General features: G+C 44.2%; 43 protein-coding genes and 1 riboswitch. Of the genes, 18 read left to right on the top strand and 25 right to left on the bottom strand.

Features of this window, described 5'->3' with window-relative positions; all coding sequences use genetic code 11:
- Positions 1-87: 87 nt before the first annotated feature.
- Positions 88-1,098 (bottom strand): class 1 fructose-bisphosphatase, encoded by a 1,011-nt coding sequence (gene fbp / locus AB6D80_RS13155; RefSeq protein WP_009847754.1) that lies wholly within the window; start codon positions 1,096-1,098, stop codon positions 88-90.
- A gap of 268 nt (positions 1,099-1,366) precedes the next feature.
- On the opposite strand from fbp, the gene mpl reads away from it, so the two are divergent.
- From mpl to thiQ, 5 genes are all read left to right on the top strand, one after another.
- Positions 1,367-2,725 (top strand): UDP-N-acetylmuramate:L-alanyl-gamma-D-glutamyl-meso-diaminopimelate ligase, encoded by a 1,359-nt coding sequence (mpl, locus tag AB6D80_RS13150; RefSeq protein WP_371702485.1) that lies wholly within the window; start codon positions 1,367-1,369, stop codon positions 2,723-2,725.
- 37 nt (positions 2,726-2,762) lie between these two features.
- Positions 2,763-3,386 carry a flavin prenyltransferase UbiX gene (locus tag AB6D80_RS13145; RefSeq protein ID WP_009847752.1) on the top strand — a complete coding sequence of 208 codons (624 nt, stop codon included), beginning with the start codon at positions 2,763-2,765 and terminating at the stop codon, positions 3,384-3,386.
- A 43-nt stretch (positions 3,387-3,429) separates the two neighbouring features.
- Positions 3,430-3,549, top strand: a riboswitch (TPP riboswitch).
- A gap of 53 nt (positions 3,550-3,602) precedes the next feature.
- Complete coding sequence (gene thiB / locus AB6D80_RS13140) at positions 3,603-4,595, top strand: thiamine ABC transporter substrate binding subunit (protein WP_009847751.1); 993 nt, start codon at positions 3,603-3,605, stop codon at positions 4,593-4,595.
- Positions 4,596-4,744: 149 nt separating this feature from the next.
- Positions 4,745-6,358 (top strand): thiamine/thiamine pyrophosphate ABC transporter permease ThiP, encoded by a 1,614-nt coding sequence (gene thiP / locus AB6D80_RS13135; protein WP_371702483.1) that lies wholly within the window; start codon positions 4,745-4,747, stop codon positions 6,356-6,358.
- Positions 6,358-7,062, top strand: a complete 705-nt coding sequence (gene thiQ, locus AB6D80_RS13130; protein ID WP_009847749.1) for a thiamine ABC transporter ATP-binding protein — start codon at positions 6,358-6,360, stop codon at positions 7,060-7,062. The genes thiP and thiQ overlap by 1 nt, the downstream gene beginning before the upstream one ends.
- Positions 7,063-7,171: 109 nt before the next feature.
- On the opposite strand, the gene yjgA is transcribed toward thiQ, so the two are convergent.
- Positions 7,172-7,696 (bottom strand): ribosome biogenesis factor YjgA, encoded by a 525-nt coding sequence (gene yjgA, locus AB6D80_RS13125; protein WP_009847748.1) that lies wholly within the window; start codon positions 7,694-7,696, stop codon positions 7,172-7,174.
- Between the two features lie 118 nt (positions 7,697-7,814).
- Between yjgA and pmbA the strand changes: the two genes are divergently transcribed.
- Positions 7,815-9,158: a metalloprotease PmbA gene (gene pmbA / locus AB6D80_RS13120; protein ID WP_372188700.1), complete on the top strand. Its 1,344-nt coding sequence runs from the start codon at positions 7,815-7,817 to the stop codon at positions 9,156-9,158.
- Between the two features lie 97 nt (positions 9,159-9,255).
- On the opposite strand, the gene mgtE is transcribed toward pmbA, so the two are convergent.
- The 12 genes from mgtE to AB6D80_RS13060 form a co-directional block, all read right to left on the bottom strand.
- Positions 9,256-10,611 (bottom strand): magnesium transporter, encoded by a 1,356-nt coding sequence (gene mgtE / locus AB6D80_RS13115; RefSeq protein ID WP_017100033.1) that lies wholly within the window; start codon positions 10,609-10,611, stop codon positions 9,256-9,258.
- A gap of 148 nt (positions 10,612-10,759) precedes the next feature.
- Positions 10,760-11,035 carry an HPr family phosphocarrier protein gene (locus AB6D80_RS13110; RefSeq protein WP_372087454.1) on the bottom strand — a complete coding sequence of 92 codons (276 nt, stop codon included), beginning with the start codon at positions 11,033-11,035 and terminating at the stop codon, positions 10,760-10,762.
- Positions 11,036-11,037: 2 nt separating this feature from the next.
- The gene (rapZ, locus tag AB6D80_RS13105) at positions 11,038-11,907 is read right to left on the bottom strand and encodes an RNase adapter RapZ (RefSeq protein ID WP_017097544.1); all 870 of its coding nucleotides are present in this window, start codon (positions 11,905-11,907) and stop codon (positions 11,038-11,040) included.
- A 4-nt stretch (positions 11,908-11,911) separates the two neighbouring features.
- Positions 11,912-12,370, bottom strand: coding sequence for a PTS IIA-like nitrogen regulatory protein PtsN (gene ptsN / locus AB6D80_RS13100; RefSeq protein WP_372188699.1), 459 nt, complete (start codon positions 12,368-12,370; stop codon positions 11,912-11,914).
- Position 12,371: 1 nt separating this feature from the next.
- Complete coding sequence (gene hpf / locus AB6D80_RS13095) at positions 12,372-12,659, bottom strand: ribosome hibernation promoting factor (protein WP_009847742.1); 288 nt, start codon at positions 12,657-12,659, stop codon at positions 12,372-12,374.
- Positions 12,660-12,749: 90 nt separating this feature from the next.
- Positions 12,750-14,210, bottom strand: a complete 1,461-nt coding sequence (locus AB6D80_RS13090; protein ID WP_009847741.1) for an RNA polymerase factor sigma-54 — start codon at positions 14,208-14,210, stop codon at positions 12,750-12,752.
- Between the two features lie 54 nt (positions 14,211-14,264).
- Complete coding sequence (gene lptB, locus AB6D80_RS13085) at positions 14,265-14,990, bottom strand: LPS export ABC transporter ATP-binding protein (protein ID WP_009847740.1); 726 nt, start codon at positions 14,988-14,990, stop codon at positions 14,265-14,267.
- 2 nt (positions 14,991-14,992) lie between these two features.
- On the bottom strand, positions 14,993-15,487 hold the full coding sequence (gene lptA / locus AB6D80_RS13080) for a lipopolysaccharide transport periplasmic protein LptA (RefSeq protein WP_009847739.1): 495 nt from the start codon (positions 15,485-15,487) through the stop codon (positions 14,993-14,995).
- The gene (gene lptC / locus AB6D80_RS13075) at positions 15,468-16,031 is read right to left on the bottom strand and encodes an LPS export ABC transporter periplasmic protein LptC (RefSeq protein ID WP_012604869.1); all 564 of its coding nucleotides are present in this window, start codon (positions 16,029-16,031) and stop codon (positions 15,468-15,470) included. The genes lptA and lptC overlap by 20 nt, the downstream gene beginning before the upstream one ends.
- Complete coding sequence (gene kdsC / locus AB6D80_RS13070; RefSeq protein ID WP_086048681.1) at positions 16,028-16,585, bottom strand: 3-deoxy-manno-octulosonate-8-phosphatase KdsC; 558 nt, start codon at positions 16,583-16,585, stop codon at positions 16,028-16,030. The genes lptC and kdsC overlap by 4 nt, the downstream gene beginning before the upstream one ends.
- Positions 16,585-17,556 carry an arabinose-5-phosphate isomerase KdsD gene (gene kdsD / locus AB6D80_RS13065; RefSeq protein ID WP_372188697.1) on the bottom strand — a complete coding sequence of 324 codons (972 nt, stop codon included), beginning with the start codon at positions 17,554-17,556 and terminating at the stop codon, positions 16,585-16,587. Before kdsD ends, kdsC begins: the two co-directional genes overlap by 1 nt.
- Positions 17,557-17,590: 34 nt before the next feature.
- Positions 17,591-18,556 (bottom strand): calcium/sodium antiporter, encoded by a 966-nt coding sequence (locus tag AB6D80_RS13060; protein WP_009847735.1) that lies wholly within the window; start codon positions 18,554-18,556, stop codon positions 17,591-17,593.
- Positions 18,557-18,819: 263 nt separating this feature from the next.
- Here AB6D80_RS13060 and mlaF point away from each other — a divergent pair, with 263 nt between their 5' ends.
- From mlaF to AB6D80_RS13020, 8 genes are all read left to right on the top strand, one after another.
- Positions 18,820-19,626, top strand: a complete 807-nt coding sequence (mlaF, locus tag AB6D80_RS13055) for a phospholipid ABC transporter ATP-binding protein MlaF (RefSeq protein ID WP_009847734.1) — start codon at positions 18,820-18,822, stop codon at positions 19,624-19,626.
- On the top strand, positions 19,616-20,395 hold the full coding sequence (gene mlaE / locus AB6D80_RS13050) for a lipid asymmetry maintenance ABC transporter permease subunit MlaE (protein ID WP_372188696.1): 780 nt from the start codon (positions 19,616-19,618) through the stop codon (positions 20,393-20,395). Before mlaF ends, mlaE begins: the two co-directional genes overlap by 11 nt.
- Before the next feature lie 2 nt (positions 20,396-20,397).
- Positions 20,398-20,889 carry an outer membrane lipid asymmetry maintenance protein MlaD gene (mlaD, locus tag AB6D80_RS13045; protein ID WP_372188694.1) on the top strand — a complete coding sequence of 164 codons (492 nt, stop codon included), beginning with the start codon at positions 20,398-20,400 and terminating at the stop codon, positions 20,887-20,889.
- Positions 20,890-20,893: 4 nt separating this feature from the next.
- On the top strand, positions 20,894-21,571 hold the full coding sequence (locus AB6D80_RS13040; protein ID WP_371695551.1) for an ABC transporter substrate-binding protein: 678 nt from the start codon (positions 20,894-20,896) through the stop codon (positions 21,569-21,571).
- Complete coding sequence (locus AB6D80_RS13035) at positions 21,571-21,879, top strand: lipid asymmetry maintenance protein MlaB (protein ID WP_372188693.1); 309 nt, start codon at positions 21,571-21,573, stop codon at positions 21,877-21,879. Before AB6D80_RS13040 ends, AB6D80_RS13035 begins: the two co-directional genes overlap by 1 nt.
- Positions 21,880-21,892: 13 nt before the next feature.
- Complete coding sequence (ibaG, locus tag AB6D80_RS13030) at positions 21,893-22,147, top strand: BolA family iron metabolism protein IbaG (RefSeq protein WP_004738686.1); 255 nt, start codon at positions 21,893-21,895, stop codon at positions 22,145-22,147.
- 8 nt (positions 22,148-22,155) lie between these two features.
- A complete protein-coding gene (murA, locus tag AB6D80_RS13025; protein ID WP_029223045.1) occupies positions 22,156-23,421 on the top strand; it encodes a UDP-N-acetylglucosamine 1-carboxyvinyltransferase in 1,266 nt (421 codons plus the stop codon).
- Positions 23,422-23,571: 150 nt separating this feature from the next.
- The gene (locus tag AB6D80_RS13020; RefSeq protein ID WP_004735318.1) at positions 23,572-24,297 is read left to right on the top strand and encodes a 1-acylglycerol-3-phosphate O-acyltransferase; all 726 of its coding nucleotides are present in this window, start codon (positions 23,572-23,574) and stop codon (positions 24,295-24,297) included.
- Positions 24,298-24,422: 125 nt separating this feature from the next.
- On the opposite strand, the gene AB6D80_RS13015 is transcribed toward AB6D80_RS13020, so the two are convergent.
- From AB6D80_RS13015 to arcA, 5 genes are all read right to left on the bottom strand, one after another.
- A complete protein-coding gene (locus AB6D80_RS13015) occupies positions 24,423-24,812 on the bottom strand; it encodes a RidA family protein (RefSeq protein WP_009847729.1) in 390 nt (129 codons plus the stop codon).
- Positions 24,813-24,947: 135 nt separating this feature from the next.
- Positions 24,948-25,409, bottom strand: coding sequence for an aspartate carbamoyltransferase regulatory subunit (pyrI, locus tag AB6D80_RS13010; protein WP_004735320.1), 462 nt, complete (start codon positions 25,407-25,409; stop codon positions 24,948-24,950).
- Between the two features lie 12 nt (positions 25,410-25,421).
- On the bottom strand, positions 25,422-26,351 hold the full coding sequence (gene pyrB / locus AB6D80_RS13005; RefSeq protein WP_004735321.1) for an aspartate carbamoyltransferase: 930 nt from the start codon (positions 26,349-26,351) through the stop codon (positions 25,422-25,424).
- A gap of 287 nt (positions 26,352-26,638) precedes the next feature.
- A complete protein-coding gene (locus AB6D80_RS13000; RefSeq protein ID WP_004735322.1) occupies positions 26,639-27,643 on the bottom strand; it encodes an ornithine carbamoyltransferase in 1,005 nt (334 codons plus the stop codon).
- Positions 27,644-27,798: 155 nt separating this feature from the next.
- Positions 27,799-29,019, bottom strand: coding sequence for an arginine deiminase (arcA, locus tag AB6D80_RS12995; protein ID WP_009847726.1), 1,221 nt, complete (start codon positions 29,017-29,019; stop codon positions 27,799-27,801).
- 577 nt (positions 29,020-29,596) lie between these two features.
- Here arcA and rraB point away from each other — a divergent pair.
- Both rraB and AB6D80_RS12985 read left to right on the top strand, forming a co-directional pair.
- Positions 29,597-30,013, top strand: coding sequence for a ribonuclease E inhibitor RraB (rraB, locus tag AB6D80_RS12990; protein ID WP_017103686.1), 417 nt, complete (start codon positions 29,597-29,599; stop codon positions 30,011-30,013).
- A gap of 124 nt (positions 30,014-30,137) precedes the next feature.
- Entirely contained in the window at positions 30,138-30,935 is a 798-nt protein-coding gene (locus AB6D80_RS12985; RefSeq protein ID WP_017103685.1) for a glycosyl hydrolase 2 galactose-binding domain-containing protein, read from the top strand.
- Between the two features lie 94 nt (positions 30,936-31,029).
- Here AB6D80_RS12985 and AB6D80_RS12980 read toward each other — a convergent pair whose 3' ends face one another.
- From AB6D80_RS12980 to pepA, 5 genes are all read right to left on the bottom strand, one after another.
- A complete protein-coding gene (locus tag AB6D80_RS12980; protein ID WP_372188691.1) occupies positions 31,030-31,935 on the bottom strand; it encodes a GNAT family N-acetyltransferase in 906 nt (301 codons plus the stop codon).
- Between the two features lie 79 nt (positions 31,936-32,014).
- Positions 32,015-32,419, bottom strand: coding sequence for a DUF2061 domain-containing protein (locus AB6D80_RS12975; protein WP_017103683.1), 405 nt, complete (start codon positions 32,417-32,419; stop codon positions 32,015-32,017).
- Between the two features lie 220 nt (positions 32,420-32,639).
- Entirely contained in the window at positions 32,640-35,513 is a 2,874-nt protein-coding gene (locus AB6D80_RS12970) for a valine--tRNA ligase (protein WP_372188690.1), read from the bottom strand.
- A gap of 103 nt (positions 35,514-35,616) precedes the next feature.
- Positions 35,617-36,066 (bottom strand): DNA polymerase III subunit chi, encoded by a 450-nt coding sequence (locus AB6D80_RS12965; RefSeq protein WP_009847719.1) that lies wholly within the window; start codon positions 36,064-36,066, stop codon positions 35,617-35,619.
- 99 nt (positions 36,067-36,165) lie between these two features.
- Positions 36,166-37,686, bottom strand: coding sequence for a leucyl aminopeptidase (pepA, locus tag AB6D80_RS12960; protein WP_372188687.1), 1,521 nt, complete (start codon positions 37,684-37,686; stop codon positions 36,166-36,168).
- Between the two features lie 191 nt (positions 37,687-37,877).
- Here pepA and lptF point away from each other — a divergent pair, with 191 nt between their 5' ends.
- Positions 37,878-38,978: an LPS export ABC transporter permease LptF gene (gene lptF, locus AB6D80_RS12955; RefSeq protein WP_009847716.1), complete on the top strand. Its 1,101-nt coding sequence runs from the start codon at positions 37,878-37,880 to the stop codon at positions 38,976-38,978.
- A 3-nt stretch (positions 38,979-38,981) separates the two neighbouring features.
- A complete protein-coding gene (lptG, locus tag AB6D80_RS12950; protein ID WP_017097528.1) occupies positions 38,982-40,052 on the top strand; it encodes an LPS export ABC transporter permease LptG in 1,071 nt (356 codons plus the stop codon).
- 63 nt (positions 40,053-40,115) lie between these two features.
- Here lptG and AB6D80_RS12945 read toward each other — a convergent pair whose 3' ends face one another.
- On the bottom strand, positions 40,116-40,592 hold the full coding sequence (locus tag AB6D80_RS12945; protein ID WP_371695542.1) for an RDD family protein: 477 nt from the start codon (positions 40,590-40,592) through the stop codon (positions 40,116-40,118).
- Positions 40,593-40,702: the final 110 nt, after the last annotated feature.

Raw genomic sequence — 40,702 nt, 5'->3', positions numbered from 1 at the left:
TCACTTACTACCGTTTTTGTTTTAAGTTCCCGCTAATCCGCGATGAACCTTTTTTAATGGCGTTAACTTGAAAAATAAGCGAGACGGTTAGTCTCGGTTAAGTTCAAGGAACTCTTCTACCTTTTTCACCATGTTCTTAGAACCGACAAAGAAAGGCACACGTTGGTGCAGTTCTGTTGGTTTTATATCCATGATGCGTTGGGCGCCATCGGAGGCAATACCGCCAGCTTGCTCCATGATGAAGGCTATTGGGTTGCACTCGTACAGCAGACGCAGTTTACCTTGAGGGTGGCTTTGTGTACTTGGGTATAAGTAGATACCGCCTTTCAGAAGATTACGGTGGAAATCTGATACTAGAGAACCGATGTAACGTGATGTGTAAGGGCGATTGTCGCTTGGCTCATTTTCTTGGCAGTACTTGATGTACTTCTTAACACCCGTAGGGAAGCGAATGTAGTTACCTTCGTTGATGGAATAAATCTTACCTTCATCAGGGATCATCATGTTTTCATGAGACAGACAGAAGGTGCCCAAAGATGGGTCGTAGGTGAAGCCATTTACACCTGCGCCAGTTGTGTAAACAAGCATAGTTGAAGAGCCGTAAATTACGTAACCCGCGGCTACTTGCTTGTGTCCTGGTTGTAGGAAGTCTTCTTGTGTTGGTGGGGTACCAACAGGCGATACTCGACGGTAGATAGAGAAGATTGTACCAACAGATACATTGACATCGATGTTTGAAGAACCATCAAGGGGGTCCATCAGAACGACGTATTTTGCGTTTTTGTTGAGCTCTTTATTGAAGGCGACAGCTTCGTCTTCTTCTTCACTTGCAACACCACAAACTTGATCACGAGCTTCTAGAGCCGCTTTAAACTTGTCGTTCGCGTAAAGGTCTAGCTTTTGCTGTTCTTCACCTTGAACGTTGTCTGTACCAACAGCGCCAGTGATGTCGACTAGACCAGCCTTGTTGATCTCACGGTTAACAATTTTTGCAGCAAGTCGAATAGACGACAAAAGGGATGATAGATCACCGCTTGCATGGGGGAAGTCACTCTGTTTCTCAACAATGAACTCACCAAGGGTGCGCATCTCAGACATGTTATTTCCTTAAACTTCTCTCAATATTAGGGGGATTTGAGCACTATAGAATTTGCCTCTTACTCGGACTTTATTCACCTAGACGCCTACTTAAATTCTAAAGGTTAGATCTTTTTAATGGTAATGAACTAAGCGACGCAGATCTCACTTACTATGTCGACTAAATTTGTTTTGCATTGCTACTCGCTTTTAATCGCCATTTAATGATAATGAGTGCAGTAGTTTGATTTAGACATGGTTCATTTAGCCAAGCGTTTGGAAGCAATTTATGCATATTCATATCTTAGGAATTTGTGGCACCTTCATGGGAGGTGCTGCGGTATTGGCTCGTCAATTAGGTCACAAGGTTACCGGTAGTGACGCGAATGTTTACCCACCAATGAGCACTTTGTTGGAGTCTCAAGGGATTGAAATTATTGAAGGGTTTAACCCAAGCCAGTTAGAACCAAGGCCTGATCTCGTGGTGATTGGTAATGCGATGAGTCGTGGCAACCCGTGTGTTGAGTATGTATTGGATAACAACCTTAGATACACCTCAGGCCCGCAATGGTTGCAAGAGTTCTTGTTGCATGATCGTTGGGTATTAGCGGTATCGGGAACGCATGGCAAGACAACAACATCGAGCATGCTGGCTTGGATTTTAGAAGACTGTGGCTATGCGCCTGGCTTCTTAGTGGGCGGCGTGTTAGGTAACTTTGGTATCTCTGCTCGCCTTGGTGAAAGCATGTTCTTCGTGGTCGAAGCTGACGAATACGACAGTGCTTTTTTTGATAAACGATCTAAGTTTGTTCACTACCACCCAAGAACCTTGGTAATGAATAACCTCGAGTTCGATCATGCTGACATCTTCGATGATCTTGAGGCGATTAAGCGTCAGTTCCATCATTTGGTTCGCACTGTGCCAAGTAATGGCCGTATTTTCTCACCGAAGCAAGATACCGCGATCCAAGATGTGTTATCTCGTGGCTGCTGGAGTGAAACTGAGTCGAGTGGTGAACTCGGTGATTGGGATGCCAAGAAGCTGGTTAAAGACGGCTCTAAATTTGAGGTGAACTTCCAAGGCGAATGTGTTGGAACCGTAGACTGGGATTTGGTTGGCGATCATAACGTCAACAATGCTTTGATGGCGATTGCAGCTGCGCGACATGTAGGGGTGACACCTGATTTAGCGTGTGAATCGTTGGCGAAGTTCATCAACACCAAACGTCGTCTAGAGTTTAAAGGCGAAGTGGCAGGCGTTTCTGTCTATGACGATTTTGCTCATCACCCAACGGCAATTGAACTTACGCTGGGCGGCTTACGTAATAAGGTCGACACGAAAAAAATAATTGCCGTTTTAGAGCCTCGTTCTGCCACGATGAAACGTGGAGTGCACAAAGAAACGCTGGCTGATTCGTTGAAGCAAGCGGATTCTACTTACTTATTCCAACCCGATAACATTGATTGGTCTGTTCAAGACGTGGCCGATGCGTGTCATCAACCCGCGCACGTGAGTGATGACATGGATGCATTCGTTGCTAAAATTGTCTCTGAGGCACAAGCGGGTGACCAAATCTTGGTAATGAGTAATGGTGGCTTTGGTGGTATTCACCAGAAACTGTTGGATGGATTGGCACTCAAAGGCTAACGCATCCACGACCTTATAATTTGAAGTAATTGAGAACATGACAAAACACGATAAAGCGATAACTCTGGCTTTCACTGGCGCATCCGGTGCGCCTTATGGCCTGCGTTTACTTGAATGCCTTTTGGCCGCCGATTATCAGGTCTACTTGCTGATATCATCGGCAGCACGAGTGGTGTTGGCGACCGAGCATGAACTTAAGTTACCTGCTGGGCCAGATGCTGCGAAACAAGCTTTGGTTAAGCATTTAGATTGCGATCCAGAAAAGCTGGTGGTGTGTGGCAAAGATGATTGGTTCTCACCGGTTGCCTCTGGTTCAGCAGCACCGAAGCAGATGGTGGTGTGTCCATGCTCTGCAGGAAGCTTGGCATCGATTGCTCATGGCCTATCAGATAACTTGATCGAGCGTGCAGCCGACGTGGTTATGAAAGAGCGAGGACAGTTGTTGTTGGTGGTTCGTGAGACGCCATTTTCTACGTTGCATTTAGAGAATATGCACAAACTCTCGACCATGGGCGTGACGATTATGCCTGCAGCTCCGGGTTTTTATCATCAACCTAAGTCGATTGAAGACCTGGTCGACTTTATGGTGGCACGTATTCTTGATCACCTTGGTATCGAGCAAGGTTTAGTGCCACGTTGGGGGTACGATCAACGTAATTGATCCAAACTTGATGGCTTATTGTTAAAAATCAAATTACAATCCTGAACACTCATCGGGGAGCGAACCATTCAAATAATGAATGCGAGCTGAGATCAAGCAGACACTTGGGACCCGTAAACCTGAACCAGATAATGCTGGCGTAGGAATTGAGTTAGGAACAACCTCTACCGTTCTCCTCCCTCAAACCTGTGCCGCTCAGACCATGGAGAGCGTCCAGTGAAATTAACATTAACAACTCTTGCTGTTACTACAGCCATCTCTTTTTCTGCCTTCGCTGCAGACAACACCTTAACGGTTTACACTTACGACTCTTTTGCTGCGGATTGGGGCCCTCGTCCTGCCGTTGAAAAAGCATTCGAAGAAAAGTGTGGTTGTGATGTGAATTTTGTCGCGTTAGAAGATGGTGTGTCTATTCTAAACCGCTTACGTCTTGAAGGTGGCAACAGCAAAGCTGACATCATTTTAGGCCTAGATAATAATCTCATGGCTGAAGCGAAATCTACGGGCTTATTGGCTGAGCACAGTGTTGATACATCATCTGTGACGCTTCCTAATGGTTGGAACGACAGTACCTTTGTTCCTTATGATTTTGGTTACTTTGCGTTTATCTATAACAAAGAGAAGCTAGCAAACCCGCCAAAGAGCCTGAAAGAACTGGTTGAGCAACGTGACGATCTTAAGGTTATCTATCAAGATCCACGTACATCAACACCAGGCCAAGGCATGATGCTATGGATGAAGTCGGTTTACGGTGATGAAGCAACTGCAGCATGGAAGAAGCTTGCTCAGAAAACGGTGACTGTGACTAAAGGCTGGTCTGAAGCTTACTCTATGTTCCTAGAAGGCGAGTCTGATTTAGTGTTGTCTTACACAACTTCTCCTGCTTATCACATCATTGCAGAAAGTGATTCTAAGTACGCAGCTGCAAGCTTTGAAGAAGGTCATTACACTCAAGTGGAAGTGGCAGCGAAGGTTAAAGGTAGCAAGAACGAAAAGCTTGCCGATGAGTTTATGGCATTTATCTTAAGTGATGAGTTCCAATCGGCGATGCCTACTGGCAACTGGATGTACCCAGTGACCGATGTTGAGCTACCAAAAGGGTTCGAGCAACTTACGGTTCCTCAGAAAGCGCTAAGCTTCACACCAGAAGAGATCGCCGAGAAGCGTAAGCCTTGGATTCGTGAATGGCAGAGTGCACTTACTTTTTAACTTACTTTTTAACTTACTTTTTAACTTACTTTTTAACTTACTATTTAGGAACATGAGTTTTCTAACGTACTTTTAAAAAACTAGCTTTCTGTATTTAAAGGTTCATTCGTTATGTTTGGAGTGAACCATTTACGGTAAAAAATCAATTTATGATAAAGAAAACACCTAAGGTCGGGGTTTGGGTTGCGATACTCATTACCGCCTTCGTGGTTTCAGCAGTTGGGGCATTGCTTAGCAATGCCCCTTCTCTTGATATCAGCCAAGTATGGTCCGATCCTTACTATTGGCATGTAACGAAATTCAGTTTCTATCAAGCGACACTCTCAACGGTGCTGAGTGTTGGCTTTGCTATACCTATTGCTCATGCTCTGTGTCGCAGACAATTTTTTGGACGGGCCTTGTTGTTAAGGCTGTTTGCTTCGACCTTGGTTTTACCCGTATTAGTTGGCGTATTTGGTTTGCTAGCTATTTATGGTAACAGTGGTTGGTTAGCTAAATTTCTGGCGAACTTCGATATTAAACTGCCATTCTCGATCTATGGGTTGAATGGTATTTTACTCGCACATGTCTTCTTTAACCTGCCTTATGCTAGCCGTTTACTTTTACAAGCTTTAGATACCGTACCTGCCGAGCAGCATAAGCTTTGTGCTCATTTGGGTATGAGTCATTGGAACAAATTCAGATGGGTTGAATGGCCTCGTTTAAGACAGCAACTGCCACATGTGTGTGGTTTGGTCTTCATGCTGTGTTTTACCAGCTTTGCTACCGTGATGGCACTAGGCGGAGGACCTAAATCAACCACTATCGAACTCGCTATTTATCAGGCGATTAAATTCGATTTTGACCTGCAGGCTGGTGCCTTGCTCGCGATATGGCAAATACTGCTGTGTGGTGTGCTAGCTGTGAGCATTCAACGCCTATCGAAACCTATTTCAGTGACAGCCAGTCAATTGTCGGAAGAGAAATATTTGGTTAAGGACAGCTGGTGGTCAAAAGCTTGGGATAGCTTTTGGATCATCACCGTCTCAATGCTGGTATTGCCGCCATTAGCTATGGTTATCGTCAGTGGCATTAACTCGCAGGCATTAATCGTACTGAGCAGCGAGCCGTTTTGGGCTGCGTTAATGACCTCGGTTAAAGTCGCGTCATTAGCAAGTGTTATCGCGGTTGGTATTGGTATCGCAATACTGCTGACTAGTCGAGCATGGCGCTTACAGAATAAGAGTTTTCGAGCAGATAAAATCGAGCTGATTGGCACTATTATCTTAGTTACTCCCGGGCTTGTGATCAGTACGGGTCTCTTCTTATTACTGCGTTCATTCACCGATGTTTTCAGCTTAGCTTTCTTTATCGTGATTGCAGTAAACAGTTTAATGGCGCTTCCTTACGTAATTAAAACCTTGGCTCAACCTATGCTGCATTTGTCTCAGCAGTATCAGTATGTGTGCGCAAGTTTGGGAATGACTGGTTTCACGCGTTTTAGGCTAGTGGAGTGGCGCGCATTGCGTAAACCGATGGCACAAGCCTTTTCGATCAGCTTTATGTTAGCAATGGGTGACTTAAGCGCGATTGCTTTGTTTGGTAGCCAAGATTTTAGAACTCTGCCCTTGTACCTATTCCAATTATTAGGCAGCTATCAAATGGAAGCCGCAGCTGTGGTTTCCGTGAGCTTACTGTTACTGAGTGTTGGCAGCTTTAGCCTGATTGAATTTTTATTTACTCGAAGATCTAAGCTCGATGCTAAAGAATTGAGGAACCGATGATGTTAGTGATGAAAGATGTAGACTACCACTATCACAGAGAGTTGTTTTGCTTTGATTTTCAAGCTGAGCAGGGCGATATTGTTGCGCTGATGGGGCCAAGTGGCGCAGGTAAATCAACGCTGTTGGCACTGGTTGCTGGGTTTATTGAGCCCACTTCGGGTGAGATCTCTGTAGCGGGACAATCACTGATTGGCAAAGAAGCACATCAGCGTCCATTAGCGATGTTGTTTCAAGAGCATAATTTGTTTGCCCATCTCACCGTACGTGAAAATATTGGCTTAGGCTTGCATCCAGGGTTAAAGCTTACGGCAACCCAAAAGCACGAAGTCGAACAGGCCGCTGCACAAGTGGGTGTCGCTGAGTATTTAGATAGATTGCCTGAGCACTTATCGGGCGGTCAACGTCAGCGTGTCGCGTTAGCTCGATGCTTTGTTCAGCCTCATGATATTTGGTTGCTTGATGAGCCTTTCTCTGCGCTTGACCCTTTGCTTCGTGAGGAAATGCTTAACCTTGTTAGGCGATTAGCCGCCGAGCGAAACATTACGGTATTGATGGTTACTCACCATTTAGGAGATGCACGCAGTATCGCAAATAAGTTCGTTTTTGTAGCGCTAGGTAAGGTGTTGGTTGCAGACTCGATAGAGACACTGACGGCTGAACATCCACAGCAAGAGCTAAGCTCGTTTGTTAAAGCGGGTGAATGATAATTTTTTCACTCCTGTGAGTATTTCGTAATATTGAGTGCGTCAAAAACAAAAAGACCTAGCATGCGCTAGGTCTTTTATTATCTTTCTGATTGAAGGGCGGCGAAGATTAGTCGCCTAGCTTTAGCTCTTTTAAGATTTGGAATATTTCACGAGAAGACTTAGCCGGTTTATTTGCCGCTTTCTCTTTGTTAGCTTGACGAGCGAGCTGACGAAGACGTTGACGGTCAGCTTCCGGGTACATTTCCATAACATCTGAAATGGCCGCATCGCCTTCTGCAACAACACGATCACGCAGTTGTTCTAGTTTGTGCAGTTCAACTGTTGCTTGAGAGTGTTTGTTGCGAATCTTATCTAAAGCCGCTTGAATTGGCTCTGGATCGACACTGCGCATTACTTTACCAATGTATTGAAGTTGACGGCGCTTCGCTTCATTTTTAAAGCGTTGTGCATCTTTAATCGCTTGTGCCAAATCTTCAGACAGCGGAAATTTGTCTAATACAGAAGGCTTTAGGTCAACAAGCTCTTCTCCCAGCTTTTGCAGGGCGTCCATGTCCGTTTTCATTTCTGTCTTACTTACCCAGATGATTTCTTCTTCTGGTTCCCATGGGGCTTTTTGGTTTTTGCGAGCCATCTTTTCTGCCTATGTCACTATCTCAAACGAATATATTGCCTATTTTAGCAAGAATCTTGGGGAGAAAGCGAAATTCTTGTTATCCTACGTAATATTGACCTAAAAAATTAGAATAGATATGGATGTAAAACAGCAAGTCGCCCAACAAAGAGTTGAGCTAGAAGCCGCAGTAGCTAAAGCGTTGGATATGGCATCAGTGAGTGCAGACGCCGCTGAGGTTGCTATTACTAAGTCAACGGGTTTAAGTGTTTCAACACGTATGTGTGAAGTGGAAAACGTTGAATTTAATAGTGATGGTGCTCTAGGTATTACTGTTTACCGCGGTCAGAAAAAAGGCAGCGCATCTACATCTGATCTGAGTGAGAAGGCAATTGCCCAAACAGTCGCGGCTGCGCTTGATATCGCTCAGTACACGTCTGAAGACCCGTTTGCTGGTCCTGCAGCAAAAGAATACATGGTACAAGAAATTCCAGACTTGGATCTTTTCCACCCTGATGAACCAAACCCTGACTATGCCGCTGAGATTGCGATTGCAGCTGAGAAGCAAGCGTTAGCTTATAGCGACAAGATCAAACAGAGTGATGGCGCAAGCTACGACAGCCATTATGGCGTTAAGGTTTATGGTAACAGCCATGGCTTACTAGCCAGCTACGCTTCAAGTCGCCATAGCACGAGCTGCTGTGTGATTGGACAAGGCGCTAACGGTGAGATGGAGCGAGACTACAGCTACACCGTTGCACGTCACCGTGATGAGCTATGGACGCCTGAGCGCGTAGGTCAAGAAGCAGCAGAAAAGACCATTAGCCGTTTGGATGCGAAAAAGCTACCAACAGGCCAATACCCAATAATGTTCGCTAACGATGTCGCTACTGGCTTGATTGGCCACCTTGTGATGGCGATCAGTGGTGGTAACCTATACCGTAAGTCATCGTTCTTATTGGATCACCTAGGTCAGAAAATTCTACCTGATTGGTTTAACATTTCTGAGCGTCCTCATATCTTACGTGGTTTGGCTTCAAGCCCATTCGATAGCGAAGGTGTGTTCACTCAAGATCGTGAAATCATCACTGATGGTGTGTTAGCAACTTACCTGCTAACCAGTTATGCCGCACGTAAAATGGATATGACACCAACAGGTCATGCGGGTGGTATTCATAACTGGTTCGTTAAATCAACGGGTCAAAACTTTGAGCAGATGCTAAAAGAACTAGGCACCGGCTTCCTTGTGACTGAAGTAATGGGTCAAGGCGTTAATACCGTGACCGGTGATTATTCACGTGGCGCAGCAGGTTTCTGGGTTGAGAATGGAGAAATCCAATACCCAGTATCTGAAGTGACGATCGCGGGTAACCTAAAAGACATGTTCACTCAGATTGTTGCGGTTGGTAACGATGTTGAAACGCGTTCACAAATTCAAACGGGTTCTATCTTGCTTGAGTCGATGAAAGTCGCGGGTGAGTAATTAAGTTAGCGCCAATATGATGAATTAAAAAAGGGAGCCGATGGCTCCCTTTTTGTTTTCTGTATTTCGCCAAAAATAGGCTAGCTGCTTATGATAACTAGATCAGTATGGTTGCTAAGCCTAAGAACACCGATAGGCCAATAACATCGGTTACTGTGGTCAGTGCCATACCGCCCGCAAGTGCTGGATCGATATTCATCTTTTTCAGCATTACCGGGATGGTTACACCGGCGATACCAGCGACAATCAAGTTGGTCATCATTGCAGCTGAGATGATGCCTCCCAGTATCCAGTTACCTTTCCAAGCAACCACTATACCGCCAATGATAACAGCCCATAACACGCCGTTTAGGAAGCCGATGGCCGCCTCTTTGAGTAGTAGTTCGCGTTTGTTACTGTCACCGATATGACCGAGTGCTAAACCACGAATCACAAGTGCAACGGTTTGGTTACCAGCAACCCCGCCCATTGAAGGTACGATAGTCATTAGAACCGCAATCGCTGCCATTTGGTCGAGTGTTGCTTCAAACATATTGGATACAGATGCAGCAGCAAGTGCTGCGAGTACGTTAGCACCCAACCAGACACTACGACGACGAGCAGATTTTACGACTGGAGCGAAGGTATCTTCGTCATCGTCCATACCCGCCATGCTCATCATTGAGTGCTCGGCATCTTCACGGATAACATCAACCACGTCATCGATAGTGATACGACCAACAAGATGCTGGTTACTATCAACAACGGGGGCAGAAACCCAATTACGACGTTCGAACAGACTGGCGATATCGGAAGCACTGGTTTCAACCGCAATCGCTTCGTCAGCATCTTCCATCACTTCGGAAACCTGAACATCGGGCTGAGTCGTTACTAGTGTGGTAAGCGATAGGTTACCGATCAGACGTTCTTCTTCATCAATAACATACAGAGCATCGGTTGCGTCGGGCAATTCGCCACGCATACGCATATAGCGCAATACAACGTCGACATCGACGTCGCCACGAATCGTGATTACGTCGGTATTCATGATCGCACCCGCTGAATCTTCTGGGTACGAAAGGGCGGTTTCTACTAATGCACGATCAACTGAGTCCATTTGAGAAAGGACTTCGCGAGAAACATCGTCGGGTAGGCTTCGAAGTACGTACGCGACGTCATCGGTTTCCATACCTTCTGTTGCTTCTGCCAAGGTTTCTGGTGCCATTTTCGACACAAGCGCATCTTTGACGTCTTCGTTTAGTTCATCAAGAATTTCACCGTAGTCTTCTGGATCGGTGAGTTGCCAGAGTACGTCACGACTTTTGCGAGGGGAGGCTTCTAAAAGGTGTGCAATATCTTCAGGTTCCATGTCCTGAAGTTGTCGACGTACGTGAACAAATCGGCCGTTTTCTAGGGCTTCGCTGACTTCTTGGAGGGTTTGGTGAGCTTGGTCGAATTCTAATTGCTCTGCCATATTTTCCTCCTATTTCATTATTCTAACAATGCTTGGAATAGTAACTTAATTCTGGGGCTTATTTAAATCATAAACTTAGCTAGAACTAAGATTTAATACTGGTTGGTTCGAAGTTTGAGTCTTCAGTGTTGTGAGTGACTCGTTTTCGCTACTCACCCTCATCAAACTTGTCTTCAATGAGGTGGCAAACAGCATCAAGTGCTTGTTGTGAATCGGTGCCTATAGCTTGGATCGTGATGTGTTGCCCTTGCGCTGATTCCAGCATAAGCAAACCCATCACACTGTCTGCAGTTGCGATTTTATCTTCTTCGCTATGGATAGTGATAGTTGCATCAAAACTTTGGGCAAGCTCAACCAATTTTACGGCTGCTCTAGCGTGAAGACCCAAGCGATTTTGGATCAGTACAGTTCGAGTTAATTCCATGGTTAGCCCTGTTGGTGCTTCTCTAGGGAGGCATGTCTGATTTGAACTTGATGACCGAGTTGTTCGAAGTATTCACCAATTTTCTGAGTTAGATAAACTGAGCGGTGTTTGCCGCCAGTGCAACCAATCGCGACCGTTAGGTAACTGCGATTATTCTTCTCTAACATGGGTAACCACTGCTCAACAAAGCCTTGAATTTGTTGCTTGAGCTCAAGAACTTCAGCGTGTTTCTCTAGGAAAGAGTGAATTGGTGCATCAAGTCCTGTCAATGGTCGTAGTGCCGGTTCCCAGTGAGGGTTTGGCAGAAATCGAACATCAAACACATAATCGGCATCACTTGGTAGGCCGAACTTAAAGCCGAAAGACTGAAAAACGATAATGAGTTCTTGTTTTTCTTTGCCCTCAACTTTGAAACGAACCTGTTCACTCAATTCGTAGAGGTTACAGTCACTGCTATCAATCACAATGCTGGCTTGCTCTACAAGAGGAGTCAGAAGTGTTTTTTCTAAATCAATAGCTTGTTCAAGAGAGAGTTTTTCTTGGCCGATCGATAAAGGATGAATTCTGCGTGTTTCGCTGTAGCGCTTGAGTAGCGTCTGTTTACTCGCATCTAGAAATAAGACGTTTAGGTCTATATCTGTGGCGGCTTCTAGCTGGTCTAGCGTTTCTGTAACTAACTGAGGCTCTTTTGGTAGGTTACGAATATCAATGCTAACAGCGACGTTTTGATTGATCTCGCGTACCGATTCGACGAAGTCGTTGAGCAGGTTTACTGGTAGGTTATCAACACAGTAATACCCCAAGTCTTCAAGAACTCGTAGCGCAACACTTTTCCCGGCTCCTGACTGGCCACTAACAACGATTAATCGCATGTTATTACTCGCAAGTTGGCACTTGAATCATGATGTCGTAAAGCTCTTGATCGCTTTGAGCATTACGCAACTGTTTAAGAGTCTGCTTGTCGTTAAGTCGCTCTGCCATACAAGAAAGGGTTTTCAGATGCTCTTTACATTGTTCACTAGGAACAAGTAGAGCAAACAGTAGATCAACTGGGCGGTTATCGATAGCATCAAATTCGATTGGGTCTTGGCATTGTATTAATACAGCAATCGCTTTATCACTGACATTCATGCGTGCATGGGGAATCGCAATACCGTTACCGATACCTGTACTGCCCATTTTTTCACGGCTCAGCATGCACTCAAACAGTTCTGTTGAATCTTGACCGTAGCTTTCTGCTGCGATTTGACTGATTAGCTCAAGGGCTCTTTTTTTGCTTGTGCATTGGACTGCACTTTTAGTGCAGTCCAATGAAAGTACTTCGCTTAATTGCATGTTAGTGACTACTTAGTTTTTCTTTGTGCTTGTTGAGTTGGCGAACAAGTTTATCAACCAATGAATCAATCGCGGCATACATGCTTTCATCTGTTGCTGTCGCATGAATTTCCCCTTGATTTATATGCAGGGTAGCTTCTGCGATTTGATTGATTTTCTCAACTTTTAAAACAACTTGAACACTATTGATATGATCAAAGAAGCGCTCAAGTTTGTCGAATTTGGTGTGAACATAGTCTTGCATTGAATCGGTAAGATCAACGTGATGGCCTTGAATATTGATTTGCATAGACTTTCCTTTTCAGTTGGTTGCCAGGTTACAACTAAATTAATAGTTAACTAATCAATCGTTAATGAATAAAGAGCTAACTACTTTAGTTTATAGCAGGCGTTTACGCTGACTCGATGGGGCAATGCCCAGAGATTCACGGTATTTCGCTATGGTACGTCTAGCTACCTGAATTCCTTGGTCAGCCAGTAAAGCAGCAATCTTACTATCACTTAGAGGCTTTGCGGTATTTTCCGCTGCGACAAGCTTCTTAATGAGTGCGCGAATTGCTGTAGATGAACATTCACCGCCATTGTCAGTGCTGACATGGCTTGAGAAAAAGTACTTGAGTTCGAAGATGCCACGCGGTGTGTGCATGAATTTTTGAGTCGTCACACGAGAGATCGTGGATTCGTGCATATCAACAGCTAAAGCCACATCATTCAATACCATCGGCTTCATGGCTTCTGCGCCATGTTCGAAGAAACCGCGTTGATGTTCAACAATACACCGAGCGACTTTTAGTAGCGTTTCATTTCGGCTCTCTAGGCTTTTAATTAGCCATTTTGCTTCTTGCAAATTTGAGCGGATAAATTGGTTGTCAGCGCTACTGCCTTTGCTACTAAGGGCCGCATATTGTTGATTCACTTTTAGTTTTGGCACGCTATCTGGATTGATGGTGACCAACCATTTCCCAAGCTCTTTGAAGACGGATACGTCAGGAACCACATACTCGGTTTCGTCTGGCGTGATCTTACTGCCAGGGCGAGGGTCCAGCTGTTGGATTAATTGCAAAACTTCGCGTAGTTCCGCTTCTTTCAACTTAGTCTCTTTGATAACCAGTTTATAATCGCGATTGCCGAGTTGGTCGATATGGCTAGTAAGTACTAACTTAGCTTCGTTAAGCCAAGGGGTATCTTGTGGGAAGGTCGCCAATTGCAGTAACAAGCAATCTTGCAGATTCACAGAACCGACACCTAGCGGATCAAACTGCTGAATTCGTTTACGAACGGCTTCAATTTCATCAAGCTCGATCTCTTCGTTGTCGAAGTTCTCAAGGATGTCTTCACAAGATACGGTCAGGTAACCGCGGTCATCGATAGCATCAATTAGCGCAAAAGCTATGCTGCGGTCAGTTTCAGTGAATGGTGTTAAATCGAGTTGCCAGAGCAGGTAATCGTATAGACTTTGTGTGGTTTCGCCTTGATAAACGGGCATGTCGTCATCAATCGCAATGCCAGTGTTACCTGTGTTTGCGCTGTAAACGTCTTCCCAAGTTGTATCGATTTCGAGTTCGTTGCCGATCTCTGATTTTTCGATCAAATCGGAGCTATCAGGTAAGTCTTGTTCTACTGTTTCAACTGTTTCTTTCTCGTCACTGCTAGGTTTTTCTTCCGATGTTGGCGTATCTTCATTGCCGTCTTCGACATCGAGTAGTGGGTTCGATTCAAGTGCTTCTTGAATCTCTTGTTGCAAATCCAAAGTAGACAATTGCAACAAACGAATCGCTTGTTGCAATTGAGGAGTCATTGCTAACTGTTGGCCTAGCTTAAGTTGTAATGAGGGTTTCATTCAGTGTTACTTACCTAGTTATTATTCTAAGAACTCTCGATACTCTCTATCTAATCATAGACGGAATTGTTCGCCTAGATAAACTTGTTTAACTTGTTCGTTATTGAGAACATCTTCAGGAGTTCCCTCAGCTATTAGATGCCCTTGACTTACGATGTAAGCTTTTTCACACACGTCTAATGTTTCACGAACGTTGTGGTCGGTAATCAAAACGCCTAAGCCGCGATCGCGTAAGTGAACAATGATTTTTTTGATATCGATAACCGATATAGGGTCAACACCGGCAAAAGGTTCGTCCAGAAGAATGAACTGAGGGTTTGCTGCTAGCGCACGAGCAATCTCAACACGGCGACGCTCACCACCTGACAAAGCCATACCATTACTCGCTCGAATATGTTGGATGTGGAACTCTTCGAGAAGGTCTTCCAGCTTATCTTGACGTTGCGCGTTAGTCATCTCATCGCGCGTTTGCAAAACAGCCATGATGTTGTCTTCAACTGACAATTTACGAAAAATGGATGCTTCTTGAGGAAGGTAACCGATACCAAGACGAGAACGACTGTGCATTGGTAAGATACTGATGTCTCGGTCGTCAATGCTGATAGTACCTTCATCACGCGCAACCAGGCCCACTATCATATAGAAAGAGGTGGTTTTACCTGCACCGTTTGGGCCAAGTAGCCCGACGATCTGACCTGACTCTACTTGCAAGCTAACGTCAGTCACAACTTTACGTTTTCCGTAGGTCTTCGCTAGGTTCTTTGCTGTAAGGACTGCCATGATTACTTATTCACTTCCGCTGGTTGTAAAACCGTTGATACTCGCTCACTGCTATCACTATCGGCAACCAATTTTTGAGAGGTGATCTGATAGGTAATCTTAGAGCCACGAATGATACTGCCATCTTGAGATAGCATCGCGTTCTTAGTCATGATCAATCTATCGGCAATCAACTGGTAATGTAAATCGTCAGCTTCACCATAGAGTGTTTTCCCATCGTCAGTAAGTTGAGAAAAGGTTGCGGGCTTTCCGAAACCTTGTATTTCTTCAATTTCACCGTTGACGGCATTACGTGTAACAATGACCTTATCGGCATTGATATTGATGCTACCTTGTTTAAGGTTCACATCGCCAAGAAAGGTTACTTGATTGCTTTTCATATCTAATTGCTGACTGTCTGAATCAATATAGACAGGCTGCTCGCTATCCGAAGATAGAGCATAGACATTAGACGCCGCAAGGGTCAAAGCCAATAAACTAAGGTGTGAGAGTTTCATATCTACCCTGAACAGAATTAAAGAGAGTCGCATTGTTGGTACCGAAGTTCCCTTTCATTGCTTGCCCCTCATTTTCAAAAAATGTACCGATCATATGGACCGGAGTGTCTGAATAAAAATCTCGGCTAGTCAGTTCAACAACCATTTTATCTGTGGTCATTGTATCGAAGCTAGCATCTGGCAACAGGTTTTTCGCCACAACATTGTCATAAAAAGTGATGACTTGATTTTCATCCATAATTGCGCGATCAGCGGTCACTCGCCATTCTATCGTATGCCCTTCACGGAATACTGAAAGAATAGGGTCTTGAAAGTGCGTATCGCCAACGACCGAGTAGTGCTCTAGATTAGTTGATTCAACTCGGTAGCTACGAATACCGCTTTCGCCATAGCTAATGTTATCAAGATTCTTTCCGCTAAACGCAGGCAGTTCCAAGTTTGGATCTACTTGTATCGTCGAAGTTTGCTCTTTGTCGTACAAGTAATAGGCCGACCAAGAGGCAATAAAGATGAGTATTAAGTAGATAATACGATTAAAACTCATATGCTTAAACCTTTGTGCACGTCGAGTTCGTTTCTTGCTTGTAAAATAAGGTCGCAGACTTCACGTACTGCACCGTAACCGCCGTTAATGGTTGTTACGTAGTTGGCTCTTTGTGCAAGCAATGGGTGACCGTCTGCCACACATACCTTCAAGCCAACCTTTTCCATTACAGGCCAGTCGATTAAATCGTCTCCGATATAACCTGTGTTTTCAGGATTAACTGAAAGTTTATCGCAAATGTCTTGATATGCTTTAACTTTATCATCCTGACCTTGATAAATTAGCTTAATACCGAGAGCGGTCATTCGATTCTCAACAATTTGAGATTTACGGCCAGTGATGATTGCGATTTCAACGCCCGCGTTCATCAACGACTTAATGCCGTAACCGTCGCGCGTATGGAAAGTTTTTAGCTCTTCACCGTTGTTACCCATGTAGATGCGGCCATCAGAGAATACGCCATCGACATCGCAAATCAGCAGTTTGATCTCTTTTGCTATCGCAAATACACGTGAATCCACTGTGCCGTAAAGGGTTTCAATTGCCTGTGACATTACATTACTCCTGCTTTCAGTAAGTCATGCATATTTAAAGCGCCTACTAATTTGCCACTATCACACAACATCAAGCCATTGATGCTCTTAGCTTGCATCAAATTTAAGCCCTCAACTGCGAGCATGTTTGGTTCTGCTACCGTTGGGTTCAGTGTCATTACATCGCCGATCTGCGTGCTATGAATATCAATACGTTTATCTAAGATACGGCGTAAATCACCATCGGTAAAAATGCCCTTCATTTGGCCATCTTCACCGACGATTGCCGTCATACCCAAGCCTTTTTGAGATATCTCTAACAGGGCATCTCGAACTAGTGCATCCGGAGCAACAGTTGGGAGTGAATCGCCGGTGTGCATGATGTCGTCTAGTTTCAACAGCAGTTGACGGCCCAAAGCACCACCAGGATGAGACAGTGCAAAATCTTGAGCGGTAAAACCTCTTGCTTGTAAAAGGGCAACGGCTAATGCATCACCCATAACCAAAGTAGCGGTAGTACTGGTTGTTGGTGCTAAACCTAGGGGACACGCTTCTTCGGGTACTGAAATCTGTAAATGAATATCAGATAAAGTCGCCATGTTTGATGCTGGCTTGCCTGTCATGCTGATAATCTTAATGTTTAAACGCTTTAATACTGGGAATAGGCTGAGGATTTCTCCTGATTCACCTGAGTTGGATATTGCTATCACAATATCGCCAGGTTCGATCATTCCCAAATCACCATGCGCCGCTTCACCTGGGTGTACAAAGAAAGCCGATGTACCAGTGCTTGCCAGTGTAGCTGCTATTTTGTTACCAATGTGGCCTGATTTTCCCATGCCCATCACTACGACTTTGCCTTTGTTGTTCAGGATTAGGTCGCAAGCTTTGCTAAAATCATCATTAAAATATTGGTCTAATTGCGTGAGACCTGCAACTTCAGTTTCCAAAACTTGTTTTGCAACGCTGCAATAATCAAATGGCTGAGACATCAAATACTCCAAGTACGGGAAGTTAAATCAACAATTAAGCTGACATGTTCATTAGTAGGTAACTTTGATATGCCACAAACGTCACGATTAACACGCCGCCTTCGATACGATTCACGCTACGAGATTTTCCTAGTGCCATGATAACAAGGAGTAGTGATACGCCTAGCATAACCCAGAAGTCACGACCCATTGCAAACTCGCTCAAGATTGAAGGGTTTAGGATGCCCGGGATACCCATCACGGCAAGGATATTGAAGACGTTTGAGCCAATGATATTACCCACAGCCATATCATCTTCACCTTTCATAACACCAGCTAGTGATGCTGCAAGTTCAGGTAAACTTGTGCCAACGGCAATAATGGTTAAACCAATCACAAGGTCGCTCATACCAAAGAACTTCGCGATAACAACCGCGTTATCAACCAACATGTTGGCCGCTAGAGGTAGAATAATCAGGCCAACCACCACCCACATTGCGGCTTTGGGGTTGCTCACGCCTTCAGGAACTTCAGATTCTTGTTCGTCAAGAAAGGCATCACCGTTCTTTTTCTCACTACGGCTGATTTGCAGCATCGCAAATAAGAAAGCGGCAAAAAGAACAAACAACAACACACCTTCATAGAAACCTAAGTGATTATCCCAAAGCAGTGCGCCCGCTAATAGAGTGACACCTATCATTAAAGGTAGTTCACGACGAATCACACCAGAGCTAATCGATAATGGCTTGATAAGGGCTGTAATACCTAAAATCAGCGCGATGTTAGCGATGTTTGAGCCTAATACGTTACCTACCGCCGTATCGGTTTTACCATCAAGGGCTGCGGTAGCAGAAACCATCATTTCAGGAGCTGAAGATCCCATTGCTAAGATTGTCATACCGATAACTAGTGGTGAAATACCGAAGTTGCGAGCAAGAGCAGCGGCACCGTAGACCAGCTTATCTGCACTCCACACCAAAAAACCTAGACCGATAATAAGAAACGCAATCGCTTCAAGCATGATGATTCCTAAAAATTAATAAAAAACGGAGAATTAACCGCTAATTTTGACTTGTTGCTAGATAAAAGGGAAGTCACTCGACAAATTAATTGCCAGTTAGTGGTAAAGAAATGTTGATGAGGAATGAATTTCTCAATGCTTTCAAATCCCTGCCTTTGTTTTCTGTTTTTAATAATTAATTGAACAGCGCTTTTAATTCTAAAGTAGACTCATTATTATTGCAGCCATAATTGGCGTTTTTAAAGCAAGGAAACAACAAAAGTATGTTGAACACTGAGCTTGTGAAAGTTAAGAATCTCAGCTTCTCACGCGGTGAACGAATTATCTTTGATGACATCAGTTTAGAAGTTCCTCAAGGAAAAATAACCGCGATCATGGGGCCGTCAGGGATCGGTAAAACAACCTTATTACGTCTGATTGGTGGACAATTACCACCAGATGAAGGTGAAATTTGGTTTGATGGCGACAACATCCCTGCATTGCCACGTCGAAAGCTATATCAAGCACGTAAGAAAATGAGCATGCTTTTCCAATCGGGGGCACTTTTCACGGATCTTAATGTCTTTGATAATGTGGCGTTTCCTTTGCGAGAGCACACTGAACTTAACGAAAAATTCATTCGCACCATTGTATTGCTTAAGCTTGAGGCGGTAGGGTTGCGAGGCGCGGCGCAATTAATGCCGAGTGAGTTGTCTGGTGGTATGGCGAGACGAGCGGCGTTGGCCCGTGCGATCGCATTGGACCCAGAACTTATTATGTATGATGAGCCTTTTGTTGGCCAAGATCCAATCACCATGGGTGTTTTGGTTGAGTTGATTCGTAACCTCAATCAAGCCTTGGGTTTAACCTCTATTGTCGTTTCTCATGATGTCCCTGAGGTGATGAGCATTGCTGATTGGGTTTATCTGATGGCTGATGGAAAAATTATTGCTGCAGGTTCTCCTGATGAGTTGTACAACAACAGCGACCCAAGAGTGCAGCAATTTTTGCAAGGTGAATCGGATGGCCCTGTGCCATTTAGGTTTCCTGCTAATAGCTTAGAAAAGGATTTGTTTGAATATGATTGCTAAAACTATTGCGGGTGCCGGTAAGCGTGCACTTGCGATCTGTGAGTCATTTGGTCGAGCAAGCCTAATGCTATTTGGGGCTTTGTTTGGCATCCCGAAACTAAAAAACTTCCCTCTATTAGTTAAACAATTTTATAGCGTTGGCGTTCAGTCATTGGCTATCATTTTAGTTTCGGGTTTGTTTATTGGCATGGTACTCAGTCTGCAGGGCTATGTCGTATTAATCGACTATGGCGCAGAGGGTAACCTTGGGCAAATGGTCGCGCTCTCGTTGTTACGGGAATTGGGCCCTGTGGTGACAGCACTTCTGTTTGCTGGCCGTGCGGGTTCAGCATTAACGGCTGAGATCGGCTTAATGAAAGCAACGGAACAGATCTCTAGTCTTGAGATGATGGCGGTTGATCCTCTTAAACGCATTATTGCGCCACGTCTCTGGGCCGGCCTTATTTCTATGCCACTGCTCGCTATGATCTTTATGGCGGTCGGGATTTGGGGTGCTCAGTTAGTCGGTGTGGATTGGAAAGGTATTGACCACGGCAGTTTCTGGTCTGCGATGCAGTCTTCCGTTGAGCTTGGCCGTGATATTGGTAACAGCATGATCAAATGCATGGTCTTCGCTATCACCGTAACTTGGATCGCACTTTTTAATGGTTATGATGCAGTACCGACATCCGAAGGTATTAGTCAGGCAACCACACGCACAGTAGTACACTCTTCTCTAGCGGTATTAGGGCTAGATTTTGTTCTTACCGCATTGATGTTTGGGAATTAATCATGCAACAAACTCGAAAATTAGAATTATGGGTCGGCACCTTTGTTATTGCCGGAATTTGCGCAATCTTAATCATGATCTTTCAAGTCGCTGACGTAAAAGGTATAGGTTCAAACCATACTTATAACCTAAAAGCGACCTTTGACAATATTGGCAGCCTAAAGGTTCGCTCACCAGTAAAGGTGGGGGGCGTCGTTGTTGGTCGAGTTCAAAGTATTGAACTTGATACTGAGAGCTACCTTCCTGTGGTTGAACTGTCTATTGATGCGAAGTACTCACAATTTCCTGATACCTCTAGTGCTCAAATCTTAACGTCGGGCTTGATCGGTGAGCAGTACATCAGCTTAGTTCCAGGCTTCATCTTTGAAGATGAAGAGATGTTGGTTGATGGTGATTCTATCGAAGACACCAAGTCGGCATTAGTATTAGAAGATTTGATTGGCCAAGTGCTGTATAGCGTTGGTGGTTCTAATGACAGTGAAGCAAAGGAATAAGATGATGTTGAAAACTATTAGTCACTTGAAAGCTATTGGTTACTTGAAATCAATGTTTATGGCGGCAATGGCTTTACTTATTTCGGCTCAAGCTTTTGCTGCAGAGTCGATTGATCGTACTCAGCCATACCAGATGATGACTCAAGTTGCGGAAGAGGCTTTCGCCCGTTTGAAAAACGAGCAAGAGAATATCCATCAAGACCCAGAGTTACTGAAGGTCATCGTGGAAGAAGAGTTGATGCCTTATGTGAATGCTCAATATGCGGCGCTGAAGTTGCTAGGGCCGAACTTGAAAGGTGCAGATAGAGGAGACGTGCGCGTATTTATTGATGCATTTCGTAAATATCTCGTTTCTTCTTATGCTCAAGTGTTAACTCAATATACAGATCAGACGATTAAATTTGGTCCAGAACCAACAATTAAAACAGATAGCCGTATTACCAGTATTAAGGTTGATATCATTGATACGCCTCGACCAAACATTAACCTTGAGTTTAAACTGCGCAAAGATAAGAAGTCAGGTGAGTGGAAGGCATTTGATATGGTTGCCGAAGGTATAAGCCTGCTATCAAGTAAGAAGTCTGAGTGGAACACTAAGATTCGTCAAGAAGGCATCTTACAAGTAGCTGACGAACTCGAGAAACTGGCTTCTCAACCGATTCGTTTTGAGAGTAATAAATAATGAGCCATTCTCAATGGCAAGCGCTAAGCTCTAAAGAATATCAACTTCTTGGTGATATAGATCGAGATAGTGTACCTGCAATCTGGCGTATATTGGAAAAGTGGCAAACGACGGAATCGAGCGTTGAAATTGACCTTAGCCATATAAATCGAGTCGATTCAGCCGGAATGGTGATGCTAATTCACTTATTAGAGCATGCAAAAAATCAAAACTGTCATATAATGCTCAATTTCGTGCCAGAACAATTACGAACGTTGTTCCAATTGAGCAATATCCAGCCAATGATGGCAGAACACATAAAAAATTAGGCAGGAGCTATTTGTGGACAGCACAAAAGTACAAGAACTATTAGCAGAGGCTCTGAACCTTCAAGAAATTATCGTGAAGGGTGAAGGCAGTCATTACGAAGTTGTTGCGGTTGATCCATGTTTTGACGGCATGAATCGAGTTAAGAAGCAGCAACTAATCTACGGCCCACTAATGGAATACATTCAACGCAATGATATCCATGCTCTTTCTATTAAGGCTTTCACGCCAGAAGAGTGGGAACGTGATAAGAAACTGATGTCACTTTAAGGTTTATGATGGAAAAGTTTCGAGTTATTGGATCGGATAAGCCGCTAAGCGGTGAAGTGACGATCTCAGGCGCAAAAAATGCAGCCCTACCAATCCTATTTGCTTCAATTCTAGCTGAAGAGCCGGTTGAAGTGAGTAATGTTCCTCACCTACGTGACATCGATACTACGATGGAATTGCTTAAGCGTTTAGGCGCAAAAGTATCACGCAACGGTAGTGTTCATGTTGATGGCAGTGAAATTAATGAATTTTGTGCACCTTACGATTTAGTAAAAACAATGCGCGCTTCTATCTGGGCTTTAGGTCCTTTAGTCGCTCGTTTTGGTGAAGGCCAAGTGTCACTTCCGGGCGGTTGTGCAATTGGTGCTCGACCTGTTGATTTACATATCCATGGCCTAGAGCAACTAGGTGCGACCATTGTATTGGAAGATGGTTATGTGAAAGCAAGTGTTGACGGCCGTTTGAAAGGCGCGCACATCGTGATGGATAAAGTAAGTGTGGGTGCCACCATTACTATCATGTGTGCAGCAACATTGGCTGAAGGTACAACTGTATTAGATAACTCAGCGCGAGAGCCTGAGATTGTTGATACGGCTGATTTCCTAAACAAACTGGGTGCTAAGATTTCTGGCGCAGGTACAGACACGATCACTATCGAAGGCGTTGAGCGTCTTGGTGGTGGCCAACACTCTGTGGTTGCTGACCGTATTGAAACGGGTACGTTCTTGGTTGCTGCGGCAGTGTCTGGCGGTAAAGTCGTTTGTCGTAACACTAACGCTCATCTTCTTGAAGCTGCATTAGCGAAGCTTGAAGAAGCGGGTGCGAAGGTTGAAACAGGCGAAGACTGGATCAGCCTTGATATGACAGATCGTGAGCTCAAAGCGGTGAAAATCGTAACAGCACCTCACCCAGGTTTCCCAACCGACATGCAAGCGCAATTTACTCTGCTTAACATGATGGCGAAGGGCAGTGGTGTTATCACTGAGACTATCTTTGAAAACCGCTTTATGCACATCCCTGAATTACAGCGAATGGGCGCAAAAGCCGAGATCGAAGGCAACACGGCTATTTGTGGTGAAACCAAAAAATTGAGCGGCGCTCAAGTAATGGCAACGGACCTTCGCGCATCTGCGAGTCTTGTTATTGCTGGCTGTATTGCTCAAGGTGAAACCATTGTTGACCGTATTTATCACATCGATCGTGGCTACGATAAGATTGAAGATAAATTGTCAGCCTTAGGCGCAAACATTACACGGTTTAGCGAGTCGAACTAACTTAGGTTAGTGAGTTCATGAATCAGTAAGATGAAAACATAAAAGTCGGAACCTTGGTTTCGGCTTTTTTATAGTTGTATTTACCGCCAGTGAATCTGCTGCCTGTTTTGTGCAAATAGATGAATCAACTTGGCGGTTGTGAGGAACAAAATGATAGCAATATTACGTATTTTCGCAGTGGCGATATTTGCGATTCTTATGTTTGTATTTGGGTGTGGTTACTGTTTACTCAGCCCACGCAACCCGAAACACGTATTTACCTTTGGTCGTTATTTCGGTCGCATGTCGAAAATCTTTGGTATGAAGTTAGAGCTTCGTATCCCGGAAGATGCTTACTCTCGTGGACAACATGTTTACGTTGCAAACCACCAAAACAGCTGGGATCTATTCACGATTTCATCAGCGGTAACACCTAAGGTTGTGACTGTTGGTAAGAAGAGCTTAGCGTGGATGCCTCTTTTTGGTCAGCTGTATTGGCTGACGGGTAATATCCTAATCGACCGAGCTAACCGCAGCAAAGCGGTAGGTACGATTGACCAAGTGGTTACTAGCCTTAAAGAGAGTGATGTTTCAGTATGGATGTTCCCTGAGGGGACTCGTTCTCGTGGTCGTGGTTTGTTACCATTCAAAACGGGTGCTTTCCATGCTGCGATTGGCGCTGGCTTACCTATTATCCCTATCGTGTGTAGCTCAACAGGTGGCGTGAAGCTGAACCGTTGGAACAATGGTCATGTGATTGTTGAAATGCTGCCACCAATCAGCACTGAAGATTACGATAAGTCTAATGTTCGTCAACTGGCTAACCTAGCTCGTGAGCAGATGGCTGCGAAGCTTGAAGAGTTAGACAAAGAAGTGGTTGAGCTTAATAAGAAGTAATCATCTAAGCGAAACGATGAACAATAAAAAAGGTTGCCAAGTGGGCAACCTTTTTTTGTATCTGATAAACGCTCAGCTTTATGCCAATTTGTTTACTAGAAACCGTTTATTCTAGATATTAAAACCTATTTGCGAACCGCAATAGCTTCGATCTCGATACCTACATCTTTTGGCAGACGCGCTACTTCAACACATGAACGTGCAGGGTAGTTTGCAACACCGTGCTCATCAAAGAATTTACCGTAAACTTCATTTACTGTACCGAAGTCGTTTAGGTCTTTAACGAATACCGTTAGTTTTACGATGTCTTTTACAGTCAGGCCAGAAGCTTCAACAACCGCTTGAACGTTGTCTAGAGATTGGCGAGCTTGCACTGCGATATCAGCAGATACTTCACCAGTTGCTGGGTTTACTGGGATTTGACCAGAAGTCAGAACCATATTGCCAAGGTCAACACCTTGTACGTATGGGCCGATTGCAGCTGGAGCAGATTCTGTGTGAAGTACTTTAGTCATTGGTTATTCCATCAGTTATTGGATAAAAAGCGATTTTTAGTGTGCCTTCAAACTTAGGATAGGTAAAGAGCAAAATACCCCGCACAGGCGAGGTATTGAATAGTTTTTGCGTTCGATCGGCGTTGCCGTATGACGTTATCTTTCTGTTACGATCTCACGAGAGAAGACTTTTTCGCAGTATTTACACTTCAATCGAATATCTTCTTTCTTTTCAAAGATCTTAAAGCTGCTTTCAACGGGTTCATTGTGAGTAATACAGTTGGTGTTTGGACACTCGAACACATCGTTGATTTGCTCAGGAAGTTCTAGTGGTAGCTTCTTAACTACTTCGTAATCTTCGATTTGGTTTACGGTCGCGTGAGGCGCGTAAAGTGCTAACTTGCTCGCCTGTTCTTCAGTGATAAACACATTCTCTATCTTGAGCAGGTCTTTACCGCCTAGAGCAGAGGATGGCAGGTTTAGGCCAATCGTTACTCGCTGATTAGAGTTATGCATGTCGAACAGTTTGAGTACCTTGATCCCGATGTTGGCTGGGATATGGTCGATAACCGTTCCGTTCTTGATTGCTTCAACTTTTAATTGAGTCTCTTTAGACATGATATCTCTCCTCTACAGCGTTTCGTTAAGAACAAGGGCTAACAATGCTTCACGTGCGTAAACACCGTTCTCAGCTTGCTGGAAGTAGTAAGCGTAAGGTGTTTTATCGACATCGACAGTAATTTCATCAACACGAGGAAGAGGGTGAAGAACCTTTAGGTTATCACGTGCATTTTCCAACATCGGAGCTGTCAGGATGTACGCTGATTTGATGTGTGCGTATTCCGATTCATCAAAACGTTCTTTTTGAACTCGAGTCATGTACAGAACATCCAACTCTGGAATCACATCTTCCATGTCTGTTAGCAGTTGGTACTTGATGCCCGCTTCATCAAGCTCTTCACAAATGTAGTCAGGCATCGCCAGTGCTTCTGGAGCAACGAAGTAGAAACAGATGTTGTCGAACTTCGCTAGTGCTTGAGTTAGCGAGTGAACTGTACGGCCGTACTTAAGGTCACCAACGAATGCAACGTTAAGGTTGTCGAGGCGGCCTTGAGTTTCGGCGATAGAGAACAGGTCTAATAACGTTTGTGTTGGGTGTTGGTTTGCTCCGTCGCCCGCGTTAATAACAGGTACACCATTAGAGAACTCAGAAGCTAGACGCGCTGCGCCTTCTTGAGGATGACGCATTACGTAAGCATCAACGTATGAAGAGATAACCTGTACCGAGTCTGCTAGCGTTTCGCCTTTCTTCGCCAGTGAGGTGTTACCACCACTGTCGAAACCAATCACATCACCACCGATGCGTTGAATAGCCGTTTCAAAAGAGAGACGAGTTCGCGTTGAAGGTTCGAAGAAGCAGCTGGCAACAACTTTGTTCTTGATGAGTTCTGGGTTTGGTTCAGCCTTTAGCTGACCTGCCGTTTGAACAATTAATTCTAGCTCTTCACGAGAAAGCTCTGGAATTGAGATGATGTGCTTTTGATAGAGCGAATTCGCCATGATCTTCTTCCCCACAATAATGTATTGGCCATAAAAAAGCCCCCCATAATGGGAGGCTTTAAAAAAGTGCTGAAAAGCAGAATAGACGGCCTGGCAAGCATGCTAGCTTGCGAGCAATATTTGGTGTTTTCACAATTTTATTATGTGTTTTCACAATATCATTATGTTTTATCACAACATTGCTTGGCGTCATTTTCACTACTCTCAGACAAATTGCCGAGAATTATACGCTTTCAATTTGTGAGCGCAAGCGATTACATCAAGCTTTTGTTTACTTTCATTATTCTCTATTGGCCAAGTGTCGCGACCATTACTGCTTTGATGGTGTGCATGCGATTCTCTGCTTCATCAAATACAATTGAGTAGTCGGACTCAAATACTTCGTCTGTTACTTCCAAACCGTTCATTCCATATTTGTCTGCGACTTGCTGGCCGATCACGGTTTCATTGTTGTGGAAAGCTGGCAGGCAATGCATGAACTTCACTTGTGGGTTACCTGTGAGCTTTATGACATCCATATTCACTTGGTAAGGTGTCATTACAGCAACACGTTCGTCCCAAGCTTCTGGCGCTTCACCCATAGAAACCCAAACATCGGTATAAAGGAAATCACAGCCTTTCACACCTTCGGCAACGTCTTCTGTCAGCGTGATTTTTGCACCTGTACTTTGCGCGATAGCTTGGCACTCTTCGACAAGGTGCTCTTCTGGCCAAAATGCTTTTGGCGCGACAAGGCGAATATCCATGCCCATTTTCGCGGCACCCACTAACAGAGAGTTACCCATGTTATTACGTGCATCACCAAGGTAAGCAAAGCTGATTTGGTGCAGATGTTTACCACGACCATGCTCAAGCATAGTGAGGAAATCAGCCAAGATCTGAGTAGGGTGGAACTCATCGGTTAAGCCATTCCAAACCGGTACACCAGCATAAGCGCCTAGGTCTTCGACAATGCTTTGGCCAAACCCTCGGTATTCAATGCCATCGTACATACGCCCTAATACACGCGCGGTATCTTTCATTGATTCTTTCTGACCAATCTGAGAACCAGAAGGGCCTAAATAAGAGACTTGAGCGCCTTGATCAAAAGCAGCTACCTCAAAAGCACATCGAGTTCGAGTGGATGCTTTTTCAAAGATCAAAGCGATGTTTTTACCGTTAAGCTTTTTCTGCTCTGTACCTGCATACTTAGCTTTTTTAAGGTCGGCAGACAGGTCGAGTAAAAACTGAATCTCTTTAGGAGTAAAGTCGAGAAGTTTTAGAAAGTTACGATTGCGAAGATTAAATGCCATCTCTCGCTCCTTGGGTATATAGAATCAATGAAGAACTTAGTTAAACATAAAAATGCTATATTTGTGAATATTTATTTTATTAATTTGATAAAAAAGGCCAGTACAATGGTACTGGCCTAGATAAGTTATGTGTTCGCTTTACTGAACTACTTGAGTTAAATACCGTCTCTTTCGATAGGACAGCTCATGCAACGAGCGCCACCACGACCGCGACCTAGCTCATTGCCAGGAATCGTTAGAACTTCGATACCTGCTTTGTCGTATTTCTCATTGGTGTAAACATTACGCTCATAACCGATAACCGTACCCGGTTTCACTGTCAGTACGTTGTTAGCGTCATTCCACTGTTCACGTTCAGCTTCGTAGTTATCACCACCAGTTGTGATGATCTTCAGTTGATCGAGGTCCAGTGCGCCTTCAATCGCTGTTAGGTAGTTTTCAGCTTTCTCTACTCGCATTTCGCCATTTTCTTTTGGCGTTAAGCGCCAAGTATCTAGGTCTTTACGAACGATCTCTGGATAGACAGAGAATGTGTCGATATCCATGTGCGTCATGACCGTATCAAGGTGCATACAAGAGCGGTGCTTCGGTAAATCAATCGCAATCACTTCTTTAGCTTGACCGGACTTGAATAAACTCGCAGCTAGGTTTTCGACACCTTGTGGCTTGGTACGCTCTGAAATACCGATAAGAACAGCGCCTTTACCGATAACCAGTACATCTCCACCTTCAATATTGGCGTTGTCGTAATGAAGATCTTCATCACCGAAGTACTTAATGAAATCTTGCCCTGCGAATACAGGGTGCCAGCGATATATTGCTCGCAAGTGATTCGTTTCTCGTTGACGAGCAGGCATCATCATAGGGTTAAGAGAGACACCGCCATAAACCCAGCAAGAAGTATCGCGGGTAAATAGATGGTTAGGTAGCGGCTCAATAACGAAATCAAGTGGGCGGTGCATCTTCGGTAGCATTGAAGAAGATTTAATAGGAAGCTCAGAGTAGGCTAAACCACCAAGTAGGATCGTAGCCAAGTGCTCATTATCCATTTGAGCAAGGTACTCTCTTAAATCACGTGCGAATGTAGGGCCGTAACGGAAATCAGAGATTTGAGTATTAAGCAGCCACTCACGAGCTTGTGCTACAGCGAGTGTCTCAACCAGTAGGTCATGCAGTAATAACACTTCAACGTCTTGGTTACGAAGTGTTGTCGCAAAGGCATCGTGTTCTTCACCTGCTGCTTCTACTGCAAGTACATCATCAAAGAGTAGCTCATGACAGTTAGAAGGGGTGAGGTGGGTGAGTGCCCTTTCAGGCCTATTTAGGAGAACTCGTCTTAATTGACCGACTTCGGAGCCAACGTACAGCTTACTCATTTTGCATCCTTACTATTAATCCAGCGTCTATTTATGACAAGCTTGTTCGTAATATGCAAGTTTTGAAACTTGTGTAAAGGTTGTGTTATTTTGATATTTTTGGTTTTAAATGCTGAGTTGTATGGGATTGTTAATATTAAAACCCAACCGAAAGGCTGAGTTCTGGAACAAACTTTTTGCGGATCTATGCTCTAATTTCAGTGATTTGAGAATCCACTTTGCTTGGTGAACGTGATTTTTCATTCAAAATTTATGCAGTTACTTACTTATAAGTGAGGTTTTATGCATCGATGAAGTGATCGGCAGTATGCATCTGATATGACTAACCACTCAATTTTGAAGGAGTAAGGCTAAAAGTAACAATAAAAATGAAATGCTAAAACACACGATGGTTAATAATATGTTGAAAATTTGTTTCTGTGATTTTGATTTCACTTTTTAATTGATATCCCTTCTGTTATCTAGCGATAAACTTGCTCTTCTACACCTGATCTAGGTGGCTTTTCTAGACGATCCGTGCCATATTTCGTGGCAATCAAATTTGATCTTTTCATAGTCAACACTCTGGAGCAGACACATGTCTCACGAAGATGAATATCTATCAGTAGCGGAATTAATTGAATTTCAAAAAGGAGAGACTCGCGACATCATTGAAGCACTAATCGAAGATGGTAGCGATCCTGAAGCTCTATACGATATCGAGCATCACCTATTCGCTGAAGATTTCGCAGTACTTGAGAAAGCCGTTGTTGAAGCATTCAAAATGGGCTTTGAAGTGCTTGAAGCTGAAGAGACAGAAGACGAAGATGGCAACAAGCTACTTTGTTGTGATGCAACGATGCAGTGTACTCTGAACGCAGAAGCGATTGATGAGCAAGTTGAGAAGCTTGTAAATCTTGCAGAGAAATTTGACATTATCTACGACGGTTGGGGCACTTACTACGAAGGTGAAGATGCTATCTACCCTGACGAAGATGATGAAGGCGAAGAGTAATCTCTCCCTCTTTTAAAGAATGCCAGCCTTGAGCTGGCATTTTTTTGTCCTCAGAAAAATAAATGTCTTTATATGCATTTATTCATTATAATGCGGTCAAAATTGATCTAGCTCAAGGAATGACATGCGGCTACCTCTCGATGGTCTTTGGCAAATTTCGCCACTGACGGATCTCTCTATCCCACAAGATGACATTACCTTTCCTGCTCCATTAAGCTCAAAGCTCCCTAGTAGCTTGAGTGAACAGGAAATCGCAGAGCAAGAATGGCACCTGATGCATGACATCGAAGTGGATGATGCCATGTTGGCGTGCCCATTTGTTGAGCTAGTCGTCGCAGGCGTTGACTACTTTGCAGAAGTGCGACTCAATGGCGTTGCCGTGTTTGATTGCGATGGTAGCCAAGCTGAATATCGCAAAGACATCCGCCCTTATATGCAGTCTGGCCGAAACCGTTTTGAGATCCTTTTCCTTGAAGAAGAAGAGAGCCTGCTGCTTGAAGAGGATATGGATGATTCTGTATCTTCACAGGTTGTCGCTAAATCTGATTCGCGCATCGGGATTTGGCAAGCGCCATACCTGCAGTTCGTTCGAAACGTCAAACTAGAGCAAGTTGTCACAGAGCAGATCTGGCACCATGGCGGTGGCTGTGAGTTCAAAGTAGATGTTATCTATCAAACGCTAAAGCCGGGGTTAATATCGGCATCCATCAAGTTTAATGGCATGACACTCGTAATGCCGATAGATGTGCGCGCAGAGCATACCGGCGTTGTGTTTCAGGTGGAGGCTCCCATGGTATTTAACCTTGAGAAGCCCAACCCTAAGCATCTATATCAATTAGAAGTGGTACTTGATGGGCAAGAAGAGAGTTCTTTCGTAGCCTTGAATCCAGCCTCTTGCGTGAGTAACTTTTTGCGTAACTAGCGGTTATTCAATTAGCCCGTTACGTAATGAATCAATTTGCTCACTCGCTTGTCATCTAATGAACTGCCGACGATCACCCTATTTCAAAAACACATTATAGCGTTTTGGCCATGACAACCTCACAAGCGTCATGGCCTGTTTCTCCCCAAGCTGAATCAAGGTGTTCAAAGCCCAATTTTTCGTAAAGTTTAACGGCGGCATTAAGGCATTCGGTCGTTTCCAGATACATATGTTGATAACCCAGTTCCTTAGCTTTCTCCATCGACATATTAACCAACTTCTTCGCTAAGCCTTTGCCTCTGGTTTCTGGTAAGAAGTACATTTTTTGCAGTTCGCAGACTTCAGGCATACCTGCTAATGGTGCAAATCCACCACCACCACCAACCTTTCCATCAAGTTCAATCACCCAATACTGAGATCTTTCATTGTTATAAACACTGAACATGTCTTCTAAGGTGGGATCAGCCACACCATAACCTTTATCTTCAGTTAGCCCGTTTTCATAAGAGACTTGGCGAATCACATTGGCCACTACGGTGTTGTCTTGCTGTTGTAGGGGGCGAACCACCACATCGATTGAAGCGTGGCTTTGTTGCAGTGCTTTAAGGTAGTGCTCGATTCCCCCCGAAACTTGTTGAGTTTCCGCTTCCGTTAAACGCTCAAGTACCGAGTCATAAAATTGATTTTGTTGATTGTGAAGTTTGGCAAGAGTGTTTATCCCTTGCTCTGTTACTGATGCTACAACACTACGCTTATCGTTGGGGTGTGGTGAGGTTTGAATTAACGAGTTCTTCGCTAGATTGTTGACTGCTCTACTGGCGTTGGATTTATCAATATTGAGCTTATCCGCTAATTGGTTCACGGTTAATGGCTGCTGTTCTAGTTCAATCAGTGTATGAGCTTGAATCGGAGGTAGGGCAATAACACCACAATCTTTGTCGAGCATTCCAAGCTGTCGAACGAGTTGACGTGATAATTCTCTAAGTTGTGCTGAAGTCATGTTGCCTCTCAATATAGTTGCGATGTACAACTGTAATTTAATTGCGAATCGCAACCATGTCAACAGTAAACTGTTTAGGTTAAGCATGTTGGTGCAAACAAAACTGTGGTTGTGCTGCTTTGCTTTCTGCTTTTCGTAACCACACCTTCTCATGGAAATAGTAAGCCACAGTATTCAAAGCGGGTTCTAACGTTGCCATCACACCACCAACAAAGGCGTCGCCAGTCAATAAATAGACAACGGTAAAGGCAACACTAAAGTGGATAGTAGCGAAGCTTGCTGTTTTTAACTTTGTCATCCACTGACGAGCTTTAAGCGCTGGAACTTGAGCCCACGCCTTTTCATGAAAATAGAAGGCGACGGTATTCACAGAAGGCTCAATCATAGCGATTAAGCTACCAATTAAGATGTCGCCAGTTAGTACGTAAGCGACACTAAATGCGATAGTAAAATGTAATGCAGCAAAGGTTAGTGTCTTTTTCATGATAATTACTCAGTCGTTGTGTTGTTTCGATAGAACTATTATTGAGAATTATTATCATTAAATCTAACGGGAAGTTAAGATTGTTTTGATAGGCAAAAGCTATCAATAAGCTGGAGTGAGGTTGATTGGACTGGAACTTAGGGCACAAAAAAAGGCTGACCATGAAGGCCAACCTTTTTGTCTAGAGCGGGAGGTTCGAAACCTCCTCGTTCATTCAGTTTTAAAGAGCAGCGATTGTCGCTTTTTGCTCTTCTAGCTTAACAAGAGTTTCTTGGTAGCCTTCAAGCTTTTCACGCTCTTTCGCGATAACCGCTTCTGGTGCTTTAGCAACAAAACCTTCGTTACCTAGCTTACCTTCGATACGCTTAATCTCACCGTGAGTCTTCGCTACTTCTTTATCTAGACGAGCAAGCTCAGCATCTTTGTCGATAAGACCCGCCATTGGGATCATCAGCTCAGATTTGCCAACAAGTTTAGTTGCACAAGCTGGAGTCGCTTCGCCGTCTGCTAGAACTTTAATATCGTCTAGCTTAGCTAGAGAAGTAAGAACGATCTTATTTGCTTCGATACGAGCTGCATCTTTCTCATCAGCGACTTTGATCATTACTTCTAAGCCTTGGCTTGGTGCAATGTCGTATTCCGCACGTAGGTTACGGATAGCTGTGATGAAAGTTTTAACCCATTCGATGTCGTCAACGATCTCAGCATTGAAGTTAGCTTCATTAAACTGAGGAAGCGCTTGAGTCATGATGGTCTCGCCTTCAACGCCGTCTACTAGCGGCTTAACGCTTTGCCAGATAGATTCAGTGATGTAAGGAAGAACAGGGTGAGCAAGACGCAGAGTCTTCTCTAGAACCGTGATAAGCGTGTAACGAGTCGCTTGTTGTTGAGCTTCAGTACCCTTCCAAAGAACAGGTTTAGTTAGCTCTAGGTACCAGTCACAGAATTGGTTCCAGATGAATTCGTAAAGCGTGTTTGCTGCCATGTCTAGACGGTAGTTGTCTAGATGAGCGTTAAATTCTTTCGCTGCAACTTCAAACTGAGATTCAATCCACTTGTCTGCTAGAGAGAATTCCATGTTTGCACGGTCTTCAACAGACAGTGACATGCCACAATCGTGCTCTTCTGTGTTCATCAGTACGTAACGGCTTGCGTTCCATAGCTTGTTACAGAAGTTACGGTAACCTTCAAGACGCTTCATGTCCCAGTTGATGTCACGGCCAGTTGAAGCCATAGCAGCAAGAGTGAAACGCAGTGCATCAGTACCGTATGGTTCGATACCATCTTCGAAAGTCTTACGTGTTGCTTTTTCGATCTTAGCAGCCAGTTTAGGTTGCATCATGTTGCCACAACGCTTTTCTACTAGCTCTTCAAGGCCGATGCCGTCAATCATATCGATAGGGTCAAGTACGTTACCTTTCGATTTAGACATCTTGTCGCCGTTTTCATCACGGATAAGGCCCGTCATGTAAACTGTTTTGAAAGGTACTTGAGCCTTGCCGTCTTCGTCTTTCACGAAGTGCATGGTCATCATGATCATACGAGCAACCCAGAAGAAGATAATATCAAAACCAGATACTAGTACTTCTGATGGGTGGAATGTTTTCATTGCTTCAGTATCTTCAGGCCAGCCTTGTGTGCCGAACGTCCAAAGTGCAGAAGAGAACCATGTATCAAGAACGTCGTTGTCTTGCTTAAGAACAATTACCGGTGAAAGGTTGTTCTTTTCACGAACTTCTTCTTCAGTGCGACCTACGTAAACTTTACCATCGTTGTCGTACCATGCTGGGATACGGTGGCCCCACCAAAGTTGACGAGAGATACACCAGTCTTGCACGTCACGCATCCACGCGAAGTACATGTTTTCGTACTGCTTAGGTACGAATTGGATCTCACCATCTTCAACGGCTTTAACAGCAGGAGCAGCAAGAGGCGCTGTGCGCACGTACCATTGGTCCGTCAGCATTGGTTCGATAACCACACCACCACGGTCACCGTAAGGAACGGTTAGGTCGTGATCTTTGATTTCTTCAAGTAGGCCTAGCTCTTCAAATTCAGCAACCGTTGCACGACGAGCGGCAAAACGCTCCATACCTTGGTATTTAGCTGGAAGATCTGTTGAGTACACATCGCTTTCTTCACCGTTCGTTGTGAAGATTTCTGCCGTGTCACGGATATCACCGTTGAACGTTAGGATGTTGATCATTGGTAGGCTATGGCGCTTGCCCACTTCGTAATCGTTAAAGTCATGAGCTGGCGTGATTTTCACACAACCCGTGCCTTTATCCATGTCAGCGTGCTCATCACCTACGATAGGGATAAGACGATTTACGATAGGAAGCAGGATTTCTTTGCCGATAAGATCTTTGTAGCGAGGATCTTCAGGGTTAACTGCAACGCCTGTATCACCAAGCATGGTTTCAGGACGTGTAGTCGCAACGACAATGTAGTCTTTGCCATCAGCGGTTTTAACACCATTCGCTAGTGGGTAGCGGAAGTGCCACATGAAACCTTTTTTGTCTTTGTTTTCAACTTCAAGATCAGAAATTGCAGTGTGCAGTTTAGGATCCCAGTTTACTAGGCGCTTACCACGGTAGATTAGGTCTTCTTCGTATAGACGAACAAACACTTCTTGAGTCGCAGCTGATAGACCATCATCCATAGTGAATCGCTCACGATCCCAGTCTACAGATGCACCAAGACGACGAAGTTGTTGAGTGATCGTGCCACCTGATTCGCCTTTCCATTCCCAGATCTTGTCGATGAAAGCTTCACGACCGTAATCGTGTTTTGTTTTGCCTTCTTCAGCTGCAATCTTACGCTCAACAACCATTTGAGTTGCGATACCAGCGTGGTCAGTACCCACTTGCCAAAGCGTGTTTTTGCCTTTCATACGTTGAGCACGGATAAGCGTATCCATGATCGTATCTTGGAACGCGTGACCCATGTGTAGGCTACCAGTGACGTTCGGTGGCGGGATCATGATGCTGTAAGCTTCTTTTGATGTGTCACCGTGTGGCTTAAAGTAGCCTTTCTCTTCCCAAGTCTTATACAGAGCTTGTTCGATTGATGTTGGGTTGTATGTCTTTTCCATAGTGCTCTTATAACGGATACTGTGAATGGTTAATCGTGGTCAAACTTCATAAGTGAAGCTTCTTGAATCTAAATCCAAAGATAGCTTTAACTATGAGGTTTGACTATGGATGTTGAATCTCGATAGTTTGTAGCTGATATCCAGCCTGACGGTAAATTTTATACCTTTCTCGAGCGAGTTGCTTAGCTTTTTCTTCGCAAGGAACGAAGTCTATCACCTGAGCAAAGGCGTTCGCAAAGGTTGTATGATTATCGGCCAGATTTATTACCAATTGGCGGTTCCAATTAGGTTTGACTCCTTGATGGCCTATCTCAATATTCGTTGAATATTTTGGACCTTCGCCAACCAAGTTGTGCGCTATAAATTCAGTAGGCTCTACCTGCCAAAAAACTTCAGCGATACGCTCAGCATGAACTTTATCGTTACAGTTGAGATAAAGTTTAGCGCCTTGTTTTGCAAAATGCTGAGCAAGAAACAACACGTAGTGAGCAAAACCCTCTTCGCCGGCTTGTGGGCTGTCTGAAGACACAATATAAAATGTGGCAGTCTGCATACTGAATACTCGAACTTGGAATCGTGGAAACCAATCATACTTGGTCAACAGGAGCTAGCAAATAACGCTTATTAAAAAAGGGCCCGTAGGCCCTTTCTATTATTTTGAAGATTGCTCTTCAGTCTCATGGCCGCTGCGGTTCAATAAGAATTGGACAAGCATTGAGACAGGACGACCTGTCGAGCCTTTCGCTGCGCCTGACTTCCAAGCTGTACCGGCACTGTCAATGTGTGCCCAGTGGTACTTTTTAGCAAATTTAGATAAGAAACATGCTGCTGTGATTGTACCAGCAGGTCGGCCACCGATATTTGCCATATCTGCAAATGGACTCGTTAGTTGCTCATGGTATTCATCGGCCATTGGCATGCGCCATGCTCTGTCACTTGCTTGCTCAGAAGCATTCACTAACTCGTGAGATAGTGGGTTGTGATTAGACAGTACAGCACTGATGTGGTGACCTAACGCCATCAGACACGCGCCAGTGAGTGTTGCTACATCGACAACACAGTCTGGTTCAAAGCGTTCAACGTAAGTAAGCGCATCACATAGAACCAAGCGACCTTCAGCATCCGTGTTTAACACTTCAACTGTTTGGCCTGACATGGTCGTTAGGATATCACCTGGGCGGTAAGCATTGCTGCCTGGCATGTTTTCACAACCTGCTAGGATACCAACTACATTAATCGGTAGGTTCAGTTTAGCTAGTGCCTTCATTGTACCGAATACAGAAGCCGCACCACACATGTCGTACTTCATCTCATCCATGCCTTCACCAGGCTTAAGCGAAATACCGCCTGAATCGAAAGTAAGACCTTTACCGACTAGAACAATCGGTTTTGCATCTGGGTCAGCAGCACCTTTATATTCCATGATAGACATCATAGATTCGTTCTTAGAACCACGGCCTACCGCTAAGTATGAAGTCATACCCAGCTTTTCCATCTCTTCTTCGCCAATGATCTTCGTTTTCACTGTCTCGTAATCATCGGCCAAGCGACGAGCTTGAGAAGCAAGGTAAGCAGGATTTGCGATGTTAGGTGGCATGTTGCCTAGATCTTTAGACGCTTTCACACCTGAAGCAATCGCAAGACCGTGAGAGATTGCTTTCTCACCAAGGCTTAATTCACGACGAGTTGGTACGTTGAATACCAGTTTACGTAGTGGACGACGAGTCTCTGGTTTATTACTCTTGAATTGATCAAAAGTGTAAAGGCCATCTTTAGTCGCTTCTACTGCTTGGCGAACTTTCCAGTAAGTATCACGACCTTTAACGTGCAGTTCAGTCAGGAAACATACTGCTTCCATAGAACCCGTTTCGTTTAGTGTGCTGATGGTTTTTTGGATAATTTCTTTATATTGACGCTCGCCTAGCTCACGTTCTTTACCGCAGCCTACAAGCAGAACACGTTCTGAAAGTACACCAGGTACTTGATGCAGTAGTAGCATCTGGCCAGGTTTACCCTCTAGATCACCGCGACGAAGCAGTGAACTAATATAGCCATCGCTAATCTTATCTAACTGCTCGGCTACTGGAGAAAGGCGGCGCGGTTCGAATACACCGACAACGATACATGCGCTGCGCTGTTTCTCTGGGCTGCCACTTTTTACACTGAACTCCATGCGTACTCCTACATCCTGAAGACAAATCGAACTAAATGTTGGATAATGGGTTCTTACTTGTTGGATCCTACAATGGAACTGACCTTAAAGAAGAACGTTAACACTTAGCTAAAAATTTAAAAAATAAAAGGTTCAACGGGAAATTATAGTGATTCAATCAAAAAAACAAGTTTTGTATAGGTAATTTGAGCGTGATTATTGTTAGATATTTGATCCGAGAGACAATCAAGAGCCAATTTGCGATATTTTTTGTTCTCTTTCTCGTGTTTCTCAGCCAAAAGTTCATCAGTGTTTTAGCCGACGCCTCTGATGGTGATATTCCAGCAAGCCTTGTATTATCGATCGTGGGTCTAAATATGCCAGCGATGGGGCTCTTGATGCTTCCACTTAGTATCTATATTGGCATTTTGCTGACTTTTGGCCGCCTTTATGCCGAAAGTGAGATTGTGGTGATGAATGCTACGGGTATTGGCAATAAATTCCTCATCCAATCAGCACTTTATCTGGCGTTGATTACCGCAACTGTCGCTGCTTTTAACTCCTTTTGGCTGTCTCCGTGGTCACAAGATAAAGTAGAACAAATGTATGAGGAAGTGGCTGCAGAGAACAGCGTCGATTTACTACCCAAAGGCAAATTTGCAAGGACTCCCGATGGTTCTTCAGTTGTGTTTATAGAGGGTATCGATGGTAATCAATTAGACAATGTGTTCGTTTCTCAAATGCGACCTCGTGACTCAGTGCTTCCTAGTGTGATGTTCTCTAAGTCGGGAGACGTAAAAGAATTGAGCGATGGCCGCCAAGTTATTGTGATGTACGATGGTACTCGTCATGAAGGAGTGCCTTCTCGCCTTGATTATAGAGTGACGCACTTTGAAGAGTATGAAGGCTTAATTGGTCAGCGTGAAGTAGAAAAGAAAGGTCGAGAGTGGGAAGCGATTCCAACTATTGATCTTATTGGAAATCAAGATAATCGTGCCAAGGCTGAGTTGCAGTGGCGCATGTCACTGGTGTTGTGTATCCCATTGTTGACTATGCTCGTTGTACCGCTGTCAGCAGTTAATCCACGACAAGGTCGTTTTGCAAAAATAGGTCCGGCAATCCTGATTTATTTGACTTACTTCTTGGCAATCAGTGCAACCAAATCTTCAATTGAAGAAGGGGACATTCCTGCTGCAATAGGCATGTGGCCAATCAATGCATTATTATTGTTTGTCGCGATTGGTGCCAACTTTATGGATAGTGTGCCTGTTAGGCGTTTGAAAGAAAAATTCAAGAATAAGAGGTTGGCTTAAGCCGTGTTTAAGATTCTCGATTTATATATAGGCAGAACCATCATCGCGACCACGTCACTGGTATTGGTGACGTTTGTCGGTCTCTCTGGAATTATCAAGTACGTTGAGCAATTGCGGAAGGTAGGTCGTGGTACATACGATCTATTACAAGCGTTGTATTTCGTTTTATTGAGTATTCCTCGTGATATCGAAATGTTCTTCCCAATGGCGGCATTGCTTGGTGCATTGATTGGGCTTGGTATGCTTGCTGCGAGTTCTGAGCTTGTGGTTATGCAAGCCGCGGGTTTCTCTAAGTTAGATATTGGTTTATCGGTACTTAAGACTGCGATTCCGTTAATGGTGATAGTGACATTGCTTGGGCAGTGGGGAGCTCCGCAAGCGCAGAAGATGGCTCGTGATTTAAGAACCATCTCGGTTGCTGGTGGTAGTATTATTTCTACTCAAAGCGGTGTTTGGGCTCGAGATGCCAACGACTTCATTTTCATTGTTAAAATAGACGATGATAAGCTCTATGGTTTGAACATGTGGCGCTATGATGAGAACAAGGCTCTGAAAACGGCCATATATTCAAAAGAAGTCGATTACGTTGGAAACAACGTTTGGACAATGCGCGATGTTGAGGTCACCTCTTTTGAGAATGATATTCAGGTCACTAAAGAGAGTTTACCGACTTTTTCTTGGGAAACATCGTTAGCTCCAGACAAACTCGCGATAGTGACGGTGAAACCGGAGGAGCTGTCGTTAAGTGGGCTGTATGACTATGTTTCTTATCTCAAAGCATCAGAACAAGATGCAGCACGTTATGAGCTAGCATTGTGGCGAAAGATAACTCAACCTATTTCGATAGCGGTCATGATGTTGATGGCATTGTCGTTTATCTTTGGTCCTTTACGTAGCGTGACCATGGGAGCAAGGATTCTCTCTGGTGTGATTGCTGGTTTTACTTTCTATATATCCAGCGAGTTCTTTGGGCCAATCAGCTTGGTTTACCAAATACCACCTGCTTTTGGTGCGATAGCCCCTAGCGTGGTGTTCTTCGGAATTGCCATTATGCTTTTGAGGCGGAAACTATAAATAGAAGAAAGGAAGGCATTGCGCCTTCCTTTTTTGATCTTGCTTTAAGTTCGCTTAATTGCGTTATTGTGCTTTTGGCAACACAACGACTTCGGTCTTTGCCCAGATATCGTGAAAGCCACGTTTCTGAGGATCGAATGGAACACATAAGTTTGCAAGTCCAAACCCCGATGTACCTAAACGTATTAGCGCTTGAGTTATTGTGATCGCAGAGCCATCTTTGTTTTGAACTCGTAGCTTCCAAGCTCTCATCCCCAGAGTTTGACCTGCTCTGGTCCAGAAGAAGACAAAGAAGTAAATCCAAACGACGACCAAGTAAAAAGTATACGCAGGGCTCCAAATCGGATGATTAGTCAAGAAGTCACTGACATCGGCATACCCGCTATGGTTAAAAATACCAAGAGCCATGAGTGCGTGCAGTAGAGCAACAATGATGCCGGCAGCCATCATTTCAATAGCGATTACAATGAGTGCGTCATAGAACAAGGCACCAAATCGGCGCATTACCCCAGCTGGTGGCAGAGTGTTTGTTGATGTCATGGTGTTATTACTTCTTTAAAAATTGAGGCGTCAGAATATAGTTTAAGGCTTGGCCTGAAAAGAGACATGACGCACAGCTTATGACTTAGTGGCGAAATTATCGGCAAACA

This window comes from Vibrio sp. 10N.247.310.17 (genome assembly GCF_041466605.1).
Classification (GTDB): Bacteria; Pseudomonadota; Gammaproteobacteria; order Enterobacterales; family Vibrionaceae; genus Vibrio; species Vibrio tasmaniensis_A.
The sequence above is the reverse complement of the archived record's forward strand: the minus strand, read 5'-3'. Positions and strand labels throughout refer to the sequence as shown.

Excerpts from the sequence above, each read along its gene's own strand:
- AB6D80_RS12975 (WP_017103683.1), bottom strand. The coding sequence starts at position 32,419 with ATGAAAAAGACACTAACCTTTGCTGCATTACATTTTACTATCGCATTT.
- AB6D80_RS12985 (WP_017103685.1), top strand. The coding sequence starts at position 30,138 with ATGCGGCTACCTCTCGATGGTCTTTGGCAAATTTCGCCACTGACGGAT.
- AB6D80_RS12970 (WP_372188690.1), bottom strand. The coding sequence starts at position 35,513 with ATGGAAAAGACATACAACCCAACATCAATCGAACAAGCTCTGTATAAG.
- mpl (WP_371702485.1), top strand. The coding sequence starts at position 1,367 with ATGCATATTCATATCTTAGGAATTTGTGGCACCTTCATGGGAGGTGCT.
- kdsD (WP_372188697.1), bottom strand. The coding sequence starts at position 17,556 with ATGTCTCAGCCATTTGATTATTGCAGCGTTGCAAAACAAGTTTTGGAA.
- lptB (WP_009847740.1), bottom strand. The coding sequence starts at position 14,990 with ATGGCAGTCCTTACAGCAAAGAACCTAGCGAAGACCTACGGAAAACGT.
- fbp (WP_009847754.1), bottom strand. The coding sequence starts at position 1,098 with ATGTCTGAGATGCGCACCCTTGGTGAGTTCATTGTTGAGAAACAGAGT.
- AB6D80_RS13020 (WP_004735318.1), top strand. The coding sequence starts at position 23,572 with ATGATAGCAATATTACGTATTTTCGCAGTGGCGATATTTGCGATTCTT.
- yjgA (WP_009847748.1), bottom strand. The coding sequence starts at position 7,696 with ATGGCTCGCAAAAACCAAAAAGCCCCATGGGAACCAGAAGAAGAAATC.
- thiP (WP_371702483.1), top strand. The coding sequence starts at position 4,745 with ATGATAAAGAAAACACCTAAGGTCGGGGTTTGGGTTGCGATACTCATT.
- AB6D80_RS12945 (WP_371695542.1), bottom strand. The coding sequence starts at position 40,592 with ATGACATCAACAAACACTCTGCCACCAGCTGGGGTAATGCGCCGATTT.
- murA (WP_029223045.1), top strand. The coding sequence starts at position 22,156 with ATGGAAAAGTTTCGAGTTATTGGATCGGATAAGCCGCTAAGCGGTGAA.
- pmbA (WP_372188700.1), top strand. The coding sequence starts at position 7,815 with ATGGATGTAAAACAGCAAGTCGCCCAACAAAGAGTTGAGCTAGAAGCC.
- mlaD (WP_372188694.1), top strand. The coding sequence starts at position 20,398 with ATGCAACAAACTCGAAAATTAGAATTATGGGTCGGCACCTTTGTTATT.
- AB6D80_RS12965 (WP_009847719.1), bottom strand. The coding sequence starts at position 36,066 with ATGCAGACTGCCACATTTTATATTGTGTCTTCAGACAGCCCACAAGCC.
- AB6D80_RS13110 (WP_372087454.1), bottom strand. The coding sequence starts at position 11,035 with ATGGAATTAACTCGAACTGTACTGATCCAAAATCGCTTGGGTCTTCAC.
- AB6D80_RS12980 (WP_372188691.1), bottom strand. The coding sequence starts at position 31,935 with ATGACTTCAGCACAACTTAGAGAATTATCACGTCAACTCGTTCGACAG.
- rapZ (WP_017097544.1), bottom strand. The coding sequence starts at position 11,907 with ATGCGATTAATCGTTGTTAGTGGCCAGTCAGGAGCCGGGAAAAGTGTT.
- AB6D80_RS13015 (WP_009847729.1), bottom strand. The coding sequence starts at position 24,812 with ATGACTAAAGTACTTCACACAGAATCTGCTCCAGCTGCAATCGGCCCA.
- mlaE (WP_372188696.1), top strand. The coding sequence starts at position 19,616 with ATGATTGCTAAAACTATTGCGGGTGCCGGTAAGCGTGCACTTGCGATC.
- arcA (WP_009847726.1), bottom strand. The coding sequence starts at position 29,019 with ATGAGTAAGCTGTACGTTGGCTCCGAAGTCGGTCAATTAAGACGAGTT.
- kdsC (WP_086048681.1), bottom strand. The coding sequence starts at position 16,585 with ATGTCACAGGCAATTGAAACCCTTTACGGCACAGTGGATTCACGTGTA.
- AB6D80_RS13000 (WP_004735322.1), bottom strand. The coding sequence starts at position 27,643 with ATGGCATTTAATCTTCGCAATCGTAACTTTCTAAAACTTCTCGACTTT.
- hpf (WP_009847742.1), bottom strand. The coding sequence starts at position 12,659 with ATGCAAATCAATATTCAAGGCCATCACGTTGATCTTACCGATTCAATG.
- AB6D80_RS13060 (WP_009847735.1), bottom strand. The coding sequence starts at position 18,556 with ATGCTTGAAGCGATTGCGTTTCTTATTATCGGTCTAGGTTTTTTGGTG.
- AB6D80_RS13090 (WP_009847741.1), bottom strand. The coding sequence starts at position 14,210 with ATGAAACCCTCATTACAACTTAAGCTAGGCCAACAGTTAGCAATGACT.
- mlaF (WP_009847734.1), top strand. The coding sequence starts at position 18,820 with ATGTTGAACACTGAGCTTGTGAAAGTTAAGAATCTCAGCTTCTCACGC.
- rraB (WP_017103686.1), top strand. The coding sequence starts at position 29,597 with ATGTCTCACGAAGATGAATATCTATCAGTAGCGGAATTAATTGAATTT.
- lptA (WP_009847739.1), bottom strand. The coding sequence starts at position 15,487 with ATGAAACTCTCACACCTTAGTTTATTGGCTTTGACCCTTGCGGCGTCT.
- thiQ (WP_009847749.1), top strand. The coding sequence starts at position 6,358 with ATGTTAGTGATGAAAGATGTAGACTACCACTATCACAGAGAGTTGTTT.
- AB6D80_RS13145 (WP_009847752.1), top strand. The coding sequence starts at position 2,763 with ATGACAAAACACGATAAAGCGATAACTCTGGCTTTCACTGGCGCATCC.
- pyrB (WP_004735321.1), bottom strand. The coding sequence starts at position 26,351 with ATGGCGAATTCGCTCTATCAAAAGCACATCATCTCAATTCCAGAGCTT.
- pepA (WP_372188687.1), bottom strand. The coding sequence starts at position 37,686 with ATGGAGTTCAGTGTAAAAAGTGGCAGCCCAGAGAAACAGCGCAGCGCA.
- mgtE (WP_017100033.1), bottom strand. The coding sequence starts at position 10,611 with ATGGCAGAGCAATTAGAATTCGACCAAGCTCACCAAACCCTCCAAGAA.
- AB6D80_RS13035 (WP_372188693.1), top strand. The coding sequence starts at position 21,571 with ATGAGCCATTCTCAATGGCAAGCGCTAAGCTCTAAAGAATATCAACTT.
- pyrI (WP_004735320.1), bottom strand. The coding sequence starts at position 25,409 with ATGTCTAAAGAGACTCAATTAAAAGTTGAAGCAATCAAGAACGGAACG.
- AB6D80_RS13040 (WP_371695551.1), top strand. The coding sequence starts at position 20,894 with ATGTTGAAAACTATTAGTCACTTGAAAGCTATTGGTTACTTGAAATCA.
- ptsN (WP_372188699.1), bottom strand. The coding sequence starts at position 12,370 with ATGCAATTAAGCGAAGTACTTTCATTGGACTGCACTAAAAGTGCAGTC.
- lptC (WP_012604869.1), bottom strand. The coding sequence starts at position 16,031 with ATGAGTTTTAATCGTATTATCTACTTAATACTCATCTTTATTGCCTCT.